A 57,671-nucleotide genomic window follows, 5' to 3' on the forward strand; every position below is an offset into this window, starting at 1 on the left:
GGAAGATCAACGCACTCTAAAAACGGAAGAGCCGGTAATCTTCCAACAGTTCATAGTGGTTTACAGCAGTTACCACTGCCTTTCATCCGCCTGTTCACCTCAGGCAGTTCATACTGCGCTAGGTGCCTTCGGTCTTCAGTTTTCTGCAGCCAGGAGTTTTGCATGCGACTTCGCCCCAAAGCCCTTCGCGCTACTTCCGCCTCGGTCCTTGTTGCGCTTTCGGCCTCGACTCTGTTGGTGGGGTGCACCATCGATGGCTCAAACGCCACCGGGGCCAAGGCCACCTCTGCTGCCGCAAAGCCAAAAGCTCCAGATAACGGTTGGGATGCTTCCGAGGAAGTCGTCTGGCCTGATGCCCAGGACGCCCTCGATACCGCGGCTAAGGATTTCTCCGACAACTATGGCATTGAATTGGGCGCCTATTTGCGCGTCATTGACGGTCCGTACAAGGGGCTCACGGCGTCGGTAGGCGAGGACACGAAGGAGTACTCCGCATCGACCATTAAGGCTCCGTTGGTGGTTACTGCGCTGAAGAAATTTGGCGATGACCTAGACAAGACGGTGACGGTCGATTGGGACAACGGTGTTGGCGGAAGCGTGATTGGTCCTGGTCAATACACGCTCGACGGGCTGTTGCAATACGTGATGCGGTATTCGGACAACACCGCGGCGAATGGGTTGATTGACGCTGTCGGTGGTTTCGACGAGGTCAATAAAACCATCAAGGAAGCCGGTGTTGATGACAAGCGCTACCACCTGGGCAACAAGTTCAACATCCCCAATCCCAGCGGTGATCGGTCCTGGTTTACTCCCTCTCAGGCTGCGCTGTTCATGGCACGTCTCCAGGAAGTGGCCGATGGCACCTCAAAGCACAACTTCATTACCAAGGACACAGCACAAACTGCATTGACCTACCTCACTTACGGTGGTTCGCAGAAGTTTGTGATGTACGTCGGATCCGCGGTACAGAAGACCGGTGACACTGCCGAGGGCGTTAATGATCACGGTATTTTGTACACCGCGGCCGGGCCCATCGCTTACGCAATTACGACGCGCTTTGATGGGGTGCCGCTCAATGAGCTTACCGACGGCCTGCTCGGCCAGCTGGGTTCCCAAATCGCCCCGCTTCTGCCGGATTACAATCGCCTTGGTAAGGATGGAAAGCCACTGACTGCCAAGCAGGCTGCAACGTGGAGCGCGGATGAGGATGGCGACGGCATTCCGGATCGCATCGGAACCGACAGCATGGATGGATCCGCGTACACCGATGATTCAGATTCTGCGAATTACAACGAATCTTTGGAACCTGACTGGTTCAATCCGTTCCGAGGATAGGACCTGGATACGCTCCCCAAAACAAAATTGCCCGTGGGTCAGGTTTTCAGGCCGAAACTCAGGTCACTGAAAACCGTGCAACACGGGCAATTCCTATGCGATTGTCTTCTATTCGGGTGGATTCGGGATTAGCCCTGCCACTTCAGCCAAACGGCGGTGTTGGCCGGCAGTACCAAATCAATCGAGTGAGCCTGGCCGTTCCAACCGTGCTCGACCGCGGTTACCGTACCGTTTTCACCGTAGCCGGAGCCCTCGTAACGTGATGCATTTGTGTTCAGAATCTCCGTCCATTGACCACCGCGCGGTACGCCAATCTTGTAGATTTCCTGCGTGGTTCCCGACAGGTTATAGACGCAGGCGACGACCGAGCCATCGGTGCCGTAACGGACAAAGGACACAACATTGTTTGTGGAATCATCCGCGTTAATCCACTGGAATCCCTCTGGGCGGTCATCCTGGGTGTAGAACGCCGGGTTTTCCTTGTAGATGGCGTTGATGTCCTTAACCAGAAGCTGAATGCCGCGGTGGAATTCGCCGCCCCAACCTTCGAGGTTGTCCCAAGCCACGGACTCATCGTGGTTCCACTCGTGGTTCTGGCCAAGATCCTGACCCTGGAATAGAAGCTGCTTGCCCGGGTGCGCCCACATGAAGGTCAGGAAAGTACGTAGGCCTGCGGCCTTATCCCAGTCACCGCCCGGCATGCGCTCCCACAGCGAGCCCTTGCCGTGCACGACCTCGTCGTGGCTAATCGGCAGAATGAACTCTTCCGAGTAAGCGTAGACCATAGCGAAGGTGAGCTCATGGTGGTGGTAGGAGCGGTAAATCGGCTCCTTGCTGAAGTACTCCAGCGTGTCATTCATCCAGCCCATGTTCCACTTCATAGAGAAGCCCAAGCCACCGTGTTCGGTAGGTGCGGTCACACCCGGCCAGGAAGTAGATTCTTCGGCCACGGTGAGGAAGCCCGGGTTGTGCTTGTGTACAGTGGCATTGAATTCCTGCAGGAACTGAACAGCATCGAGGTTTTCACGGCCACCGTACTGGTTCGGCAGCCACTCGCCTTCATTGCGGGAGTAGTCCAGGTACAGCATGGAAGCCACTGCGTCGACGCGCAGACCGTCGATGTGGAACTCTTCCGCCCAGTACAGTGCGTTGGCATAGAGGAAGTTGCGTACCTCGTTGCGGCCGAAGTCGAAAACGTAGGTGCCCCAGTCGCGCTGCTCGCCGCGGCGCCAGTCCGGGTGCTCGTAGCAAGCCGTGCCATCGAAGCGGGCAAGTGCGAACTCGTCCTTCGGGAAGTGCCCCGGAACCCAGTCCATGATGACACCGATGCCAGCGGCGTGGAAGGCATCAACAAGACCGCGGAACTGATCTGGGGTGCCGTAGCGGCTGGTCGGAGCGTAGTAGCCGGAAACCTGATAACCCCAGGAACCGGTGAACGGGTGCTCACATACTGGCATGAATTCCACATGGGTGTAGCCCATGTCGACCACGTAGCGCACCAGCTTCTCCGCCATAACCTCGTAGCTCAGGCCCTGTTTCCAGGAACCCAAGTGGACCTCGTAGATAGAGATGGGCTCTTCGGCCCAGTCTGTGTTAGCGCGCTTTTCCATCCACGCTTGGTCGCCCCAGGTGTAGTCGGAGGTCGCAACGATCGATCCGGTAGCTGGTGGCAGTTCCGCAGCACGCGCCATCGGGTCGGCCTTATCGCGGCGCTGTCCCTCCGGTGTTGTGATGGCGAACTTGTAGACATCGCCCTCACCAACACCCGGGATGAACAGTTCCCAGATACCTGCGCCACCCATAGAGCGCATTGGGTACTGCGCACCGTTCCACATACAGAAGTCACCGACCACGGCGACGCCGCGTGCGTTCGGAGCCCAGACCGTAAACGAGGTGCCTTCGACCGTACCCAGCTCGGTGTCGTAACTGCGAAGGTGAGCACCGAGGACCTTCCACAGTTCCTCATGACGTCCCTCGCCGATTAGGTGCAGGTCACCAGCGCCAATAGTGGGGAGGAAACGGTAGCCGTCGGCACGCTCTACGGTTTCGCCGGAGTCCCACGTAATACGCAGGCGGTAGTCGAAGTCATCGCCGCCTGGGACGAGGGCGGTAAAGAAACCGTCGCCCAGGTTTTCCGCCTCAAATTCGCCGCGAGTGCTGACGATAGTAACTGTCTGAGCGCCGAAGACCCTCGTGCGAATTACCGTGTCACCGTCCACGACGTGTGCGCCGTAGATGCTGTGCGGATCGTGATGGGTGCAGTAGCGCAGGCGATCCATATCGCCGGAATCAATTGCGAGGCGGGGATCTGTGTGGGCTCCCATGGAAGGTCCTTCCGAAGCGTTTCTAGGTAGGTGAATGTGAAGTTGTTGAGTTCAGTGCTAAAGAAATAGAGGGAGGTAGGGGACAGTGGGCTGCTAACTCACCTGCCAGCCTAACGACGAATCGTTGCGACAGTGGCCAGGTCAGCGGCCCACTAACCCCGAAAGTTCCCAGCAAGCGTTTTAGCCCTCGTAGTCGGGGACGTTGCGCCAAGCCAACTTGTGGCGGAGCTTGACATCGATTTCCGGCAGCTTGATGATGTGCGCGACGTTTTCCCACGGTGCCAGGCGGACGTAGTTGTCCTTGCCCCAGTTGAACTGGTTGCCGGTAATCAGGTCAGTGACATCCATGCGGTCGTGGTTGCGGAGCCCAATGCAATCCATGTCGAGGTGCACGGTAGCTTCCTGGGCATTCCATGGATCGAGGTTGAGAACAACGAGGATGGCATCGCCGGTGACCGGATCGTGCTTCGAGTAAGCCAGCAGGTTGTCATTGTCGATGTCGTGGAAGTGCAGGTTGCGCAGCTGCTGCAGAGCCGGGTGCTCCCGGCGAATCTTGTTCAGCGTGGCAATGAACGGTTCCAGCGAGTTGCCGGTCGCCAGTGCCTGGTCGTAGTCGCGGCTGCGGAGCTGGTACTTCTCGCTGTCGAGGTACTCCTCGGAGCCCTCCTTGACCGGGACATTTTCAAACAGCTCGAAGCCGGAGTACATGCCCCACAGCGGAGAAAGGGTTGAAGCCAGCGCGGCGCGGATAGCGAAGGCGCCACGGCCGCCCTTGACCAGGAAATCATGCAGAATATCTGGGGTATTAACCCATAGGGATGGGCGAGCGATGTCCGCATGGCGGGTAATCTCCTCGCCGAATTCGGTCAGCTCTTCCTTCGTAGTCTTCCACGGGAAGTAGATGTAGGACTGAGTGAAGCCAGCTTTGGCCAGGCCGTAGAGACGGGCCGGGGCAGTGAAGGCCTCGGCGAGGAAGATGACCTCCGGGTTGGTTTCGTGAACCGTTTCAATCAGCCATTCCCAGAAGTTGCCCGGCTTGGTGTGGGGGTTGTCCACGCGGAAGACCTTGACTCCACGCTTGACCCAAAACTTCACTACACGCAGAACCTCTGCGTACAGGCCCTTGGCATCGTTGTCGAAGTTCAGCGGGTAGATGTCCTGGTACTTCTTCGGCGGATTCTCGGCGTAGGCAATGGTGCCGTCCGGCAGCACAGTGAACCACTCCGGGTGAGCCTTAGCCCACGGGTGGTCCGGTGCACACTGCAGCGCTAGGTCGATAGCGACCTCTAGATCGCGCTCCTTAGCAGCCTTGATGAACTCCTTGAAGTCCTTTTCGTCACCGAGGCTCGGGTGGATGGCGTCGTGGCCACCTTCTGCGGAGCCGATAGCCCACGGAGAACCGACATCGCCCGGTTCCGGGGTCAGGGTGTTGTTGCGACCCTTGCGGTTGATTTCACCGATTGGATGAATCGGTGGCAGATAGACCGTGTCGAAGCCCATGCGCTGTGCGCGATCAAGCTGTGCAACCGCGGTCTTGAACGTGCCGTGCAGCAGCTCGCCGTTTTCGCCGTAACCACCGTTAGAACGGGGGAAGAACTCGTACCAAGAAGAGTACAGGGCTTCGCGGCGGTCAACCTTGATTTTGCGGGTTTTTCCGCGGGTCAATAGGTCGCGTACCGGGTGCGCCTGCAAAATGGCGCGGGTCTCGTCGGAAAGCGCGGCTGCGATGCGGGCGCGAAGATCGCCGTCGCCGCGCAGACCTGCGGCGATGGAACGTAGGTGGTTGCGGTGGATAGCAGCGGCACCAGCGGCGGCGCGGTCGAAGAGAGCGGCACCAATTTCTAGATCATTAGAAAGCTCAGCTTCGCTCTGACCGGCCTCGAACTTCTTGGTGATAGCGTTGCGCCATGTTGCCATCGGGTCTGACCAGGCATCAATGCGAATGGTCCACAGTCCGGGGACGTCTGGGACGAAGGTGGCATTGACCTGATTTAGATCGTGGTCAGAAAAGTGCATTGGAATGCGCTGTGAGCGGGAAGCAAAAGCTGATTCCTTCGGCCCCTTAACGTTGAGCGTAGCGTTCATCGCGTCGTGGCCTTCTCGCCAAATGACGGCGAAGGTTGGGACGACTTCACCCACTACGGCCTTCGATGGAGTTGCACCACCGTTGATTTGAGGACGGATGTCATCAATACCGATTCGACCAGTCATAAAAGACGTTCTCCTAATTGTCGGCGAGCTAGGTGAAAATCGAAGCAAAAGCCATCTCGAGTGAACTCGATTTGCTCTCTACCGAGGATAGTTGAGAATGTCCGAGCGCACATTTGGGCAAAGTTAGGGCACCATGGATGTGTGGCTGAATTGGAAGAAGACTTTAACGAAGATCTGTTAATCGACTTTCGCGACGTACACCTCATCCGTGGTGGCCGTACGCTGGTCGGGCCGGTGGATTGGCAAGTAGAACTTGACGAGCGCTGGGTCATCATGGGGCCGAACGGTGCAGGCAAGACTTCTTTAATGCGCATTGCCGCAGCGGAGGAGTTCCCGTCTTCAGGGGTGGCCCATGTGATGGGAGAGCAGATTGGTCGCACCGACATGCGTGATTTGCGCACCATGATCGGTTTGACGTCGTCGTCGATTGCTCACCGCATACCCAATGATGAAAAGGTCGCGGACCTTGTTATTTCCGCCAGTTACTCCGTCTTGGGCCGCTGGCGTGAGACCTATGAAGAGATGGATTTCGAACAGCTCTCCGAGATTCTCGAGCGCATGGGAGCTGAGCATCTTGCCGACCGCACCTGGGGAACTCTCAGTGAGGGAGAGCGAAAGCGCGTGCTCATCGCACGAGCCATGATGGTCAACCCTGAATTGCTGCTTCTCGACGAGCCGGGCGCTGGGCTCGACCTGGGCGGTCGTGAAGACCTGGTCGGTTACTTAGGCGAACTCGCGCTCGACCCGGATGCGCCGGCGATGGTGATGATTACGCACCACCCGGAAGAGATTCCGTACGGCTTCACCCATGCGATGCTCCTTGACGAAGGCAATGTCATTGCACAGGGGCTTATTGACGACGTCCTGACCAGTGAGAACCTGACCAAGGCTTTCCACCAGGAAATCGTCGTCGATCGCATCGATGATCGCTACTTTGCGCGCCGGGCACGGCCTGCTGGAAAGCACCGGAAGAAGTAGACGCTCATGGCGGTTCCGACACCTGAAACTCCGAATACGCCCGCGTCGCCGAAACTGGCAGCGACTGTATTGCTGCTCCGTGACACCCACTGCGGGCTCGAGGTCTACGTTCAAGAACGTGTATCCTCAATGCGCTTTGCGGCCAATATGACCGTGTTTCCCGGCGGTGGAGTAGACCGACGTGATTTCCCCGCTGTCGCGAATGAGGGCATGACCGTGACTGAGCCGTCGGAAGCCGCCCCCGAGTCGCGGATTGCACAGGCTTTTAACGTCGACCGCGCGCGGGCGCACGCGCTCACCTGCGCGGCCGTGCGTGAGACCTTTGAGGAAACAGGCACTCTGTTGGTTCGCGATGCTGGCGGTGAGATTGTCGCAGATGGCCACTGCTTCCACCGTCAGCGACGACAGTTGGAAGCCCACGAGTTGTCATTGACGGATTTCCTTAGCAATGAAAATCTGGTGCTCGATGCCGAACTCGTCAGTCCTTGGGCTAACTGGGTGACACCCGAGTCCAACCCCATTCGCTACGACACCTATTTCTTCCTCGCCGCGCTTCCCGACGGTCAAAGGGCCGACGGTGACACCTCTGAGGCGTCATCTTCGGGTTGGTTCCGCCCGACTACGATTTTGGATGGATGGCGCCGTGGGTTACTTGGCCTCATGCCTCCGACCTGGGCGCAACTGACTCGCTTGGACGGTGTCAGTACTGTGGCGGAGGCTCTCGAGGCAGCTAGAAACACTCCGGTGCGACGCACCAGTAGTGACTTCCTCGGGGAACCTTTTATGGATGAGTACTTTGCCGTTGCCACCCACATGGGGCATTTGCGAAAAGGTATGAACCGTTAATCGACTACTCAACCCCGCTAATCGGCTAACCCCTAATTGGAAGGAGATAACGAGTGTCCCTGTCCGCTGCAGAGGTGGCCGCTGTTGCGGCTCACCCGGAGTGGCTAGATGAGGCCGACCAACTCGCGCTTACTAAAAAGTCTCTGATTGCAGACTCCGCGCATCTACGCGGGCACTGTGGCGAGTTTGGTCGCGCGGTCATTGAAGTCGCAACAGCTCGGCGTTCGGCGGTCAGCAAACTGCCAGGGGACTGGATTTTCTCTTCCGAAGCAGCGCAACAGGCCACGCCCTTTGTCGTCGCGCTGGCTCGCGCTCGTAGGCTTTCGCATCTCGGTGTCGAAGCAGTGGCCGATGTGACCTGCTCCATTGGTACTGAAGTGGCAGCGATTGACCACGAGGGTCTGACCGTTGTCGGGTCTGATCTCGACCTTGCACGGCTGGACATGGCGCGGCATAACGTCGGCAAGAACATCTTCGCGCAGGCCGATGCTTTGCAACCGGCCTTTGACGTACCTGTCATTGTCGCTGACCCTGCACGCCGTTCCGGTGGGCGTAGGATCACCAACCCGGAGGATTTGCTCCCGTCGCTGCCGGCGCTCATAGCCGCCTGGCCAGATAGAGAACTAGCTATCAAATGCGCGCCGGGGCTCGACTTCAGCGAGTGGAGCGGGGAAGTAGCTGTCACTTCGGTTGACGGTGCGGTCAAGGAGGCGTGTCTATATACGCCGGGGCTGGTCAGAGTTACCGAGGGGCAATCCGTAACGCGGTCGGCGATGGTTGTCCAGACCGTCGATAAGCACAGGCCGTTAGAGTTGTCGGCGGTGAACGTGCAGACATACGACGACACCATGCCTGACGACATCGACGTACGGGCGGCCGGTCGGTACATCATTGACCCGGACGGAGCAATCGTGCGCGCCGGGCTGGTGCGGCATTTTGCGGCGGCACATGGGCTGTGGCAGCTCGATGAACGGATTGCGCATCTTAGCGGTGATGCGTTGCCACAGGGCATTGCCGGGTTTGAAGTTATTGAGCAAGTGAGCTTGAAGCAGGTTCGCAAGGCGCTGGCGGCGTTGGATTGCGGGACGGCGGAGATTCTCGTGCGCGGTGTGGATGTGAACCCTGACGTGTTGCGCAAGCAGTGGAAGCTGAAAGGTGCCAGGGCATTGGCGGTGGTGATCACGCGTATTGGGCGGAGCGCGACGGCGTTTATCTGTGAGCCTCGAGAGGTCGGTTAAGGACCGCGTTACGACGGAAAATTGGTGGGGGTAGCCTGTTGGGGATCGGTGTTTGCTGTTGGCGAATACCACGGAGACAACTGCGATCGGTTGCGTATTATTAACCTCTGACATGCGGAAATGACATGTTAGCGGGTGGGGTGGGCTCGTGGCGTGAGAAAAAATTTAAAAAAATAACGACATTGTTATCTGGATCACCTTCGCATTCCCGACAGGTTCTGTTATCTTCAACACAGACGACCTAGAGCGTGGCCTGGTTCACTTTATTGTGAGGTGGCTTGCGAAGTAAGGTCAGATAAACGTTCACCAGTAATCAACCAGTAAGGACGACAGAAAAATGCCGAACATTGTGGTTCTGGTCAAGCAGGTTCCGGACACCTGGTCCGAGCGTAAGCTCACCGACGACAAGTTTGTCCTCGATCGTGAGTCTGCAGACGCAGTTCTCGACGAAATTAATGAGAACGCTGTTGAGGCTGCCCTGCAGCTGAAGGAAGAACACGGCGGTAACGTTACCGTCGCAACTGTTGGCCCGGATCGTGCCATCGAGGCACTGCGCAAGGCTCTGTCCATGGGTGCTGACGACGCCGTCATTCTTTCGGACGACGCACTTGAGGGCTCTGACGCAGTCCAGACTGCATGGGCTCTGTCCAATATCATTGACACCCTCGAGGATGTTGACCTCATCATCACCGGTAACGCCTCCACTGACGGCGGCACCGGTTCCGTCCCGGCTGTCCTCGGTGTCTACCGCGACCTCCCGGTTCTGACTCACCTGCGCTCTGTGGCTATCGAGGGTGACTCCATCACAGGTGAGCGCGAGGTTGAAGACGGCATCTACCAGCTCAAGGCATCCCTGCCGGCAGTCGTCTCCGTCACTGAGAAGGCAAACAGCCCGCGCTTCGCATCCTTCAAGGGCATCATGGCCGCTAAGAAGAAGCCGGTCACCGAGCTGACCCTGGACGATGTTGCTGCTGAGGCAGAGCAGGTTGGTCTCGAAAACGCTGCTACCGGTGTCACTGGCTCCACTCCGAAGCCTGCTAAGACCGCTGGTGAGCGCATTAACGATGAGGGAGACGGCGGCGCCAAGCTGGCCGAGTACCTCAAGGCCCAGAAGTTCATCTAAGGCGCTTGACGCGAATAGAAGACAAATAGAGATACAAGTAGGAGAAAGATCACTATGACCGACGTCCTCGTTCTCGTCGAGCACGCAAATGGCGAGCTGAAGAACACCACCGCTGAACTGCTGACTGCTGCTTCCGCATTCGGCACCCCGGCCGCAGTCGTCGTGGGCACCCCGGGTACCGCTGCTGGCTTTGCAGAGACCCTGGCTTCCTACGGCGCTGGCGAGATTCTCGCTGCTGAGTCGGACGATGCCGCTAAGTACCTGATCACCCCTGAGGTTGACGTTCTCGTCGGCCTGGCCTCCGAGCGTGAGGTTCCGGTGCTGGTTTCCGCTTCCGCAACCGGCAAGGAAATCGCTGGCCGCGTTGCAGCACTGACCGGTTCCGGTCTGCTGTCCGACGTTGTTGCCATCAACGACGACGCTTCCGTTAAGTACTCCATCTTCGGTGGCGAGTACATCGTCGACGGTGTCGGCTACGGCGCATCCCCGGTCTACGCTCTGCGCCCGGGTTCCGTTGACCCGGAGGAGAAGTCCGGTTCCGCTGACGTCACTGAGATTGCATTCCCGGAGATCGGCAACAACGCTGTCGAAATCGTTTCCTTCGCACCGGCTGAGGGCGGCGACCGTCCGGAGCTGACCGAGGCTAAGCTGGTTGTTTCCGGTGGCCGCGGTGTCGCATCCGAGGATGGCTTCAAGAACGTTGTGGAGCCGCTGGCAGACGTTCTCGGCGCTGCTGTTGGTGCTTCCCGTGCCGCTGTTGACGCTGGCTACTACCCGGGCCAGTTCCAGGTCGGCCAGACCGGTAAGACCGTTTCCCCGGACCTCTACCTTGCTCTGGGTATCTCCGGTGCAATTCAGCACAAGGCCGGTATGCAGACCTCCAAGACCATCGTCGTGGTCAACAAGGACGAAGAGGCTCCGCTGTTTGAGATTGCTGACTTCGGTGTCGTCGGTGACCTGTTCGACGTTGTCCCGCAGGCTATCGAGAACCTGAAGTAATACGCACTTGCCGTAAGGCTGCTAGCAACTACCCGCTCGGGGTGGGCACAGATTTCCACGTCTGTTCCCGCCCCGAGCGTTTTTGTATGGGACGGTTTTTATTCGCCACTGATCTCACCCGATGTGGTGAGAGGACCTCGGTGATGGTGCGTAGTGAGTTTTAGGCGTGCCCGGCGTTATACTGCCTGCATGTCTAATGACCGCAATGTTGCCGCTCCGCGTAAAAAGAGTGGCGTGAATTCTTCTGCGAAGACGCGCCACTTTGTGGATCATGCCGCCACCACACCACTGCGCCCAGAAGCACGCACGGCAATGGTCGATAACTTGGGTTTGACCAACCCATCGGGGCAGTACACTACCGCTCGCGTTGCTAAGAAAGTTCTGGAGGAGTCGCGCGAAGAAATAGCGGAGCTGCTTGGTGCCGACCCTATTGAGGTAGTTTTTACCTCTGGAGGCACGGAGGCTGACAATCTGGCAGTTTCCGGCTTGTACTTCAAGGCGACAGGTTCAGACATTGTGGTTCCCCCAATTGAACACGACGCAGTGTTGAAGACCTGTCGTCATTTGGAGAAGGAACACTGGGCGCGGATTGTCCCAGCCCCGGTGGACTCTACGGGAAGGGTGGATTTACAAGCCTTTCCCACGCTGGACAGAAACTCCACTGCACTGGTGACTTGTATGTGGGCCAACAATGAAACAGGGGCTGTACAACCGATTAGTGAGATTTCAGCGCTCGCTAGAAAAGCGCGGGTTCCTTTCCACATTGACGCTGTGCAGGCCGCTGGTCATGTGCCTATCGATTTTCATTCTTCGGGTGCCGCGACGATGGCAATCTCAGCCCATAAGTTTGGCGGACCCCGCGGCATCGGAGCGTTATTAGTGCGCCGGGATATAACGCTATGTCCCCACAACAACGGTGGTGGCCAGGAGCGCGGATTGCGTTCCGGTACCCAGGATGTTGCATCGGCAGCGGGGATGGCGGCCGGTTTGCGCGCGGCGGTCTCTGACATGCAAGCCGAACATGACCGGGTCAAGAATCTCACTGAACAGCTGACTCATGCGATTGCCGGCATTGACGGTGCAATCGTGCACACAACTCAGCCGGCATTAGCTGGTCACGTATATGTCAGTTTTCCCGGTGCAGAAGCAGATAGCCTCATTATGCTTTTCGACGCTGCTGGTATCGATTGCTCGACCGGTTCGGCATGTAGTGCAGGCGTTAATCGTCCTTCTCATGTGCTCTCAGCCATGGGCGTGAGTGAGTCCGAGGCGCGTTCTGCCATCCGCTTTACGCTGGGGTGGACCTCGACGCAGGACGATGTCGATGCCGTTATCGCAGCACTGTCCGAAACAGTGATGCGAGCACGCAAGGCCGGCATGGCGTAGTAGTTGTTTGGTCTCACGGGCGCGGGGTCACTACGGCGGATCACTACAGGTCCGCTCAACGATGGTACGGTGACACGAGCTTTCCAACGGTGGCAAAACTAGGTGTACAAATCACAGAAAGGATTCACTATGCGTGTTTTGGCGGCTATGAGTGGTGGCGTCGATTCTTCGGTGGCAGCTGCTCGCGCATTGGCAGCAGGACACGAGGTTGTGGGTGTGCACTTAGCCCTGTCGAAGGATCCGCAGTCCGTTCGCGCTGGCTCCCGGGGTTGCTGTTCACTGGAAGACTCCGGCGACGCGCGACGGGTATGCGACGAATTGGGGATTCCGTTCTATGTATGGGACTTCTCCGAGCGCTTCAAAGAAGAGGTCATGGACGACTTCTACGACTCATACGAACGTGGCGAAACCCCCAACCCCTGCCTGCGCTGCAACGAACGGATTAAGTTCGCAGCCCTGTTGGAACGCGGTCTGGCGCTCGGCTTCGACGCGGTGGTGACTGGTCACTACGCTTTGCTTGGCGACGATGGTCTGTTGCGCCGTGGCCGCGATATGAAAAAGGATCAGTCCTACGTCCTTGGAGTGCTCGACCGTGAGCAACTCAACCACTCCCTTTTCCCGGTCGGCGATACTGAAAAGCCCGAGATCCGCGAAGAAGCGCGCGATATGGGGCTGGGCACGGCAAATAAGCCAGATTCTTACGATATTTGTTTCATTCCGGATGGGAATACCCAGGCTTTTCTGGGCGCTAAAATTGGGCGTCGGCCGGGCCTTATCGTTGATAAGGAGAGCGGCGATACCGTCGCTGAGCACGATGGTGTTTATGGGTTCACCATCGGCCAGCGCAAAGGCATTGGCCTGCCCGGGCCTATGGCTGACGGCAAGCCACGCTATGTCACTGGAATCGATGCGGATACCGCAACGGTGACCATTGGCACTGCCGAAGATCTGAAGGTCAATGTGCTGCAGGCGGACCGAGCTATTTGGTTGGTTGAGCCTTCGGAGGTTGTGGCAGCGGCAGATGCAGGGAAACTACAGGTGCAGGTACGTGCCCACGGTCAGCCTGTGGACTGCACTGTCGACGTTAAGGCAGGTCCAGAGGATGCACTCACCGGCCGAGGTGGTGCTTTTGAGCTAAAGCTCTCCGAGCCGCTTCGCGGTATCGCTCCAGGCCAGGCGGCGGTGCTGTATCACGCTGATCCGGCCGGAGACTATGTGCTCGGTTCTGGCACGATTATTGCTACTTGTTAATTCCTCATTCAGGAGAGCGCGTTTACCGTGACATCTTTTGTCGGCTTAGGCCCCATGCCGGGTATCGATCCCCGTGCAGCAGCAGAGATCATTATAGGTGAATGCTTGGACGGACATGTAGCGCTGCCGCTACTTCCTGCGCGCGGCCTCGGTGCTGATTTGATTGGCCGCACGGCTGTACTCATGGCCGACCTGAACGTGGATAGGGGAGCGCGCAGCTGGAAGATAGCTGACAGAGTCGGCCGGCTTCAATCCCGGGCCCGTGATTTCCTCGCTCGAGACATTGATGCCTGCGAAGAACTGTGGGAAACGGCGCCTCAGCTGGTTCGCCTGGTAGCAGCTGGCCCCTGGACTATGGCAGCTTCCGTGGAAACTGCCGGTGGCAGGTTAGTGGCAACAGACCCTGGTGCAGTTTCCTACTTCGCCGAATCTCTGGCTGCTGGCCTCATCGACCAGGCTGCCGATGTGCGACGTCGCTTTGATTGCGCCGTGGAAGTCCTTCTCGTTGAGCCGATGCTCAGTGCAGTTGCCAGCGGGACAGTACGCGCCCCTTCAATGATGCTTGGTATCAACGGCTACCTTCCAGCTGTCGGATCGCGTGAGATCGCCGAAGAGTACCGCCGTCTCACGTCCGAATTGCTTAACGATGGAATCGAGACCGCAATCGCCGTGGAGAAAATTGAGGGTGTGGAGCTCAGCGCAATTGCAGACTCCGGTGTTACCGGGCTGTGGATTCCGCATACTGAACTCTCGACGAATGCAAACCTGGACTTTGTTGCTGCGGCGGTCGATAAGGGAATAGAGCTGCAGCTTGGCATCGTGCCCGTGCATGTAGCGGAGCGGGAAGAGTTTACCGGAGCAGCTATCGGTAGCTCTCCGCGTGGAGTAGCTGAGCAGGCTGCACGGTTGTGGGAGGAATTGGGGTATTCCCACCAGAACCGCGCAAGCAAACTCTCCATTGCCCCAGTGTCAGGGTTTGCGCACAGCGACATTGATGAAACTATTGCTCAGCTTCGTGCGGGTCGGGAGACAGCTGAGTTGATGCGTCGCGCTGCGGGGGATTTGTAGCCTGCGCGGTAGCGGAGACCAATATCGCTTCCACAGCTTCTTCATGCCACGCAATGTAGGTATCCAACTGTTCGTCGTTAAGCGAAAGTGCCTCTACGGCAGTGACGGCGGAGTTGACAATGTTTTGGATTGTGCGTGCGACGAGATAGCCCTGAGATTCGGCGAGGCTGTCGAGCTTAGTGATTGCCACGACGAGAATGTCATGCAGTTCCGAGTGAATCGCACCGATTTCGCGCTGTGCATCTTGGTGAAAGTGGTAGGAAAAGACAGCGGTGCGCCACGCGTGCTTTGAGTCGCTGGCCATACTGATGTTGGCGCGGACAAATGCGCGAGCTGCGGAAATAGGGTCCTTTGCCTCTTTCACGGAAGTGCCGACGGTGGCTTTCCATTCGGGGAAGTCGCGTAGGACCAACGCTGCGACCAGATCATCGACAGTGTTGTAGTAGCGATAAAAACTGGACCGAGCAATTCCGGCTTCCTTTGCAATCTCACCCACCTTAAGGGGTGCCTCGATGTCGCTAAGTGTTTGTTTTGCGAGCAGGCTGCTAGCGGCATCCATCAGCTTTTCATTGACTTGTCGACGGTGTTCGACAACGGTGGCCGCAGAAATTCTAGGCATGGCGAAATCCTCGGATTCTGAGAAGAAATGGAGCGTTCGTTTCTCTGATTTTATAAGTCACGGTGTTCTCATAATCTCAGGAACTGGAGACAATCCACAAGAAAATGCAGATAATCACCTAGAAAGGACACCCGCGTCATGTATCGGCGATTCAACGCCGCTTTATTTGGCACTAAACGACGCATGTGGCTCACCATCGTCGTGTCGTTGCTGGTAGTGGGGCTTCTGTCAGCAGTAGCGCCCTCTGTGGAGGACGTAAAGACGAATTCCGGCGACGGTCCGTCGGAAACTGCGCAGTCAATGGAAGCGAAGAAGCGTCTCCGTGAGGCATTTCCCACCGAGCCAAATCTTCTGCCTGCCGTCGTAGTGTTGACCTCAGACTCGGCAAAGACCACTGAGAAAGCCGCGCACGACGTTCTCGCTGATTTAGCTGAGCGGGACGGGGGTTTTACTCGGGCGCCGATTAGCCCCGTGTGTACCAGCTTGGGAAGCCAGGTGCTTCGTGAAGGCAAGTGTATCCCGGGTTCACCGGAAGGAACCCGCAGCGAGGATGGAAAGACCGTAACCATCGTTGTCCCCACGGTGGGCGATGCTACTGAGAAGTCCTACCGCGATGACATTGATGCACTGCGCGAGGATATCGCCGCCATTGCAGATAATGCTGACAAATCCGGCAACGTGGAAACTCACCTCACCGGCCCAGCGGGCATCGTCACCGATACCGTGAAGGTCTTTTCCTCTGGTGACCGGGTGCTCATGCTCGGAACCATTCTTTTGGTGCTAGTTATTTTGCTACTAGTTTATCGTTCGCCAGTACTCGCGGTCCTGCCGTTGATGGCCGTTGGTGTTGCAATGCAGCTGGTACAGAGCGTCGGCGCGTTGCTCGCAGATACCGGTGCCATTGAGATCAGCTCGCAGACCGCATCGATTATGACAGTGTTGCTCTTCGGTGTCGGTACTGACTATGCGGTGATTATCAATGCCCGCTACCGTGAAGCACTGGCTACCCAGCGAGAAAAGGAGCAAGAGCTGGACCGTAATGCTGCAATGGTGGATGCAATGGGGCGTACTGGCGAGGTTCTCGCTAGCTCCGCAGGCACCATCATCCTGGCAATGATGGCGCTGCTATTCACCAAGTCGCCCGCGTTGCAAGGCTTCGGCCCGTATCTCGCTATCGGTGTCGCTTCAATGGCCATCGTTGCTGCCGTGTTCCTGCCGGCGTTGTTCATTGCGGTGGGCAAGGCTGCATTCTGGCCGGGCGGATATGACAAGGCACTCCAGCGAGTCGACTCGAAGATGTGGACGAAGGTCGCCAATACCGTCGACAAGAAGCCAAAGGCTGTTCTAGCCGCAGGCCTGGCACTGCTGATTGTGATGTCGCTGGGGGTCTTGAATTACAAGGAGTCTTTCAACTTCCTCACTGGCTTCCGCGTGGATACCGACTCGGCGGCGGGGCAGGAGCTTGCGGCCCGCGATATTGGTGCGGGCGAAATTGCCCCGACTACCTTGCTTATCGAAGGGAAGAATCTCGACTTGCCGCAGCTGCAGCAGGCCGCTGAAGAGGTGGCAAAGAAGGATTCTGCGGATATCGCCCGAATTAGTGTCACTGCCCGTGATGTCACCGATGACGGTGAGACGGCACACATGACTGTTGTGCTCAATCAGGATCCATACATCATAGAATCCATGGAAGCTCTGGAACCCATCAGCAATGATGTGCGCGATGCACTGAAGACGGCTGGTGCTTCCGCAGACACGACAGTGACTGCCACGGGCGAAACCGCTGAGCTTAGCGACGTCCGCGCTGAGCTCGATCGCGATATCAAGATGCTGGTGCCAGTGATGATTGTCATCGTGGCAATTGTGTTGGCAGTGCTACTCAAATCCCTACTAGCGCCGCTGTACTTGGCAGCGACACTGTTGCTGTCGTTCGTCGCCACGATGGGGGTAACCGTCCTAATTGCACTGAATATTCAGGGAGATGAGGGCATTGGTAACCGCGTGACTTCCTACATTCTGGTGTTCTTGATTGCACTGGGGGTGGACTACACCATCTTTGTGATGAGTAGGCTGCGGCAGGAGCTGAAGCACCACGATATGCGTGCGGCAATGAAGATTGCCGTTGCCCGAACTGGCGGCGTGGTTTCATCGGCAGGTCTGATTCTGGCAGCTACCTTCGCAGTGCTGATGACGCAGCCAATCCGTGAGCTCTACCAGTTCGGTTTGGGCCTGGCACTTGGTATTTTGCTGGATACCTTCGTGGTCCGCCCCTTCATTGTCCCGGCCATTGTCCGCCTGATTGGTGACAATGCACTGTGGCCAACAAAGCCGAGCAAGTTGCTCGCCGAATCAAAGGAACAGCCGCGGGCAGAAATAGTGTCAGCCGAACACTAGTGGGCAGTGGCTAACCAGCCCTTCCGTGTGCAAGTACGGTGAGCCGACCTTAAGCGTCAGTAACGTCGGTCGGCCACCCGAAAGTGAAGTTAGATACGTCGCGGCCTTTGTCTGCCAGCCAACGCTGCAGGTTCTTCTTGTACTGGTAGTACGCGACAGCTTGCAGCTCCATGAGTTCGTCTCCCGATTTTTCGGTCAATTCACGGTAGTGACGCGCCATCACCCACGCGATGCGCGCGGCGGCGAGAGCATCCTCGGTGGCATCATGTGCCCCGTCTAGCCGCACCTGATAGTGGCGGGAGACATCAGTTAGAGTGCGCTTTTCACGGCGATCAGGATCGAAGTAATTGTCCAGCACAAAAGGATCGACCACGAGCCCGTCAACAGTAAAACTGGGGTCTTGCGAGCGAAGTACGGTCAAATCATAGGCCGCGTTGTAGGCCACTACAGTCAGACCATCGCGCCAGGCAGCTCGAAGACCCGCAATGGTATCCGCCAAAACTTCATCATGCGGACGCCCCTCCGCGCGAGCTTTTTCAGTGGTGATGCCGTGCACATCAGACGCAGCTTGCGGAATTTCGACACCGGGATCGGCGAGCATGATGGTGGAATCTTTGCCCTGCTCCGTCAGCCGGACCAATGCGGAAGTGACGATTTTGCAGGTACGGGGGTCCGTGCCGGTAGTCTCCAGATCAAACGCGAGCATGCGTCGCGGATCGAAATTATGCATGTCTCAACTGTAGCGGAGAGCACGGATTCACTGACGTGACAGGAACGGGTCAAGAGAATTTCAGTTCGACCGGCGCATCCGGGCAATGACATAGAATGAGCGACGTGACTTCCTCGACCGATGAGAACTCCGACCTGTCAACCTCCGATTTGTCTTCGTTTTCCAGCGCCCCCGCCTCCGAACCAGCGCCGGCGGACGTCCGGGAGAATTGGCAAGATCTAGCTACTCGCATTCGTGAAAACGCTGCGCTGTACTACACCGCACAGCCGGTTATCTCCGATGCTGAGTACGACGAGATGTTCCGTCAATTGCAGCACTTAGAGGAGCAGTGGCCCGATCTGGTGGTGCCGGACAGCCCCACGCAGCAGGTCGGTGCGCAGGTCGAAGCGCCTGCCGACGGCGAAGTGTTCGAGCCCGTTGAGCATCTCGAACGCCTCTACAGCTTGGATAATGTTTTCGATGAGCAGGAACTGCGCGACTGGTTGGCCCGCACTCCGGCCAGCACATACCTGACTGAGCTGAAGATCGATGGCCTGTCAATTGACCTGGTCTATGAGAAAGGTCGCCTTGTCCGGGCGGCCACCCGCGGAGACGGCCGCGTGGGGGAGAACGTCACCGCTAATGCGCGCACCATCGAAGATATTCCGCATGAAATCAGCGGCGAGAACATCCCCGACGTGCTCGAGGTACGTGGTGAAGTCTTTATCTCGTTGGAAGAGTTCGAACGCATCAATGCCGACCGCGTCGACGCAGGCCAGAAGCCGTTCGCGAACCCGCGTAACGCAGCTGCGGGTTCACTGCGACAAAAGGACGTTGCAGAAGTGGCAAAGCGCCGTTTGTCCATGATTTGCCATGGAATTGGCCATATCGAGGGATGGCGTCCGCAGTCCCAACACGAGGCCTATCGGGCTTTGGACGAGTGGGGCTTCCACGTGTCGCCGTATACAAAGCAGGTTCATTCCGCGGACGACGTCGTCAAGCAGATGCAGTACTGGGGAGAGCACCGCCACGATGCTATCCACGAGATGGATGGGCTTGTGGTCAAGGTTGACTCCCTTTCCGAGCAGCGCGCGCTGGGCGCGACCTCGCGGGCGCCACGCTGGGCGATTGCGTATAAGTACCCGCCAGAAGAGGTCACGACGGACCTGCTGGACATTCGAGTCTCCATCGGACGAACTGGTCGTGCGACGCCATATGCCGTCATGAAGCCAGTCTTTGTGGCGGGATCGACGGTCGAGATGGCGACGCTACACAACCCTTCTGAAGTGCACCGAAAGGGAGTGCTCATCGGGGACCGCGTGACCATCCGCAAGGCCGGTGACGTGATTCCAGAGGTGCTCGGTCCCGTGGCCGATCTCCGAGATGGCAGCGAGCGAAAGTACATTTACCCGACTCTGTGCCCCGAGTGCGGTACTCGTTTGGCTCCGGCAAAGGACAGCGATGCCGATTGGCGTTGCCCCAATACCCGTTACTGCCCAGGTCAGCTGCGTCGTCGTATTGAATTCCTCGCCTCTCGCTCCGGGTTTGATATTGAAAACCTGGGGGAGAGGGGTGCTGCCGACTTGATTCATCGCGGCGTGCTTGACGACGAGTCCCTGCTCTTCGACCTCACCGAGGAAGATTTGCTCGGCACTGAGGTCTACACCACGGCTTCGCGCAAAACGCTGAATGCCAATGGTAAGAAGCTGCTGGCCAATATTGAGGCAGCCAAGGATAAAGAGCTGTGGCGTGTATTGGTCAGTCTGTCTATTCGCCATGTGGGCCCGACGGTAGCGCGGACCTTGGCGCAGAAGTTCGGCTCGATGGAGGCGCTGCGGGCTGCGAGCCGTGAGGAGATTTCGGCGATTGACGGGATCGGTGAGATTATTGGCGATTCCGTAGCCGATTGGTTTGAGGTGGACTGGCACCGCGAGGTTGTTGAGCGCTGGGAAGCTGCGGGTGTGCGCATGGCCGATGAGGTCACCGATCGCCCAGATCAGGTGCTAGAGGGATTGACCGTGGTAGTCACCGGCTCTTTGGAGGACTTCACACGCGATAGCGCGAAGGAAGCCATTATCTCCCGTGGTGGTAAGGCCGCGGGGTCGGTGTCGAAGAAGACCGACTACGTGGTGGTTGGCGAAAACGCCGGCTCCAAGGCCACAAAGGCCGAGGAACTGGGCTTGCCCATCCTCGATGAGGATGGGTTCAAGCGGTTGCTGGAAACTGGTCAGGCCTAAATCTTGGTCTCTTCTAGCTTCCAGACCTCGTTGGCGTAATCGCGGATGGTGCGGTCGGAGGAGAAGCGGCCCGAACGGATGATGTTCAGGAAGCACTTCTTGGCCCACGCCAGCTCGTCGCGGTAGTCCTCGGCCATGCGGTCACGGGTTTCGCGGTAGTCAGCGAAGTCGCCGAGGACGTAGTAAACGTCGGCCGGCTCGTACCCGTTGGACTCTAGCAGCGAGAAGTGCAGGTCGTGGAACATTCCGCTGCCACCGTCATCAAAAGTGCCGTCGACAAGCGAATCGACAGCGCGCTTGAGCCCCGGCACCGTTTCGTAAGTGCCACGTGGGCTGTAGGTGCGGCGCAGCTCCGGCAGTTCCTCTTCCAGCGCACCGAAGATGTAGGCGTTCTCTTCGCCGGCGGCGTCGACGATTTCGACGTTTGCACCGTCCATGGTGCCCAGCGTCAGTGCGCCATTCATCATGAACTTCATGTTCGAGGTACCCGAAGCTTCCTTACCGGCAGTGGAAATCTGCTCGGAGACGTCGGTGGCTGGGATGATGTGCTCTGCCGGGGTGACGTTGTAGTTTTCAACGAAGGCGACCTGCAGGCGACCGTCCATGTCCGGATCGTTGTTGATCTTGTCCGCGATAGCGTTGATGAACTTAATGATGGCCTTCGCGCGAACGTAGCCTGGGGCGGCCTTGGCACCGAAGATGAACACGCGCGGTGGCACGTCCAGCGCTGGGTCTTCCTTGATGCGGTAGTAGAGATCCAGGATGTAGAGCGCGTTGAGAAGCTGGCGCTTGTACTCGTGCAGACGCTTAATCTGGGTATCGAAGATGGCGTCCGGGTTCACCGAAATACCCTGGCGGTGCTCCAGCCAGGTGGCGAAGTCCTTCTTGTTCTCGTGCTTGATGTCGAGAATCTCACGCAACACGGCCTCGTCGTCAGCAAACTTTTCGAGCTCAGCGAGCTTGTCCAGGTCGGTGACCCAGGCATCCGAACCCGACAGGCGAGTCAGCAGCGCCGACAGGCGCGGGTTGCACTGGTTGAGCCAGCGGCGCGGGGTGACTCCGTTGGTCTTGTTGTTGAAGCGCTCCGGCCAGATATCGTGCCAGTCCTTCAACGTTTCGCGCTTAATGATTTCCGTGTGCAGGGCAGCCACACCGTTGATGGAGTACGCAGCGTAGCAGGCGATCCACGCCATGTGGATGCGGCCGTGGGAAATCGGCGCCATGTAGTCAATCTTGCCCTGGTCGAAGCCGCGCCCCGCCAGGTCTTCGCGGAAGCGGCGGTCGATCTCACGGGTGATCTCCAGAACGCGACCGAAGAGACGGTCAAAAATGGAGTATTCCCAGGTCTCCAACGCTTCTGCCAGAACGGTGTGGTTGGTGTAGGCGAAGGTGTTGGAAACGACGTTCCAGGCGTCGTCCCAGCTCATATCGTGCTCATCCAGGAGTAGACGCATCAGCTCTGGGATCGCGAGCACCGGGTGGGTGTCATTGAGCTGAATGGAGTTGTACTTGTGGAAATCGCGCAGGTCCTCGCCGTGATTCTCGATGTAAGAATCAATCATTGTCTGCAGCGAAGCCGAGACGAAGAAGTACTGCTGGCGAACGCGCAGCACCTTGCCGTCATAGGTCGAGTCATTCGGGTAGAGCACGCGGCACAGGTCATGGACGCGCTCCCGTTCGACAATGGCGTCGGTGAAACGCTGCGAGTTGAAGGCGTCATAGTCGAACTCACGCATTGGCTCCGAGTGCCACAGGCGCAGCGTGCCGACGTTATCGGTGCCGTAGCCGGTAATTGGCATGTCATATGGAACAGCGCGCACGACCAGGTCATCAAAGGTGACAATCTTGGACAGTTCCTCGCGACGAATGACGAAGGGGTAGCCCTCTTCCATCCACGGATCCGGGTGCTCATCCTGGAAGCCGTTTTCAAAGCTCTGCTTGAACAGACCGTAGCGGTAGAGGATGCCATAACCGGTCACCGGCAGATTCTGCGTGGCACAGGAATCCAGGAAGCAGGCGGCCAGACGACCCAGGCCACCGTTACCGAGAGCGGCGTCGTGTTCGGCCTCGAGCACGTCTGTCAGATTCTTGCCGTACTTTTCCACCGCAGCGGAGGCCTCATCCACCAGGCCTGCATTGAGCAGGTTGTTCAGCAGGGCGCGACCCATGAGGAACTCGGCGGAGAAGTAGTGCTGCTGGCGGGTAGCAGCGTATGCCTCCGTGGTGCGCTGCCAGTTGTCCGCTAGGTCATCGACAACAACCCGTGACAGACCGGACCAGAATTCCATCTCAGTGGACGACTGGGGGACACGGCCGGATTCGGCACGAACGTGGGATCCGACGAGGTCACTCAAGTTCGACATCAAAGAAGCTCCTTATTGACTGGTATCATTTCCAGACTTTACCGCTAAGCGTGAATCACTGCGCTCCATAGGGGAGGAGCCATAGGGTAAGAGCTTCGAGCAGAAGGGAGCAGCCCACTAGTCGCTGCTAGTCGATAATCGCGCCGACAATCGTGCCAATACGTCCCAAGTGCTCAACCTCACTTGGCAGGAAGTCCGGCCCGCCGGGCCGGCCAATAACGAGAACCAGACCCTCGCCCATTGGAGTAGCGGCAATGGAGGAGTCCATAACCGTCCAGTCCTCCGGCAGCCACGTTTCTTCGTCCGGATCCAGGTTTCGTGGCGAGTCAATCGGGGCTTCCGGCAGAGTCCGGCCGTTATCCTCTGGAGCAGCGGTAGAGGAAGCGCGACGCACCCAGTGGCCATCGCTCTGTTCGCCGAGGACGATAGCCCAGCCTGCAGTCATAGTCTGAGGCAGGCCGTCGACGACATCTCCGAGGGCACGATCCAAGTTCTTCGTGTGCTGTGAGAACTTGGCCAGCAGCGCAATCTGTCCGCGGCGGTCAACCGAGCCGGAGAAAGGTCTAATTGAATCGACTTCCACTCCGCTAATGGACTGAGCCGCTGTAATCAGTGTGTCTGGGAGCAGGCCCATAGGCAGGTCAACCACGATGTCGTCGACAACAACGCCATTAGCGCCGTAATCTACGACGTCGACACTGCGAATATCACCTTCTACTTCGCCCAGGGCAGCCGCGACGTAGCCAAGTGCGCCTGGTTCGTCGGGAAGCTGGATGCGAAGGAGGTAACTCATGGCTGTGTGTACAACCTTTCGAATAATTGAGAGTGATTCTTGCGGTGTAACTATAGAAGTAGTGATTTAGGTTACAGGGTAAACCTCTGAAATGTAAGACCCTGCGGACAACGACTCAACGATAACGACTACTGTTGGCAAGTACAGCCCGCTCGCGCGGTTCAAAATCAGTTTCAACTAAACTTCTGTGCACTAGCTTCGTACGAAGAAATGAAAGGGGTACTAGCGTGCCAGCTATCTCACGCGATGAGGTCGCACACCTAGCGCGATTGTCCCGTCTGGCTCTGACTGACGCGGAACTCGACGAGTTCGCCGGTCAGATCGACGGCATTATTAACCACGTCCAGGCCGTTCAAAAGGTGGCTGCGGATGATGTGGAACCGATGAGTCACCCCTCTTCGCTGTCCGGTGTGATGCGCGAGGACGTCGTCAAGCCGACGCTGACTGCGGAGCAGGCGCTGGACCAGGCGCCGTCGCAGGACCGCCAGCGCTTTGAAGTTCCCCAGATTCTCGGCGAGTAGGAGTACGTGGAAGAAATGACTGCAGCTAACCCGAATCTGCATGCCGCTGTTGCTGAGGACCCGATTCTGGGGCTGAGCGCTTTCGAGCTCGCACAGAAGATTCACGCTCGTGAGCTGACCTCGGTAGAGGTCACCCAGGCGTTCCTCGACCGTATCGCGGCAATTGATGAGGACATTCACGCATTCCTGCACGTCGGTGCCGAAGAGGCCCTGGCTGCAGCTCGCAAGGTCGATGAGTCGCTGGATGCTGGCGAGGAGCCGGCCTCCGCGCTGGCCGGTGTTCCGCTGGCACTGAAGGATGTCTTCACTACCACCGATGCGCCGACCACCTGTGCTTCCAAGATGCTCGAGGGCTACATGAGCCCTTACGACGCAACGGTTACTGCCAAGCTGCGTGCAGCTGGCATCCCAATCCTGGGTAAGACCAACATGGATGAGTTCGCCATGGGCTCGTCGACTGAAAACTCCGCTTACGGCCCGACTCACAACCCGTGGGATGTTGAGCGCACCGCAGGCGGTTCCGGTGGTGGCTCTTCCGCGGCGCTGGCTTCCGGTATGGCTCCGCTGGCTATCGGTACTGACACCGGTGGCTCGATTCGTCAGCCAGCAGCTCTGACCGCAACGGTCGGCGTGAAGCCGACCTATGGCACGGTATCCCGCTACGGCCTGGTCGCTTGTGCCTCCTCGTTGGACCAGGGTGGGCCGACCGCGCGAACCGTTCTGGACACCGCGCTGCTGCACGAAATCATTGCTGGTCACGACGAGAATGACTCGACTTCCACGGAGCAGCCGATTGCCGATGTGGTTGCTGCTGCCAAGGAAGGTGCTACCGGTGACCTCACGGGGGTTAAGGTCGGCATCGTCAAGCAGTTCGACCGCACCGAGGGTTACCAGGCCGGCGTACTGGACAGCTTCCACGAGGCCGTCGACAAGCTTAAGGAAGCTGGCGCAGAGGTGGTCGAGGTCGATTGCCCGAACTTCGACCACGCACTGAGCGCGTACTACCTGATTCTGCCGTGTGAGGTCAGCTCCAACCTGGCTCGTTTCGACGGCATGCGTTACGGCCAGCGTGTTGGTGATGACGGTTCGCACTCGGCCGATGAGGTCATGGCTATGACCCGTGCCGCTGGTTTCGGCGATGAGGTTAAGCGACGCATCATCATCGGTACCTATGCGCTATCGGTCGGTTACTACGACGCCTACTACATCCAGGCACAGCGCGTCCGTACCCTGATTCAGCAGGACTTCGAGCGGGCCTTCGAACAGGTGGATGTCCTGATCTCGCCGACCACTCCGACCACTGCGTTTAAGTTGGGCGAGAAGGTTGACGACCCGCTGAGCATGTACATGTTCGACCTGTGTACTCTGCCGCTCAACCTGGCCGGCATGTGTGGCATGTCCGTGCCGTCGGGCCTGGCTGAAGACACCGGCCTGCCGGTAGGCCTGCAGATTATGGCTCCGCGCCACGGTGATGATCGTCTGTACAAGGTCGGCGCTGCCTACGAAAAGGTTCGCGGCTCGATTGCATAAAAGCGTTCAATAAGCCTTAGTCGGTTTTCTGCAACCGTCGTTTTCTCACTGAAGTGGGAGAGCGGCGGTTGTTGTCGTGTCGGGGAGAGTTTCATACATGCGCAGGAACGCAAACATGGAGAGAGTTAGATTTAAAAACCCACCGCGGTTTATGCCGTGGATCTATGGGCTGGTCATTGTCATAGCCATTGCCGTCAGTCTGGTCGCTGCGGTGGTCTTCGGCTCGGCGGATATCACCTGGTCCACCACGACACAGGTCATCTCGCATCACATCTTCGGCACTGAGCTCGATGAATCTGTGCCCGCCAGTTCGGACACCATCATCTGGAACCTCCGCGCTCCCCGGGGAATTCTCGCAGCGATTGTAGGGGCGGGGCTAGCTGTCTCCGGTGTGGCTATGCAGACATTGGTCCGTAACCCGTTGGCAGACCCGTATCTGCTAGGTATTTCTGCCGGCGCCGGCGCTGGTGCGACCGCGGTGATTATCTTTGGTGCTTTCTCCGGTAGCCCCATCGCGCCGCTGACATTCGGCGCACTCCTCGGTGCAGTCATGGCCACCCTCGCAGTCGGTGCTTTCGCCACTGCAGGCGGTGGGCTGACTCCGCTGCGCTTGGTGCTCTCTGGCGTTGTGCTCTCCGCTGCGTTTTCCGCGCTGAGTAGCTTCATGGTCTTCGCTGGGCCAGACCCGAGGGCCGCGCAGTCCGTGATGTTTTGGATGCTGGGCTCTGTTGCCGGTGCGACATGGCTGAAGACGCTCTTCCCGCTCATTGTCCTCATCGCAGTACTGTTGTTTTTCCTGGTCAAAGCCCGTCATCTGGATGCGTTGGCAACTGGTGAGAGCACTGCAGCAGCCGTAGGTATTGACGTTTCTCGGCTACGCACACAGGTATTTGTGCTCCAGGCTGTCCTCGTTGGCACGCTTGTTGCGGTCTCGGGTGGCATCGGGTTTGTCGGCCTGGTGATTCCACACTTGACCCGCATCTTGGTAGGGGCCACACACCGCGTTGTCCTACCGGTTGCTGCACTCATGGGTGGACTGTTTCTCATCTGGGTGGACATCATCGCGCGCGTAGTGGGCGGAAGCCAGGAAATGCCGCTGGGAGTAGTCACGGGATTGGTTGGTGCACCACTTTTCCTATACCTCATGAGCCGTTCGCACTACAGCTACGGAGGTGCCGAGTAAATGAGCGCCCCACAAAAATCTGTACTCGCCGCTAAAGATGTGCGCTGCGATATCGCTGGGCGCACCATTGTCAGCGGAGTCAACCTCAACTTCGGTGCAGAACCCATGACCGCCATCATCGGTGTTAACGGCGCGGGCAAATCCACGTTGCTGCGTGCGCTCGGTGGAATCACGAAACCGGCCACGGGCGAGGTTGAGATTAACGGCAAATCGATGAGCTCAATCAGCTCGAAGCACCGCGCCCGCGATCTGGCTTTCGTCGCGCAGAACGAGGTTCCACCCGCCGAAATGCGCGTGCGCGACTTTGTCTCCCTGGGGCGCTTGCCCTACCAGCGCCTTTTTGGTGGCAACACTGCCGAGGACAATTCCCACGTCGACCGTGCGCTGGAGCTCGTGGGGTTGGAAGCGGTTGCGCAACGCCTGTGTGGGCAACTCTCGGGTGGGCAACGCCGTCGCGTGTGTCTGGCGCGTGCCATCGCCCAGGACTCGCCAATCATGCTTCTCGACGAGCCCACTAACCACCTCGACGTGCGCCATCAACAATCCGTCCTCCGTCTGGCCCGCTCCAGCGGAGCGTGTGTCATTGCCGCGATCCACGACTTGGACCTGGTGATGAACCACTTCGACCGCGTCATCGTGGTCGCGGACGGCGGTATCGCGGCCGACGGCATTCCCACAGAAGTGCTTACCCGCGACTTTGTCGCCCAAATCTTTCAGGTTGAATCCTGTCAGCTCAATTCCCCCGCTGGCCGCCGCCACCTCGCAATCGATAGCGAGCTGGATGCTGTCACCATCAACTAGGAGTATTCCCATGAATTACGGACACACTTTCCGACGTCCTCTTCGTGCCTCAGCAGCTGGTATCGCTGTGGCTGCTCTGGCATTCGGAGCCGCCGCCTGTGGCTCTGATGAGGGAACGCAGGCCTCGTCGTCAGGCCTTACTCTCACCAACTGCGGTGAAGAAGTTAGTTACCCGGGTGTGGCTAAGAAACTGCTAATCAATGACGGCAATATTGCTTCGCTGGCGCTGGCGGTGGGGGCTGCGGATGAGATCACAGCGGTGAGCTCTATGGCCTCGCATCTGCCGGTGTTGACCGCAGCTTACGGCGATGCAATCGCGCAGAAGCCGGAGGTCGCGAAGGAGTACCCGAATCTGGAGCAAGTTATTGCGGCCGAGCCGGATGTGATGCTGGCGGGATGGGGCTATGGGTTTAGCGAGGATAAGGGTATTACCCCGGAATCGCTTTCCGAGCACGGTATCGGCGCCTACACCCTGACGGAATCTTGCCGCACTGGTGACGCAGCCTCGGCGGGCAAGGAAGGCAGTGGCGACCCGGGGCATACTCGTGGTCTGGTGGATCCGTGGGAAGCTGTCAAAATTGATCTGAAGAACATCGCTACCCTGACTGGCCACGACGGTGAGGGCGACAAGGTTATTGCGGATATTGATAACCGTCTACATGCCCTGGATACCGCACCGAAGGGCGACAAGAAGCCGGTGGGTTTCCTCTTTGACTCTGCTGGTGACGCCCCGTTTACCTCGGGTTCCTTTGGTGCCCCGCAGGGCATCCTGGACAAGGCTGGTGCGACCAATGCGACCGAGTCGATTAAGGACACCTGGACTACGACCTCCTGGGAGCATGTCGCGGAGATGAATCCAGACTTCATCGCGATTGTGGACTATCCGGGTCAGACCTTTGAAGAGAAGATCAAGGTTCTGCGCACGAATCCGGCAACGAAGGATCTCGAGGCGGTCAAGAAGAATCGCTTTATTAACCTACCGATTGCATTGTGGACGGAGTCTCCGCTGAACGTCGATGCCGCAGAGTACGTGCGCAAGACGCTCGAGGAATATGGTCTTCTGCCGACATCGGAGGTGACGACGAAGATGGAGCTACCGTCCGAGCTACCAGGGCAGGAGTACCTGCAGAAGTAGTTTCGACCAAGGCCGTCAAGCACGAACTGACTAACGCGACTAAGGTGGGCATCATGCGAATTGCGACCCTTACCTCCGGTGGAGATTGTCCCGGTCTGAATGCCGTTATCCGTGCAATTGTCCGTACCAGCTCGAGCGAGTACGGCTCAACCGTCGTCGGTTTTGAGGACGGTTGGATTGGTCTTATGGAAGACCGTAGGGTCCAGCTTTACGACGATGAGCGGATTGACCGCATGCTGCTGCGTGGCGGCACGATGCTGGGCACCGGCCGCGTGCATCCGGACATTCTCATGTCTAACCTCGACCGCATCAAGGAAAATCTCTCTGATGCGGGCATCGATGCCCTGATCCCAATCGGTGGCGAAGGTACGCTGAAGGCCGGCAAGTGGCTTTCGGACAATGGGGTGCCGGTTGTCGGTGTTCCGAAGACTATTGATAATGACGTCAACGGTACGGACTACACCTTCGGTTTCGACACGGCTGTGGCTGTTGCCACCGACGCGGTTGACCGTCTGCACACCACTGCGGAATCCCACCAGCGCGTCATGATTGTTGAGGTCATGGGTCGACACGTGGGCTGGATTGCTTTGCATGCGGGTATGGCCGGCGGTGCTCACCACATTGTCATTCCGGAAAAGCCATTCGACATCAACGAGATTGTGAAGTCGATGGAGCGCCGTTTCCAGATGGGTGAGAAGTACGGCATTATCGTCGTCGCTGAGGGCGCCACCCCGAAGCCGGGCACCATGGAGTACGAAGAGGGCGGTGTTGACCAGTTTGGTCACCAGACCTTCAACGGTATTGGTCAGGTCATTGGCGCGGAGATTAAGAAGCGCACCGGGTACGACGTTCGCACCACGGTTCTGGGCCACATTCAGCGTGGCGGTACGCCGACTGCGTACGACCGCGTGCTAGCTACCCGCTACGGTGTCCATGCCACCCGAGCAGTACACGAGGGGGACTTCGGCAAGATTGTCGCTCTGCACGGTGAGAACATCGAGCGTATCGACATCGACGATGCGGTTGCTGAGTTGAAGGTTGTGCCGGATGGCCGTTACCGTGCCGCTGCTGCGCTGTTTGGTTAAGCACGCGTTGCTAAACATTTAGGCACATCTTCGTAACAAAATAGGCATACTGCCCGAGCTGGTGTATCAATCACCAGCTCGGGCAGTATGCTTTGTAAGGTTCCGGTTTTGAAAAATAGACTTATATTTAGGATTTTCTCGTTATGTGGAAAAGAGCCACAACAATCGCGATGGCCTTTGTCGGCCTAACTGTCGGTGCCGGATTCGCATCCGGCCAGGAAATGATGCAGTACTTCGTGGCATTTGGCACTAACGGCTTGTGGGGCGTTGTACTCGCTTCCGTCGTGATGATTGCCAGTGGCCTGGCAGTGCTGTCAATTGCCAGCTACTTGCAGGCTGACGAGCACTCCGAGGTCTTCGACGTAATCACCCGCAATTGGGTTTCGAAGATTCTGGACATCGCCGTGATGATCACGCTGTTCTGTACCGGCTTCGTCATGTTCGCCGGTGCCGGTGCGAACCTGAATCAGCAATTCGGACTTGAGGTGTGGATCGGCGCCGTCATCATGGTTGCCCTGACTTTGGGTGTCGGCATGCTGGATGCGGACAAGGTCAGCCGAGTGATCGGCATGGTCACTCCATTCATTATCGTGTTCCTGCTGGGAGCCGGTATCTACACTTTGTTCACCACCGATACTTCGATGTCGGAGGCCGCGCAGTACACCACTGAACTGTCGACCTCGCTGCCGCACTGGTCTGTTTCTGCCCTGAACTATGTTGGTTTCTGCGTGATGGTGGCCGTATCGATGTCCATCGTCATTGGCGGTAGCTACCTGAACCCGCGTGAAGCTGGCATCGGTGGTCTCATGGGCGGCACCATTTACGCAGGTCTGCTGACGTTGGTGACCTTTGCCCTCTTCTTCAAGGTCGAGTCCGTTGGCCATGAGGATATGCCGACTCTGGCAATTGTCAATGAAATTCATCCGGTTCTGGGTACGGTGATGGCGATCATCATCTACGCCATGATTTTCAATACCGCCATCGGTATGTTCTACGCGTTGGGTCGCCGCTTGACACGCAATACTCCGCAGCGTTTCCGACTGGTATTCATCGTGACGGTGCTGATTGGTTTTGGATTGAGCTTCTTCGGTTTCAAGGCCCTGGTTGGCTCCATCTACCCGGCCCTTGGCTACGTCGGTATCGCTCTTATCGTGATTCTGTGTGGTGCGTACCTGGCTGGACGTAACAAGCTGATGGAGGAGTCGAAGCGTCGCGGCCGTATCCGTAAGCTCGCACGCCGGAAGATGCATCCGAACAAGAAGTTCACCACCGCCGATCAGAAGAAGCTCGACCGCGCTTTGGCCAACTCCAACATTTCCAACGTCGATCTTCAGGAGAGCGTCCGCGACGACATCGTCGAGGAACTGGTTAGCGACGATAATGTTGAATTCACCGAGGATGACGCCGAGCGCATCGTAGAAAAGGATAATGAGCGCCTGGAGAAACTTTCCGAAATCGAGGAAGCCTCCGATGAGGACAATCCTCGCGAGACCGCGAGGGACTCCTTCCCAGGCGAGGTCACGGCTACTGCGCCGAAGAAGCTTGCCGGACAGACTAAGAACGCATTGAAGCGTGTGGCTCACCCTAAGCCGAAGAAAGAAAAGTAACTAGCGCGACTAGGCGGCTCGAAAATTTAGGTGGCTCGAAAATAGAAGGCATCGCACCGGTAGGGAAGGGCGATGCCTTCTTCGTATGTGTGCCCCAAGTGTTCGTGGAGATACCAATGTAAGTTCGTCTCCACCTTGGCGCGTGTGGCAGGCTTGGAACGAAGCCAATAGGAACGGGTTCGTGCCAGCAGCACGATGTCCTCGATGGTCAGTGTCTGCTCCCAGGCCAGGCGTACCTCATCGACTAGCTCCAACTCCGGGCCAACCTCGGGGTAGAAGCCGGGACGCAACACGTCGCCGGCGTGCATGATACGGCTGAGCCGATGCACCCACGGTACGGAAACATCCAAGGTGTTCCACACCAACATAGCCACGCCATCCGCGCGTAGCACCCGAGTGAGTTCTTTACTTGCAGCTGTCGGGTCCACCCAGTGCCATGTCTGCGCACATGTTGCTACATCGACGCTGTTGGACTCCAGTCCCGTGTGCTCCGCAGTGCCGTTCAGGCATTCCGCCGCTGGCACATTGTGCATCAGTGCTTGGCGCATCGCGGTGGAGGGATCGAGTGCCAGCAGGGTGGCGTCGCGGTAGACGTCGGCAAGCGAGGCGGTGAGTTTTCCAGTGCCGGCGCCGATATCGGCGACTACCTGTGGGCGCGGTGCAAGGCGGGTAAGCGCTTCACTGACGGTTGGAGGATATCCGGGGCGTACGCGGTGGTAGCCAGTGGCGCCGTCAGCGCTTTCTTGTAGGTCGTCGTCGAAAGTAGCGCCTGCGCGGTGGCGGTCAGCGGCGTCACGGAACGTTGGCGTTTCGCGTGCTGACGTCGGTGGAATCGGTGGGTGTTCGTTAACTCCGGGCACGACTTATACCCTAGGGCACGCCTGCGGGGCCATCGCTAGTAGACTCTACAAACATGACCGCTGCATACGCTGATGACTTGATGGACTTTGATGAGGTCCTCGAACGTTTTGATCCGGTAATGGGCATGGAGGTTCACGTCGAGCTCTCGACGAATACCAAGATGTTCTCCCCCTCTTCGGCGCACTTTGGTGCCGAGCCGAATAGCAACGTCGATCCCTGCAGCCTCGGCCTACCTGGCGCGCTGCCCGTGGTTAACCGTCAGGGCGTTGAGTGGGCCATCAAGATTGGCCTGGCGCTGAACTGCGAGATTGCTGAGTCCTCCCGCTTCGCGCGCAAGAACTACTTCTACCCGGACCAGCCGAAGAACTACCAGATTTCGCAGTACGACGAACCAATCGCCTACGACGGATATCTTGACGTTCAGCTTGACGACGGCACGGAGTTCCGTGTCGAAATCGAGCGCGCTCACATGGAAGAGGACACCGGCAAGCTGACGCACTTGGGCGGTGCCGATGGTCGTATTCACGGTGCTACGCGTTCGCTGGTGGACTGCAACCGCGCAGGTATTCCGCTGATTGAGATCGTTACTAAGCCAATTCTCGGTGCAGGGGAGCGTGCCCCAGAGGTTGCTCGTGCGTACGTTTCTGCGCTGCGTGACCTGGTGAAGTCCCTCGGCGTCTCCGATGCCCGCATGGACCAGGGCTCGATGCGTGTGGACTCCAACGTTTCCCTGCGCCCAATCGGCCAGGAGGAGTTCGGCACTCGTACCGAGACTAAGAACATCAACTCCCTGAAGTCGGTTGAACAGGCTGTTCGCTACGAGATGCAGCGCCAGGCTGCTGCGATTACTAATGGCGAGGAGATTGTTCAGGAAACCCGCCACTACCAGGAGACCGACGGCACGACCTCCAAGGGCCGCCCGAAGGAATCGCAGTCGGATTACCGCTACTTCAACGACCCGGATCTGCCACCGGTGATTGCGCCGCGTGAGTGGGTGGAGGAAATCCGTGCAACTCTGCCGGAGCTGCCGTGGGTGCGTCGTGCCCGTATTCAGGAAGAGTGGGGTCTGAAGGACGAGGAAATGCGCGACCTGGTTAACGCCGGCGCTCTCGACCTGATTGTCGACACCGTTGAGGCTGGTGCCGGTCCGGCTGAGGCTCGTTCCTGGTGGGTCGCTTACCTGGCGCAGAAGGCCAACGAGGCAGGCGTGGAGCTGGCTGAGCTCGCGATTACCCCGGCACAGGTTGCACGTGTGATTGCACTGATTGAAGAGGGCAAGCTGACCAACAAGCTGGCCCGTAAGGCCGTCGACGGCGTGCTCGCAGGCGAGGGCGATGTTGATGAGGTCGTTGCTGCCCGTGGCCTGGAGGTCGTTCGCGACGACGGTGCTATTGAGAAGGCCGTCGACGATGCACTGGCTGCTAACCCGGACATCGTCGAGAAGTACCGAGCTGGCAACAAGAAGGTCGTCGGTGCCATCGTGGGGCAGGTCATGAAGGCCACCCGCGGCAAGGCAGACCCGGCTCAGGTCAACCAGCTGATTGCGAAGAAGCTGAGCTAGCCTCCCTGAAAGCTAATCCGGGGAACCGCCGGCGGCACCATCGCTCGGCAGTCTGACGACGCGTTCGTCGGACTCCGACGGTTGTGCCCCGGCGGTTTTGTTGGTCGTGGCACCCCAAACTTCAATACCCTGATTCGCTGCGACAGCCGCTACATACGAGATGTGGCCGAAGTCGCCGTCGACAAGCACTTCAGGGGAACCCTTGACCTCCCACGCCGCGTCGGGCCCACTTGACTTCGGACCCACCGGCATGGAGATGACCTTCTGCGCGTCTGGGATGGCAATGACCACGCGGTCACCCATCACTGCGCATCCACCGATGGAATCGTTCAGGTCCACACCGCCGAGGGGGTTAATCACAGGGCCGGTGAGCTGAACCAGTTGTGGGGTGCCGTCGAGAATGGCGGTTGCCAACGGCGGCATTCCGTCCGGACCATGGCAGAACTGCTGAAACTCAATGCCTGGATCTCCCACGAGCAATTTGCGCGGGGACAGGGTGTCCGAAGTTCGGTCAAAATAGATTCCGAGAATGCCGGGCTCGCTGAGGTCCGGAAGTTCGCGCACATCAGCGGTGCTGCCCTCCACGAGGGTGACGCGCGCAATGGTGTCGTCGTTACGCAAAACAAAGACCTGACGGTCCTCTTCAACCGAGGGACTGGGCAGCAGTTGTTTTGCAGGGGCGCCGAGCCGTGCGACCTCACGCGGTGTCTTACCCGGTGCGACAGCGGTGAGTGCACCGTCGTCGGTGGCGACGAGAGCTTCCCCAGGGCCGGTTGAGGCTAGCGCGGTGGTAAGTGGTAGGCAGGCGGCGAGAGTGACATCATCGAGGTCGCAGGGACCTTTGTCTTTGGCTTTGCTTTCCGTGGTCGGGACCGGGGTAGAGGGCAAATCAGGGGAGGAAAACTTCGGCATGGCAATGCCTGTCGGTTCTGACTTGTCTTCAGTAAACGGCAACTCAAGCGCGCTCGAGGCACTCATGCAGCCGGAAAGAGAGACCATCCCGACGACACCAGCGGCGAGCGCAGCACGACGACGCCGCCCGCGAGCGCGAGCCTGTGCACTGCTGGTGTGGACGAGGTGGAATCCCATAGGCATACACAATACAGCCTCGTTTCACGGCCACGCCTGCGACCAAAAGTGAGGCAGTAGTTTTAATGTGGACGATGTGAGCGACTCAGAGAAGTACCCGAACGACCGCGCCCTCGAGAATGTGGAGGACGGATTCGATGACGATCTCGACGTCCCGACCTACCGCAAGCTCGCTGAGCCAATGAACGAAGAAACCAACCGCGATGACAGCGACAACACCGCAACGCAAATTTTTCCGGGTGTGCCGGAAAAGCGCGTAGATGAGGAGCCGGAGGCGGAGGTAGACCAAGAAAACCTGCCGCCGGAATCCGCCGCTGCATCAGAGACAGTGGCAGAGACAGAGGTCGAGCCGAGCTCGGAACCGGAGCCTGAAGTTCAGGAAACCCCGAAGAAGCGCTACGACGCCTACGCCGCTGCAGGCCGCACGGCACCTCAGGTGATTAGCCCTGCCGGTAAGCCTTCGCCGCGGGATGAACAGGCCGAAACTGAATTGGCACCCGCGGCCGATAAAGAGTCGGAGGTAGCCCCGGAGTCGGAGGCGACCGAGATCTTTGAGCAGCCGGCCCGTAGCGAGCGCGTTGATTCAGATGAGGATTTCAGCCAGCCGACGCAAGCCTTCTCGGCTTCTGAAGCGGCAGCAGCGTCCACAGCGGGAACTGCCGCAAATAAGTCGGAAGCACAGTCAGCATTCGACGATGAGGCGGAGTCAACCTATGGCTCTGCACGCAATTCCGCAGCTGAGACTCAGTATTTCGATGAATCGGATTTCGCTGAACCGGCTGCCTCTCGCGATACCGCTGGTGCCGCTGGTGCCGCTGGTGTTGCAGGAGCAGGCGTAGGGGCCGCCGGGGCAACTGCGGCTACGACTACCGCCGCTGCTGACGACGATGAAGACACGGACTTCAACGACGACAACGAACCGGAGTTCCGTCGCGGTACCACCGACTTCGGCCTCCTGCTGCTGCGTCTTGGATTGGGTGCGCTGCTGTTGGTCCATGGCCTGACAACGCTGCTCGGCTGGGGCAGCTCCGGTGGCACCACTGCGCTGGAGACACAGTTTAGCCAGAACAACTTCGCCCTCGGCCCTGTGATGGCCACTGCCATCCCAACGGTTCAGCTCATCGCGGGTGCCCTGCTCATCTTAGGGCTTGCGACACCGCTGGCCGCAGCATTGGCGCTGGCATTGTCCGCCTACCTCAGCATGTTTGATGTGGCTACCTCTGCCAATGGCGTGAATATCGTCGGCCAGGATTCCAGCAACCTTCAGCTACAACTGTTGATGACCGCCATGGCACTTGGCTTGCAGTTCACCGGCCCGGGCCGCATCGGCATCGACTTCGGACGCGGCTGGGCTCGTCGTCCACTGGCATCGTCGTGGATCTTCGGAATTCTGTCCATCGCTGCAGCAATTGGCCTGTGGTGGCTGACGACCGGCACGCTGCCGTTTATCGGCTAAGGCAGCTCGCAGCTACACAAACAGTCGAGCGGCCTAAACTAGGTTCTCAGTTAGGGCCGGGGTACAATGCCCCCTATGCTAAAGTCGAGACACGCACTAAAGACCACCCTCGCGGTGGTCTTTTTCATGTCTTCGATAGGCGCGACAACGTCGATCCACTCACCATCGACAGCTGCTGCCGATGAGCACAGTGAGGTTGCAGCCTCCGTCTCGTCGGCAAGCGTCTGGCCGACACATCAGGTGAGTCTGCCACGCATGGACCTCAACGCCGAAGGGTTGATTGAGGTTGACCCACGCACGCAAATGGCGGTGAGCTACGAGCCGGTGGGCGTGGGGTACAGCAGCCAGGCATCGCAACGCCCGCTGCCGGCGCTATCCCTGATTAAGTTGTATATCGGTCAGTATGTGCTCGAACACGGCACTGCCGACGATGCCGAGCGCGTCGAAAAGATGATTTCGCGTTCCGACGACGATTTGGCAGCCGACTTCTACCGGAAGTACCCGGAATCGGTCGATTCCGTTGCGACCGAGTACGGCCTGTTCAACACCTCCGGCGGAGAAAAGTGGGGAGTATCGAGGACCACTGCGGAAGATGTGGTGTCTTTTATTTCCCAGCTTCGTCTGAAGCATCCTAATTCTGAGGTGCTTGAGGCGATGCGACACTGGTCGCCGATTGCTGCCGATGGCTATCGACAGAATTTTGGTCTTGCCGGCCTGCCCGGTTCTGAAGGCGCGAAGATGGGCTGGTCCAACCGGCGTTCGTGGCACTCTTCCGTTGTTTTTGGCCCCGGATATGTAATGGCGGCCATTACCGAGGGCAGCAAATATGCACACACCGAGGACGTCGCTGAGGGGATTGCCGACGTCGAGTACCGGGATTGGGTGAAGCCCACGCGGAAGACTGGGCGCAAAGCTACCCTAGAAACGCCAAAGGCCCGTGCGGTAAGCACAGGCCTTTAAGCGGGTTTGATCTAGCTAGTCGACAATGCGGACCGCGCCCTTATCCGCACTGGACGCCATCTTGGCATATGCGCGCAGCGCCTTGGACACCTTGCGCGGACGTGGCTTGTGGGGAGTAAACGGCTTATCGCGCTTGAGCTCTTCATCACGGCGGGCCGCAAGCTCCTCGTCGGACACCTGAATTTCGAGGCGTCGTTCTGCGACATCGATGTACACTGGGTCGCCGTTGCGGACGAGACCGATTGCGCCACCTGCAGCGGCCTCCGGGGAAACGTGACCAATCGACAGTCCAGAGGAACCGCCGGAAAAGCGGCCGTCGGTGACCAGGGCGCAAACCTTACCCAGACCAGCACCCTTGATGAATGCGGTCGGGTGCAGCATCTCCTGCATGCCCGGACCACCTGACGGCCCCTCGTAGATGACGAAGAGAACTTCGCCCGGCTGCAAGGTGCGGTTCAAGATGACAGAGACAGCCTCTTCCTGGCTCTCTACGACGCGAGCGGTGCCCTCGAAGTGGAACTGGTCCTCGCCAATACCCGCGGTCTTCAGGACAGCGCCGTCCTCGGCGATGTTGCCGCGCAGGACACAGAGACCGCCTTCCTTGGTGTAGGCGTGGTCGAAGTCGCGGATGCAGCCATTTTCGGAGTCCGTGTCCAGACTTTCCCAGCGGTTGGAAGTGGAGAACGGCTCGGTGGTGCGCACACCGCCCGGTGCTGCGTGGAACAGCTCGATGGCCTCGTCAGTGGCCTTGCCGCCGCGGATATCCCAGTTATTCAGGTGCTCCTCCAACGACGGGGAGTGTACAGAGCGGACATCCATTTGCAGCAGGCCGGCGCGACGCAGCTCGCCGAGGATGGCTGGAATACCACCGGCGCGGTGGACGTCCTCCATGTAGTAGTCAGAGTTCGGCGCTACCTTAGACAGACACGGAACACGACGGGAAATCGCGTCGATGTCAGAGAGGTCGAAGTCAATCTCGCCCTCCTGCGCGGCAGCGAGAATGTGCAGCACGGTGTTGGTGGAGCCACCCATGGCAACATCGAGCGTCATGGCGTTGACAAATGCGTCGCGGTTGGCGATGTTGCGCGGCAGCACGGACTCGTCGCCATCGTTGTAGTAGCTCTTCGCCAGGTCCACGATTAGCTCACCGGCGCGGGTGAACAAGTCGCGGCGAGCCTGCTGAGTCGCCAGCGTAGAACCATTGCCCGGCAGGGACAGGCCGAGGGCCTCGGTCAGGCAGTTCATCGAGTTTGCGGTGAACATACCCGAGCAAGAACCACAGGTCGGGCACGCCGAGCGCTCGATGTCCAGCAGGTTCTTGTCATCGACCTTGTCATTCGCGGATGCAGAAATAGCCGAGATTAGGTCAGAGCCAGGCTTGACGACGCCATCGATAACAACCGATGACCCCGATTCCATCGGCCCGCCGGAAACGAAGACCACCGGGATATTCAGGCGCAGAGCCGCATTGAGCATGCCTGGCGTGATCTTGTCACAGTTGGAAATACACACCAACGCGTCAGCGGTGTGAGCGTTGACCATGTATTCCACAGAGTCGGCAATAATTTCACGGGATGGCAGCGAGTAGAGCATGCCGTCATGTCCCATTGCGATACCGTCGTCGACGGCGATGGTGTTGAACTCACGGGGGACACCACCTGCCGCGGTTACAGCTTCCGCAACGATGTCGCCAACATCCTTCAGGTGCACGTGCCCTGGCACAAACTGGGTGTAAGAGTTTGCAATTGCGATAATCGGCTTGCCGAAGTCGCTATCGGACATGCCAGTCGCACGCCATAGGGAACGAGCGCCAGCGGCATTACGTCCGGCAGTGGTGACTTTAGAGCGAAGGGGGATCATGTGGGCTGCCCTTCCTAGATAGGGTGCAAGGTAACTAATTGTCCATACTAATCACAAAAGCCCCTAATGTCTCATTTCGCGGTCACTAGTGTCCGCATAATGAGATTTAGGGGCTTTTGTGGACTGCTTAGATGTTACTCAGCAGAGGCTTCGCCTTTAGCCTTAGCGCCTTTAACCTTGGCGTCAGCCTCAACCTCACTGGCCTTCTTCATTACGGAGTAGCCATCGCGGTCAAAGACCTCGACCTTGTCATTTTCCGCCATGCGAGCCGAAGTAATCGGATCCGGAATCAGACCGCCGGTGGCTTCCTTTAGCTCGGGCAGTGAATTAAAAGAGATGGCCGGCAGCGCGATACGCTCATCTGACTTGGTGACCGCAAAGGCTCGACCGCCCTTGTTGAAGAAGATGCCTGCAAAATCACTCCAGGGCACCGAACGGCGCTGGGACAGTAGATAAACCGCAGTGATGCCGCGTGACCCCACGGTGGTGCGTACTCGGAAAATCCAAAGCGTATAAATCAACGGTGCCAGGAAGGTAACGGCCAGCCACGGGGTAAAGCCGGCGGCAATTACACACAGCACGACCATGAACGCAACGATGAACAGATGCGTCTTCTGTGGGCGAAATCGCTGCGTCGCAATTTTTGGCTGTGGAGTCGAGTCAGTCATGGCTATTGATTGTAGCGGGTAGTTCGGATTGGCTAGTGCACGGTAGGCGGTTGCGCGTTATTGCGTATCAGCCGAGTTCGGTTCCGCGTTGTTAGTGGAGTCCGTCGACTGCGATCCACCAGTGTCCTCGTTGCCAGTGTTGCTCTGCTCGGAGCTTGGCTGGGTGGAGGTGGTGGTCGAAGGTGTGCGGTTCTGTGTGTTCTGCGGCTGCTGAGAAGTCTCCGTTGGCTGGTTTTGAGATGTCTGATTCTGCTGAGTGGTCTCGGTGGGCTGCACATTCTGTGTGGTGCTAGTCGGCTGGTTGGATGACTGTGGTGCCGACGACTCTTCCGAGTCCTCTTCCTGTGTCGCTACGCGATCGTTCCACCTGCTCGGTGCCAACCATCCAGATGGGCCGTCCTCAGTTTCGAGTGTCATCAGGTTCAAAATGAAGAGAATCAGTAAGGTTACCAGGAGTACAATCGTCGAAACGCGAGCGCGCCCACCTGCGGAGAGGGTTCGACGAACCTTCTGGCGCGTCGTGAGTGTCTTCCAATCGGGGTGGTTAATCAGCTTGCGGATGGCGCTGTTGCTTTCACTGTCTTCCTGCTCGCGTCGCGCATCGTCAAGATCGGCTCCCGCGTGCGGAAGATCGGATCGCTCATTCTCGTCTTGCTTGTCGACGGTCTGAGTTTCGATCAGCTTAGTTTCCGCGGTGACTGGCTCGACTGCTGTGTCCGGTACCATTTCGACAACCTCGGTTGGAGCGCTGTCGACGTCGTCAAGCGCCTGCTTGTTCTCGCGCTTAGCGTCGGCCTGCTTGAGCTGTTCAATCATCGTGTCATCGCGGACGTGGCCGGTGATTTCTTCGGCGGGAGCAAACGGGGTCTGTTGGGCGCGCTCGCCGTAGTCATCCCACCAGGTGTCGATGACTGCGGCGCGGATGGCGCGCTCGATAAGCCATTGGTCGCCCGGTTTGCAGTCGACAATCAAGCGCATGGTGACGGTCCACGGCAGCCCCATAACCGTTGGTGGATTGAGCTCTGTAGAGGACTGCATCTTGATTTCGGAGAGAACGGAGTCCTTGATTGAGTCCAGCGTGATTGCGCGCTTAGCAGCGGCGACGGTGCGCTCTTCCAAATCCTTAATGGAACCACCGGCGGTCATCGGTACCGGTACTTCGACGACGGCACGCGACCACTGCGAGGAGTAGTTGATACACATACGTGCCTCGGAGTTCGGCACGATAATTTCCTCGCCGTTTAGGGTTCGAATGGTCGTGGCGCGCAATGTCATATTGACGACGTCGCCCTGCACGGTGCCGGAAGGGGAATGGAACTCAACCCAATCGCCGATGCCGTACTGCTTCTCGGCAATGATGAACATGCCTCCGAGGAAGTCGGCGATGACTCCCTGGGCACCAAAACCAACAGCAGCGGAAACAACCGTTGCGGGGATGGCGGCGGCGGTTAGTGAGATTCCGAATTTCGACAGAATCGCGATGATTAAGACGAAGTACGCAATAACTTCGACGATGTAAACAACAGCGCCAATGAGCGCGCGTCGTCCCTTGGCTTGCTCGTCCTCAGAGGAGATATTTCCGTCTGCGATTGCCAGAACGAAACGTCGGATGCGGGGAACAAGAATTAGCAGAATGGCCAGGCTTGCAATGGCAAGACCGTTGCTGGCTATCCATTGCCATGCCCGTAACAACATGAATTGTAAAAATTCCATGCTCTCCACCGTAGGTCGTTCGCCTTAAGATGGGCTGAGTTTAAAGATAAGGAATTATGCATAAAGAGGAGCTTCGAGGTGAGCCGCTCTGGCGTGCCGACTCGGATACACCGCCTCTGCGCCGTCTCGGGTGCACCAGCGTATCGGGGGTGGGGGTGTTTCTGGGTAAAGTGATTCCCAAAGCTGGGGTGGGACTGCTGTGGGGAAACGGTTGGGAAGTGGGTAGGCGCTCGGGTGTTAAGCGGGCGGGGGTGTCCAATTGGCGGGATTGACTTCTCACTATGTGGACGTTAAGGTTGTAGTCAACGCCACATTCGTAGCTTCTTCGCGTGAATGTGAGTTGAGTAGTTGCCCACCATGACCCAGGAGCGAAATCGTGAACGCGCACGAGCAGCACACCCCATCGCCCGCCCAATTCGCAGCTAAGGCGCGCACCGGCGCCCCCGAGCGAATTTCTGGTGCAAAAGCCATTGTCCGATCTCTTGAAGAGCTTGGTGTTGAGGTAGCCTTCGGTATCCCCGGTGGTGCAGTGCTTCCGCTCTACGATCCGATTTATGACTCGGAAAAGCTCCGCCACGTCCTCGTGCGCCACGAGCAGGGAGCTGGTCACGCTGCCACTGGTTACGCGCAGGTTTCCGGCAAGGTCGGTGTGTGTATCGCGACTTCCGGCCCGGGTGCTACTAACCTGGTTACCCCGCTCGCGGATGCTCAGATGGACTCCGTTCCGGTTGTCGCCATCACCGGTCAGGTCGGTCGCCCGCTGCTGGGTACTGACGCTTTCCAGGAGGCTGACATCCGCGGTGTGACCATGCCGATCACTAAGCACAACTTCATGGTCACCGAAGCTGAGGACATCCCGCGCGCGCTCGCTGAGGCATTCCACCTGGCTTCTTCTGGTCGCCCAGGCCCGGTTCTGGTCGATGTTCCGAAGGACCTCCAGAATACGATGATTGACTTCACCTGGCCGCCGGAGATTGACCTGCCGGGCTACCGTCCTGTGACGACTCCGCACCAGCGTCAGATTGACGAAGCAGCTGAGATGATTGCTGCGGCCAAGCGTCCGGTGCTCTACATCGGTGGTGGCGTCATTAAGGCTGATGCTTCCACGGAGCTGGTCGAGTTCGCCGAGCAGACTGGAGTTCCGGTCGTGACCACGCTGATGGCTCGCGGCGCATTCCCGGACTCGCACCCGCTGCATATGGGTATGCCGGGCATGCACGGCAAGGTGTCCGCCGTCGCTGCTCTGCAGAAGTCCGACCTGCTCATCACTATCGGTGCGCGTTTCGACGACCGTGTTACCGGTGATCTGAATTCCTTCGCGCCGAACGCGAAGGTTATCCACGCAGACATTGACCCGGCAGAGATTGGCAAGCTCCGTGAAGTTGACGTTCCCATCGTCGGCGATGCCCGCGAGGTCCTTGCCGCACTTAGCGAGTCCTACACCAAGCTCGGTCTTAGTCGCCCCCAGATTGCCGACTGGCTGAAGCTTCTCGACGGTCTCCGCGACGAGTTCCCCCTCGGGTGGGAAGAGCCCGCTGATGGTGCAATCGCTCCGCAGTTTGTAATTCAGACCCTGTCCGACATCGTTGGCCCGGAGGCCATCTATGCCGCTGGCGTCGGCCAGCACCAGATGTGGGCAGCACAGTTCGTCCAGTACGAGAACCCGCGCACCTGGCTTAACTCCGGTGGTGCCGGCACGATGGGCTACTCAATCCCGGCTGCGATGGGCGCCAAGGCGGCTGCTCCAGAAAAGGAAGTCTGGGCCATTGATGGTGACGGTTGCTTCCAGATGACCAATCAGGAGCTAACCACCTGTGCAATGGAAGGTTTTCCCATCAAGGTTGCCTTGATCAACAACGGTAACCTGGGCATGGTTCGTCAGTGGCAGACGCTGTTCTACGATCAGCGCTACTCCAACACCAAGCTGCGCCCGGAGGACAACTCCTACCTGCCAGACTTCGTCCAGCTCTCCGAGGGGCTTGGCTGCGTGGCGATTCGCGTGACCAAGAAGGAAGATGTCGCGGCCGCAATTAAGAAGGCACGCGAGATTAATGACCGACCGGTGGTTATTGACTTCATTGTCGGTGAGGATGCTCAGGTGTGGCCGATGGTGGCAGCTGGCAAATCCAATGATGAGGTCGAATACGCCCGTGGTCTGCGCCCGCTGTTCAACGATGAGAACTCAGCGGCCGAGACCCCGGCTGACATCCACGGCACTGTTGTGGACAACGCCGAGGACGCCGCGAAGCAGCCCGACGCTAACCACCCGTCCATGAAGACCCGCTAATCGGGATCCGAAGCAACAGGAAGTGAGTCCCAAAATGGCTGAACTGCACACTCTATCCGTGTTGACCCTCGATGAGCCGGGTATTCTGGTCCGCATTGCGGGCATGTTCACCCGCCGAGGTTTCAGCATCCAGTCGATTACCTCGGGTGAAACTGAGACCGAGGGAGTCAACCGCATCACTGTCGTGGTTGAGACGGAGACGCTGCCGATCGAACAGATCACTAAGCAGCTCAACAAGCTAGTGCCCGTGCTGAAGGTGGTCCGCCAGCCCCCAGAGACCATGGTGTCGCGCGGACTGCTAATGGTGAAGGTTTCCTGCGACAACACCAATCGTCCGCAGGTCGTCGATGCCGCCAATCTCTTCCGTGCCCGCGTGGTGGACGTCTCTCAAGAGTCTGTCATCATTGAGGCGACGGGTGAGCGCTCGAAGCTTGTAGCCCTGCTGGAGGTCCTCGAGCCGTTTGGTATCCGTGAGCTCATTCAGTCCGGTACCGTCGCAATGGCACGCGGGCCGAAGCCGATGCTCCAGCCCCGCTAACAACTAAACGCTAAGATTTTTAACGAATCCGATTCGAAAAGAGGCTAATTTTAATGGCTATTGAACTGCTGTACGACGACGATGCTGATCTGTCCATCATCCAGGGGCGTAAGGTTGCCATCCTGGGCTACGGTTCCCAGGGCCACGCTCACGCTCAGAACCTGCGCGAGTCCGGTGTCGAGGTTGTTATCGGTCTGCGTGAAGGCTCCAAGTCCGCTGTGAAGGCCCAGGAAGCTGGCTTTGAGGTTAAGTCCAACGCAGATGCCGCTGCATGGGCAGACGTCATTATGGTGCTGGTTCCGGACACCACCCAGGCAAAGGTTTACAGCGAGGACATCGAGCCGAACCTGAAGGACGGCGACGCGCTGTTCTTCGGCCACGGTCTGAACATCCACTTCGACCTCATCAAGCCGGCTGACAACATCACCGTCGGTATGGTTGCTCCGAAGGGGCCGGGTCACCTGGTTCGTCGTCAGTTCGTCGATGGCAAGGGCGTTCCGTGCCTGATCGCCGTTGACCAGGATCCGAAGGGCGAGGGCCGCGACCTGGCTCTGTCTTACGCTGCAGCTATCGGTGGCGCCCGCGCTGGCGTTATCCCGACCACCTTCGAGGCAGAAACTGTGACCGACCTCTTCGGTGAGCAGGCTGTTCTCTGTGGCGGCACCGAGGAACTGGTCAAGGTCGGTTTCGAGGTTCTGGTTGAAGCTGGTTACGAGCCGGAGATGGCATACTTCGAGTGCCTGCACGAGCTGAAGCTGATTGTTGACCTGATGTTCGAGGGCGGTATTGCCAACATGAACTACTCGGTCTCCGACACCGCTGAGTTCGGTGGCTACCTGTCTGGCCCACGCGTTATTACCGCTGATACCAAGCAGCACATGCGCGAGATTCTGTCTGACATTCAGGACGGCACCTTCACCAAGCGTCTGATTGCCAACGTCGAGGGCGGCAACAAGGAGCTCGAGGACCTGCGCGCTTCCTACAACAACCACCAGATTGAAGAGGTCGGCTCCAAGCTGCGCGACCTGATGAGCTGGGTTAAGGTCGACGCTCGCGCTGAGACCGCCTAAGTTTGTTGCTTAAGCGAATCCTTCGCTTGTTCGCGAAGTAGGGCTTCATCACTGAGCTTCACCGCCGTGATGAGGCCCTTTTCGTATCTCTCTTACTCGTTTTCTTTCACTGAAACGTGTGGGGTAGACGGGTGGGATAAACGTCTGAGATAAAAGCAACTACGGCCAAACGGGTGTGGCTCCAGCCGCATCCGGGGTTCTAATCTGGGTTTAAAGGTCTCCCTCAACAAAAACGTTCGATAGTCTAATCGTTGCAATCAAATCATTTCACGGAGGTAAATGTGCGAGTATCCGCAATGACGCGGCGCGTGACGGCAACCGTTGCTCTGACGGTCAGTCTGGCGCTGGGATCGAGCGCCCTGGTCGCGTGTGGTAATTCCGACAGTGCTGTTTCCACGAAGAAGGTGGACGCTGAGTCGACGGTGCTTAGCGACGACATCGCAGCGTCGGAAAGCCTGATCGGCAGTTCGGAAGCAGTTGTCGTTTCCTCGGCTGGTGCAGCTGAGCAGCGTCGGGCGGCAGGCATTGCGGTTGCTGCTGGGCTGCCGATGCTGGTGGCTGGTTCTGCCGAAGATGCGGAAGATGACAGTACCGCCAAGAGTCCCAAGAAGGACGCTCGTGGCCACGATACTGGCGCTGATATCGCCGATGTGGAAAAAGAGATTGACCGCCTGGGCGCAAAGACAGTCCTTACAGTGGGGGCAGTTGACCTGACCGGGGGAGAGGAGCGTCAGGTTATTGCAGATCCGGGTACGACCGATGGCCTCAAGGAGCTTGTCGGTACTGAATTCAAGGTTCTCAAAGAGACGGAGTCGAAGCCGACTCGCGCTGTCGTTGAGATGGATCCGGAGAAGCCCACTGTCGTCAAGGGTGACGCAACGAAGGATGGGGGCGCCAACCAGGAAGCTCAGGATCGCGCCAGCGATGGGCAGGATGACAAGGGGCAGGAGAGCATCACGCTGCCGAAGGGATCGCCAAAGGAGGTCAAAGACAAATTGGCACTGGCCGCACCGGGTACTGGTTTGGCCTCCATTGCTACGGCCCGCGCCGCTGGTCTGAAGGTCAGTTGGTTGCCAGTGGGCGACGCGCGTGCTACCTCTGAGTCGATTTCGGCTGCTCGCGACGGCGAGTCCCTGATTGCTCTGGGTAAGGTTTTCGGCGATAAGGACAAGTTCGATCAGTCCATCGAGCTTGCCAAAAATGACAAGGTTAAGGAATTGCCGGGTGGAGGCACACTGCTGTTCCCCGGTCGTCATCTGATTGCGACGTATGGTCACCCAGGTGCCGCTCCATTGGGTGTGATGGGCGAGGATGATCCGGAGGATGCCGTCGCCCGCGCGAAGGACTACGTCAAGCAGTACGAGAAGTTCGCTGATGATCCGGTACTGCCGGCCTTCGAGATTATTGCTTCAGTCGCACAGGCAGACCCGGGCCCGCGCGGTGACTACTCTGAGCCAGCTCCGGTTGAGACTCTGAAGCCGTACGTCGAGGCCATGACCAAGGCCGGCGGCTACGTCATCATCGACTTGCAGCCGGGCAGTGCAGACTTCCTGGACCAGGCCAAGTTCTACGAAGAACTGCTGAAGATGCCAAACGTCGGTCTGGCGCTGGATCCGGAGTGGAAGATGGAACCGGGGCAGGTTCCGGCGACTCAGGTTGGTCACGTTAAGGCTGAAGAGGTCAACCGCGTTGCTGATTGGCTGGCTGAGCTGACTCGTAAGAACAACCTTCCGCAGAAGATGCTGATGCTGCACCAGTTCCAGCTACAGATGATTCGCGATCGCGAGACGCTGGATCTGTCGCACCCGGAGCTCGCATTCGTACTGCATGCCGACGGCCATGGCACCGCGCAGGAAAAGTTTGAGACCTGGAACGTCATGCTGCAGGATTTGCAGCCGGAGATTTTCGAGGCGTGGAAGAACTTCATCGACGAGGACCAGCCGATGTTTACTCCTGAGGAGACCATGAACATCGAACCGCGTCCATGGTTGGTTACGTACCAGTAGGTTATAGACCAGCAGAAATAAAAATAAAACGCGAAGAGTTTTGCCGACTTGAATGTCGGGGGCAACGGCGCTTACTCCCTAAACAAAGGGTAGTAAGCGCCGTTTTGCTTAGGTAAGTACCCCCGCGCCTCACCCCCAGAGTTTATGATGAGACGTAATGCGCGTGCACGCTTTAGTAGTTTTCTTAAGTGACACCGCACATACTGCATAAATTTTTCGAGACAAACCAGGAGATGCTTGTGAGCCAGAACGCTCGCCCCGTTGTCCTCATCGCCGACAAGCTGGCACAGTCCACAGTGGACGCATTGGGGGATTCTGTTGAGGTCCGTTGGGTAGATGGCCCGAACCGCGCTGAGCTCCTGGCTGCGGTTGGTGACGCTGACGCACTGCTCGTCCGCTCTGCTACCACCGTGGATCAGGAAGTCCTCGAGGCTGCTCCGAATCTGAAGATCGTCGGCCGCGCCGGCGTTGGCCTGGATAACGTCGACATCGATACCGCTACCAAGCGCGGCGTCATGGTTGTCAACGCTCCGACCTCCAATATTCACTCTGCATGTGAGCACGCAATCGCACTGCTGCTGGCCACCGCTCGCCAGCTGCCGGCTGCGGACGCGTCCCTGCGTGAGGGGGAGTGGAAGCGCTCTTCCTTCAAGGGCGTCGAAATCTTCGGCAAGACTGTCGGTATCGTCGGTTTCGGTCACATCGGCCAGCTGTTTGCGCAGCGTCTCGCTGCTTTTGAGACCAACATCATTGCGTACGATCCGTACGCGAACCCGGCCCGTGCTGCTCAGCTCGGTGTCGAGCTGGTTGAGCTGGAAGACCTGATGGCTCGCGCTGATTTCGTGACCATCCACCTGCCGAAGACCAAGGAAACCGCTGGCATGTTCGATGCTGAGCTCCTGGGCAAGGCCAAGAAGGGACAGATCATCATCAACGCTGCCCGCGGCGGTCTCGTCGACGAGCAGGCGCTTGCCGACGCGATTAAGGCTGGCAACATCCGCGGTGCTGGCTTCGACGTGTACGCGACCGAGCCGTGCACGGATTCCCCGCTGTTTGGCCTGCCGGAAACTGTTTGTGCTCCGCACCTGGGCGCCTCCACCGTTGAGGCTCAGGACCGCGCCGGTACCGATGTCGCTAAGTCCGTACTGCTGGCACTGGCTGGCGAGTTCGTCCCGGATGCCGTCAACGTTTCCGGTGGCGCTGTTGGCGAAGAGGTGGCCCTGTGGCTCGAGCTGGCTCGTGAGCTGGGTCTGGTTGCTGGTGGTCTGCTGGAGGGCGCTCCGGCCGCTGTTGAGGTCACCGCTCGCGGTGAGCTGCACACTGAGGACGTTAACGTTCTGGGGATGGCAGCAATCCGTGGACTGTTCTCCCTCATGGTGGAAGAGCCTGTCACTTTCGTTAACGCTCCGCGTATTGCAGAAGAGCGGGGTGTGACCTTCACTGTCGAGACTGAGCCGGAGTCCGTCTCCCACCGCTCCGTCCTCGAGGTCAAGGTCATCGGCGCTGATGGCTCCACCGCTACCGTCGTTGGTGCTCTCACTGGCCTGAACCGCGTTGAGAAGATTGTTCGTATCAATGGCCGCGGCATCGACATGCGTGCTCAGGGCCGTAACCTCTTCCTGCTGTACAAGGACGTTCCGGGTGCTCTGGGCCGCGTAGCTACCACCCTGGGTGAGTCCGGTATCAACATCGAGGCTGCTGCTCTGTCTCCGCAGGAAGCAGATCAGACTGCCATCCTGGTACTGCGTGTTTCCAAGGAGGTTCCGGAGGAGCTCGTCGAGAAGATTGCCGAGGAAATCTCCGCTACTCATGCTCTGCAGCTTGAGCTGGACTAGTTCTGAACGACTAGGCGTTTTAGGGCTACTTCCTAGCCTATGAAAAATCCCCTCCAACCGGAGGGGATTTTTGTTTGCCTGCTAGGTTTTACAAGCCTTAGCCCTTCATCGAGCCCTTCTCAATCATGTTGACGTGGAAGTCGAAGGCAGTGCGCAAATCGTGCGGGGTCGACATGCCCGGAGCGGTCTTCAGCGCGCGCTCGTAGTACTCCTCCAGCAGTGGCTGGTACTCCGGGTGTGCAACGGAAATCATCTTAGCCACGCGGTCACGCGGTGCCAGGCCACGCAGGTCAGCGAATCCACGCTCGGTGATGATGACCATGGCGTCGTGCTCGGTGTGGTCAATGTGCGAAGCGAACGGAACGATTGTCGAAATCGCACCGTCCTTCGCCAGCGACGGCGAGATGAACGAGGAAACGAAGGCGTTACGGGTGAAGTCACCGGAACCACCGATACCGTTCATCATGCGGCTGCCGTTGATGTGGGTGGAGTTGACGTTGCCGTAGATGTCGGCCTCAATCATGCCGTTGGTGGCGATCAGGCCCACACGACGGACAACCTCCGGGTGGTTGGAGATCTGCTGCGGGCGCAGGATGATGTTCTTGCGGTAGCGAGCAGCCTCGTTGTTCATGCGCTCGGCTGCTTCTGGAGACAGGGAGAAGGAGGTAGCCGAAGCGACGGTCATCTTACCTGCGTCAATCAGGTCAATCATGCCGTCCTGAATAACCTCGGTGTAGGCCTTGATGTTCTCAAACTTGGAGTCCAACAGACCTGCCATCACAGCGTTCGGCACGTTACCGACGCCCGACTGCATGATGTACTGGTCGTAAGCCAGGCGACCCGCGCGAACTTCGCCCTCGAGGAAGTCGAGGAAGTGGCCAGCAATGGCCTTCGAGGTCTCATCCAACGGCTTGAACGGGGAGTTGCGGTCCGGCGCGTTGGTCTCGACAACTGCGACAACCTTGTCCAGGTTGATGTCGATGTAAGGGGTACCAATGCGATCACCCGGGGCATTGATCGGCACCGGCGTGCGGTTAGGCAGGTGCTGAATGCGGTAGATGTCGTGCATGCCCTCGAGTTCCTCGGACTGCCACGAGTTGACCTCAATGATGATCTTGTCAGCGTTGTCCATCCACTCGACGTTGTTGCCAACGCTTGACGACGGAATGAGGTGTCCATCTTCCGTAATACGAGTGACCTCTACAATTGCGGCGTCAATCGGCAGGAAGCCCTGCTCGATGTACAGCGCGGAGTGGGAGAGATGGATGTCCTGGTACTTTGCCTTGCCGGCGTTGATGGACTTACGCAGTGCCGGATCTCCCTGGTACGGCATGCGGTAGCGGATGATGTCAGCTTCTGCCATCACGCCGTCACAGTCCGGGGCGGTGGAAGCGCCGGTGTAGATGTCGACAGCGAATTCTTCACCCTTGGCGTGGAGTTCCTTGCCTCGGTTTGCCAGCGCAGTCGGCAGAGCCTTCGGGTAGCCAGCACCGGTGAAGCCAGAGATGCCGAGGGCATCACCGTGATTGATAAACTGTGCCGCCTCGTCGGCGGTCATTACTTTGCCGCGCAAACCGGCATGTGCGATGCGATCAGACATGTCATCTCCTAGATTGACTGTTCGACTTTAGTTTTGTCGCCTAACCTAGCATGCGCTAACAGCGTGTTGCCACACCCGCAGGTTGGGAAGTGATTCATGGCATAGTAATCGCTTCAGCTGGTTGTTTATCGGCGCTCTTCCAGGGGCTTTGCTACAGCAACTCCCGCACTTCTTCGTCGGTCAGCATGGCATCCTCGAATGCTTGCAGTGTGGCCTCTGGGTTAAATTTCACACCGATGAGTACGACCTCATTGGATGGTGGGACATCGGTTTGTGCCCACATGACAGCAGGGGTGATCTTCAGGTTCGGTCCCGCCTGACTCCACACGTGGGCGACTTCGAGGCGGTCGGAAATCCAGCAGTGCCCCTTGGATCGTACGAGGCCCTTTGTGCCGCGGAGGGCCTTGATTAGTCGTTCGCGGTCGAAGGGGCGGTTGCCTCGGAAAACAACCGAAGAAATACCGTATTCTTCGGTCTCCGGCGTGTGGGGATTCGCAAGTTCTTCTGCATATCCGTGGAAAGTGGCCGCCGTGCCTTCGTCGTAAAGCGATGCGTCGAGAATGGCGGAGGTGGCGATTTCTCCGTTAGTCACGCGGACGATGCGTGCACGAGGGTTCATTGCGCGGATGGTTTCCTCGGTACCGCCGGTGAGCTTTTCGCCTGCGAGATCGGATTTGGTGATGAGGATGAGATCGGCGAATTCCACCTGGTCGACAAGGAGGTCGGCGACCGTGCGTTCGTCGTCAGGCAGTGCACGCCCCTGGCGGAGGCTGTCGAGGAATGTGGAGGCGTCGACGAGCGTGACCATCGTGTCGATGGGGGCGATGTCGGCGAGGCGACGGCCGTCGTCGAATTCCCACTCGAAGGTAGCGGCGACTGGCATGGGTTCGGAGATGCCGGTGGATTCGATGACGATGTGCTCGAATTTGCCGCTGCGCGCGAGCTTGCCGACGTTTTCAACGAGGTCATCTCGCAGTGTGCAGCAGATGCAGCCGTTGGACATTTCGATGAAACGGTCTTCGCCGCGCTCGAGATATGTGCCCTGCTCGATCAGGGCGGCGTCGACGTTGACTTCCGAGAAGTCGTTGACGATAACCGCGATTTTGCGCCCCTGTGAGTTTGCCAGGAGGTTGTTCAGGAGCGTGGTCTTGCCGGCGCCCAGGAATCCGGACAGGATGGTGACGGGAGTGGTCGGGGTGGTGATATCAGAAAATTCGGTAGAAGTCACCCAACAAGACTAGCGTACTGAAAATGATTATCAATAACGTGTGCGTAAATTAAGGTGCGGGGAAGGTTGTAAATGTGTCGTATGGCTGATTATTGGCCAGTTGTGACGTAGGGCATAAAACGGTGTTGTAGTCGGTTTTAGTGGCGCATGGAGCGTGCCTAAAACGGGGGCGCTTTCGGGCTTCTGAATGAAGGGTGCTAACCGCTTCGTTGATAGGGTTGGGGGTGTGCTTCGGTGTTCGAAGTGCTACCCCCGATAGTCGCGTTGGGGGATGCAGAAAGGTGAGTTCATGTCAGATCGTATTGCCCATGCCGGCCTCAAATCCAAGGTGATGACCGCGCAGGAGGCGGCACAGTTCATCAATCACGGAGATATGGTGGGCTTTGCCGGATTTACCGGCGCCGGTTATCCGAAGGTTGTTCCGCCGGCTCTCGCTGAGCGCATGGAGGCCGCTCACGAACGGGGTGACGAGTTCAAGATTAAGGTCTTGACCGGTGCTTCTACCGCTCCGGAACTCGATGGTGTGTTGGCAAGGGCCAATGGTGTCGAGTGGCGCATGCCATACCAGTCTGATCCGACAATGCGTAGCCTCATTAATGCGGGCGACGCGTACTACAGTGATATTCACCTTTCGCACTCTGGTCCGATGACGGAGCAGGGCTTCTTTGGTCCGGTCAATGTTGCCGTCGTTGAAGCCGTTCGCATTAAGGCCGATGGCTCCCTGATTCTTTCCTCTTCGGTTGGTAATAGTGTTTCATATTTGAATGCCGCCGAGAAGATCATCATTGAGGTCAACTCCTGGCAATCTGAGGACCTCGAGGGCATGCATGATATCTACAGTGTCGGCCTGCCTCCGAACCGCAAGGAGATTCCGATTCTGACTCCGGGTGACCGTATTGGCACCCCGTATGTTCCGATTGATGTCGACAAGGTTGTTGCTGTCGTTGAGACTAACGCCGAGGATCGTAACTCGCCGTTCAAGCCGCTGGATGATGACTCTAAGGCCATTGCGGGTTACCTGCTCGACTTCCTCGATTGTGAGGTCAAGGCCGGACGTCTGCCGGAGAACCTGCTGCCGATGCAGTCGGGTGTCGGCAACATTCCAAACGCCGTGCTTGCGGGGCTGCTTGACTCCAAGTATGAGAACCTGACCTCCTTTACTGAGGTTATTCAGGATGGAATGATTAACCTGATGGATGCTGGCAAGCTGACCATGGCTTCCGGCACTGCTTTCTCGCTGTCTCCGGAATATGCAGCTCGAATGAATGAGAATGCTGCTGACTACCGTGACAAGATTGTGCTGCGTCCGCAGGATCTCTCTAATAACCCGGGGCTGACTCGCCGTATGGGTCTGATTGCCACTAACGGCATGATTGAGGCCGACATCTACGGTAATGTCAACTCCACTCACGTGGCTGGCTCGCGCTTGATGAACGGTATTGGTGGCTCCGGCGACTTCACCCGCAACGCCTACATTTCGTCGTTCGTGTCTCCGTCGTTGGCTAAGAATGGCAATATTTCTGCTATCGTGCCCATGGTCTCCCATGTTGACCACACTGAACACGATGTGATGGTTATCATCACTGAGCAGGGTCTGGCTGACCTCCGTGGTCTGGCCCCACGTCAGCGCTCCCGCCTTATTATCGAGAAGTGTGCTCACCCGATGTACAAGGAGGCGCTGCTCGAGTACGTTGAGCGTGCCGAGAAGGCCACTCCGTACCTGCACACTCCGCATGACCTGGGTACTTCTTACGACTTCCACCGTCGCTTCCTTGAGAACGGCTCGATGAAGCCGGTCGATTAAGGTTCTAGCGCGTTTCCCGCTTTACGACGAAGTTTGCGTCGTAGGGCGGGATTTGCTTTTAGTATCGTCTCGAAAGAGTGTTCGAATTTGGCGGTGATTCTTGGGCTTGGGTGGCGGTTTGAATCCGGGGTGAGGGATATGGTGTGGGCGAATTGATAAAGAACTGTTCGTTAGGGGACCTCGTTAGGGAGGGGGCAGTGCAATGTCGGAGTTGGAATCGTGTGGGGAATTTCGCTTCAGTCATGAGGTGAGGGCTCATCCGCTCGCTGAAGTGATGCGGGAGATTAATCGCTTGCAAGTGGTTATCGCTCAGCGGGTCGCACCACCAGATGATGGCGATGTTGAAGCTCATCTGGCTTATTGGTCGGTGGTGCTGGGCATCTCGCGCACCGAAGTGAATAAATATATGGAAATTGGCTACATGCTTGGGCGCATGCCGCAATTGGCGGAAATGTGTCGGGAGCGCGGGCACTTGTCAATGAAGCATTTGACAATGCTCGGAAAACACACACGCCCTGTAGTCGATGAAAAAGTTGACGCAGTTGAGTCGGGTCTCGTGGATGTCGTTAAGCCAAGGCGAGACGGGGAAGCGCTCCGTGGAGTGCGGGCGATGGCAACGCGGGTGCAGCGAGTGATTGGTGAGTGTGCTCCGGAAGTCCGGCCACGCGATGTGGATGTCGCTGGGTTGCACACTGATAGGGTCCTGGCCCGGAATGTGGAAGCGACCGTAGATGCTGCAATTGATGCGGCGGCATATCAAGTCGAGAAGGATGGGGAATCTGCGGAGGATCCCGCGGAGTCGCCTGAGGTGCAGGAGGTTCAAGCTGCGGCTCTCGATTACTTTGGCGATCGCATGACGGCTAAGGAGTTTATCGCGGTTGATGAACATGGTGACGCTGGAGTGGCAACGCTGACTACTGTGCTCGAGCGACATCATGCGGTGGAAGCCCTTGCAATTATCGACGCAGTGGCTAAGCAGATGAAGGTGAGTCGCGCGGCAGCTTTCATGCATGCGCTACGCGGTACTTGTGAGGTGGAGGTGAATCTGGAGCTCTTCCGAGTGCTCTCTCTCGGGGAGGATGGCGAACCGGAAAACACTCCAGTGTGGCTCGCTGGTGCTGGTTGGCTTTCTACGCTGGTGGCCGAGTCTTGGCTGAAACGGGTATCGACATTGCGGGTGCTGGGGGATAGTGCCGTTGAGGGCTATCGACCCTCCGAGTCGCAGCGTGCATTCGTGCGTGCCCGTGACGGTGTGTGTAGTTTTCCTGGATGCGATATCCCTGCGGAAAAGTGCGATATCGACCATATTGTGGAATTTGATCACAGTCTTTCCGGTGGTGAGCGGCAAATGGAAGGGGCTACGCACACGGATAATCTCCATTGTCTTTGTCGACGGCACCACAACCTTAAAACTGCTGGTATATGGCGAGTTGTTCGAGGTGATGATGGGACTGAAGCCTGGACGTTCCTCTCTTGTGATGAGGGGCCGTTTGCGCACTCGGACAAAGAGCACACTGGGCATGGTCGTTACACCTTTGCCTCGCAGACTGAAAAGAAAACCGCTGCGCTGGCCGAGCACAATGAGAAACGTCGCAAACTGCATGACAGCCTCCGCAGTCTAGTGGATAAGGTGCGGAGGGATTTGGAAAAGGAGAGGGCAGTAGACGGGGTGGATTGTGAAAGCGATAGAGATGGTAAAAACCGCGGAGACAGTGATGGGGAGTGAGTGCTAGGTTCTGCTACACTCATTTGTGTCCATATAGTGAGAAGGGTATCTCAAAAAATGACTGAGGTAGGAAAGCTGAAGATTGCCGTCATCCCGGGGGATGGCATCGGCACGGAAGTTACGGCAGAAGCACTGAAGGTGCTGGAGGCTGCTATCGGCGAGTTCGACACCACCGAGTATGACCTCGGTTCGCGTCGCTACTTGCGCAATGGCGAACTGCTCACCGACGCCGACCTTGACTCTCTGCGCGAGCACGACGCTATTCTGCTCGGTGCCATCGGTGACCCGGCGAACGTTCCCCCGGGCGTTCTCGAACGCGGACTGCTGCTGAAGATGCGCTTCGCGCTGGATCACCACGTTAACCTGCGTCCTTCCAAGCTCTTCCCGGGCGTCGAGTCTCCGCTGAAGAACCCGGGCGAGATTGATTTCGTGGTCGTCCGCGAGGGAACCGAAGGTGCCTACACCGGTAACGGCGGTGCGATTCGCGTCGGCACGCCACACGAGGTTGCCAACGAGACCTCCGTCAATACCCGCTTCGGTGCTGAGCGCGTTGTTCGCTACGCCTTCGAGCTGGCTATGACCCGTCGCAAGAAGCTGACACTCGTCCACAAGACCAATGTGCTGGTGCACGGCGGCGGTATGTGGCAGCGTACGGTCGACGAGGTCGCTAAGGAATACCCTGAGGTAGATGTCGATTACTCGCACATCGACGCTGCGACGATTTACCTCGTCACTAATCCTTCGCGTTTCGACGTCATCGTCACCGACAATCTCTTCGGCGACATCATTACTGATGAAGCTGGTGCAGTTTCGGGCGGTATTGGCCTGGCAGCGTCCGGCAACATTGACGCCTCCAATACCAACCCGTCCATGTTTGAGCCCGTTCACGGCTCCGCGCCCGACATTGCTGGCAAGGGGATCGCTGACCCGACGGCAGCCATTCTGTCGGGTGCCATGATGCTTCGCCATCTGGGTCGTGAGGAAGACGCTCAGCGCATCGAAGCTGCTGTGGAAGCTGACATGGCTACCCGCGGTAGTGGCCCAATCAAGACCAGTGAAGTTGGCGACCGCATTGCTGCTGCTTTGAAGTAGCGCATGCGGTAGTGCAAACAGTAGTGCAGTAAAACAGGGGAAGGGTTAGACAATCACAGTTTTGCCATCGACGGTAGTGATGTGAGTCTTACCGTCGGCGGTGTGCTCGATGAAGTCCGACGCATGTCCGACCTGGGCAAGCACATTGATGATGGTGTCGAGGGTGTGTGGGGAAGGGCTTTCTGCGCCGCCATCGGGGCCATTCCCTCCCAGCCCTGCCACCAGTGCATCCCTCGTAATCTCCGCATGTCCCAGGTGCTGAGCCGCCTCGTGGAAGACATGCACAATCACTCCTTCGATGCTGCCGCACCACCAACGGTCTTTATCGGTAGGAATCGCAGCAGGAGCACCAGCGCGGTCAACGCCTTGCAGCTCCACCAGCGCGGATTCAATAGCCGCGCGATCACGGTGGTAAATCTCCAGCCCTTCCGAAACACTGCAATGAGCAGAAAACTCCCCATCGCGATTGCGGACATAATCGCGCCCAAGGCAGACGCGCTCGAGCCAGTACCTCGCAGATCCAGTCACATGCCGTAGCAGCACTGCCAGGGAGTTAATGGCTGGGATAGGGAGGGTTGCGT

The 57,671-nt window shown here is 58.2% G+C and carries 43 protein-coding genes (1 of these 43 running past the window's edge); 29 read left to right on the top strand and 14 right to left on the bottom strand.

Features of this window, described 5'->3' with window-relative positions; all coding sequences use genetic code 11:
- The first annotated feature begins 162 nt into the window (after positions 1 to 162).
- Complete coding sequence (locus HMPREF2614_RS07670) at positions 163 to 1,335, top strand: serine hydrolase (protein ID WP_070560631.1); 1,173 nt, start codon at positions 163 to 165, stop codon at positions 1,333 to 1,335.
- Between the two features lie 128 nt (positions 1,336 to 1,463).
- Here the strand turns inward: HMPREF2614_RS07670 and glgB are convergent, their stop codons facing one another.
- Both glgB and HMPREF2614_RS07680 read right to left on the bottom strand, forming a co-directional pair.
- A complete protein-coding gene (gene glgB / locus HMPREF2614_RS07675; RefSeq protein ID WP_038628502.1) occupies positions 1,464 to 3,659 on the bottom strand; it encodes a 1,4-alpha-glucan branching protein GlgB in 2,196 nt (731 codons plus the stop codon).
- Positions 3,660 to 3,839: 180 nt separating this feature from the next.
- Complete coding sequence (locus tag HMPREF2614_RS07680) at positions 3,840 to 5,870, bottom strand: alpha-1,4-glucan--maltose-1-phosphate maltosyltransferase (protein ID WP_049181167.1); 2,031 nt, start codon at positions 5,868 to 5,870, stop codon at positions 3,840 to 3,842.
- Positions 5,871 to 6,011: 141 nt separating this feature from the next.
- On the opposite strand from HMPREF2614_RS07680, the gene HMPREF2614_RS07685 reads away from it, so the two are divergent.
- The 8 genes from HMPREF2614_RS07685 (at position 6,012) to HMPREF2614_RS07720 (ending at position 14,759) form a co-directional block, all read left to right on the top strand.
- Positions 6,012 to 6,848, top strand: coding sequence for an ABC transporter ATP-binding protein (locus HMPREF2614_RS07685; RefSeq protein WP_038628508.1), 837 nt, complete (start codon positions 6,012 to 6,014; stop codon positions 6,846 to 6,848).
- Positions 6,849 to 6,854: 6 nt separating this feature from the next.
- Positions 6,855 to 7,694 carry an NUDIX hydrolase gene (locus HMPREF2614_RS07690; protein WP_038628510.1) on the top strand — a complete coding sequence of 280 codons (840 nt, stop codon included), beginning with the start codon at positions 6,855 to 6,857 and terminating at the stop codon, positions 7,692 to 7,694.
- Between the two features lie 53 nt (positions 7,695 to 7,747).
- Positions 7,748 to 8,932: a THUMP-like domain-containing protein gene (locus tag HMPREF2614_RS07695; protein ID WP_038628511.1), complete on the top strand. Its 1,185-nt coding sequence runs from the start codon at positions 7,748 to 7,750 to the stop codon at positions 8,930 to 8,932.
- Positions 8,933 to 9,269: 337 nt separating this feature from the next.
- Positions 9,270 to 10,055, top strand: coding sequence for an electron transfer flavoprotein subunit beta/FixA family protein (locus tag HMPREF2614_RS07700; protein ID WP_038628514.1), 786 nt, complete (start codon positions 9,270 to 9,272; stop codon positions 10,053 to 10,055).
- Between the two features lie 54 nt (positions 10,056 to 10,109).
- Positions 10,110 to 11,054, top strand: coding sequence for an electron transfer flavoprotein subunit alpha/FixB family protein (locus HMPREF2614_RS07705; protein ID WP_038628515.1), 945 nt, complete (start codon positions 10,110 to 10,112; stop codon positions 11,052 to 11,054).
- A gap of 189 nt (positions 11,055 to 11,243) precedes the next feature.
- Positions 11,244 to 12,440: a cysteine desulfurase family protein gene (locus HMPREF2614_RS07710; protein ID WP_081914012.1), complete on the top strand. Its 1,197-nt coding sequence runs from the start codon at positions 11,244 to 11,246 to the stop codon at positions 12,438 to 12,440.
- A gap of 129 nt (positions 12,441 to 12,569) precedes the next feature.
- The gene (mnmA, locus tag HMPREF2614_RS07715; protein WP_038628517.1) at positions 12,570 to 13,691 is read left to right on the top strand and encodes a tRNA 2-thiouridine(34) synthase MnmA; all 1,122 of its coding nucleotides are present in this window, start codon (positions 12,570 to 12,572) and stop codon (positions 13,689 to 13,691) included.
- 27 nt (positions 13,692 to 13,718) lie between these two features.
- Positions 13,719 to 14,759: a uroporphyrinogen decarboxylase/cobalamine-independent methonine synthase family protein gene (locus HMPREF2614_RS07720; protein WP_049181168.1), complete on the top strand. Its 1,041-nt coding sequence runs from the start codon at positions 13,719 to 13,721 to the stop codon at positions 14,757 to 14,759.
- Here the strand turns inward: HMPREF2614_RS07720 and HMPREF2614_RS07725 are convergent.
- Entirely contained in the window at positions 14,692 to 15,378 is a 687-nt protein-coding gene (locus HMPREF2614_RS07725; RefSeq protein ID WP_052155599.1) for a TetR/AcrR family transcriptional regulator, read from the bottom strand. The genes HMPREF2614_RS07720 and HMPREF2614_RS07725 overlap by 68 nt on opposite strands.
- 183 nt (positions 15,379 to 15,561) lie before the next feature.
- On the opposite strand from HMPREF2614_RS07725, the gene HMPREF2614_RS07730 reads away from it, so the two are divergent.
- A complete protein-coding gene (locus HMPREF2614_RS07730) occupies positions 15,562 to 17,772 on the top strand; it encodes an MMPL family transporter (protein ID WP_246815689.1) in 2,211 nt (736 codons plus the stop codon).
- 49 nt (positions 17,773 to 17,821) lie between these two features.
- Here HMPREF2614_RS07730 and HMPREF2614_RS07735 read toward each other — a convergent pair whose 3' ends face one another.
- Positions 17,822 to 18,502: a 3'-5' exonuclease gene (locus HMPREF2614_RS07735; RefSeq protein ID WP_038628522.1), complete on the bottom strand. Its 681-nt coding sequence runs from the start codon at positions 18,500 to 18,502 to the stop codon at positions 17,822 to 17,824.
- Positions 18,503 to 18,597: 95 nt separating this feature from the next.
- Between HMPREF2614_RS07735 and ligA the strand changes: the two genes are divergently transcribed.
- Positions 18,598 to 20,718, top strand: a complete 2,121-nt coding sequence (ligA, locus tag HMPREF2614_RS07740) for an NAD-dependent DNA ligase LigA (RefSeq protein WP_141745475.1) — start codon at positions 18,598 to 18,600, stop codon at positions 20,716 to 20,718.
- Here the strand turns inward: ligA and HMPREF2614_RS07745 are convergent.
- Entirely contained in the window at positions 20,715 to 23,081 is a 2,367-nt protein-coding gene (locus HMPREF2614_RS07745) for a glycogen/starch/alpha-glucan phosphorylase (RefSeq protein ID WP_038628524.1), read from the bottom strand. The genes ligA and HMPREF2614_RS07745 overlap by 4 nt on opposite strands.
- A 127-nt stretch (positions 23,082 to 23,208) precedes the next feature.
- Complete coding sequence (locus HMPREF2614_RS07750; protein ID WP_038628526.1) at positions 23,209 to 23,874, bottom strand: ACT domain-containing protein; 666 nt, start codon at positions 23,872 to 23,874, stop codon at positions 23,209 to 23,211.
- 227 nt (positions 23,875 to 24,101) lie between these two features.
- Here HMPREF2614_RS07750 and gatC point away from each other — a divergent pair, with 227 nt between their 5' ends.
- The 7 genes from gatC (at position 24,102) to HMPREF2614_RS07785 (ending at position 31,736) form a co-directional block, all read left to right on the top strand.
- A complete protein-coding gene (gene gatC / locus HMPREF2614_RS07755) occupies positions 24,102 to 24,395 on the top strand; it encodes an Asp-tRNA(Asn)/Glu-tRNA(Gln) amidotransferase subunit GatC (protein ID WP_005509328.1) in 294 nt (97 codons plus the stop codon).
- A gap of 15 nt (positions 24,396 to 24,410) precedes the next feature.
- Positions 24,411 to 25,925 (top strand): Asp-tRNA(Asn)/Glu-tRNA(Gln) amidotransferase subunit GatA, encoded by a 1,515-nt coding sequence (gene gatA / locus HMPREF2614_RS07760; protein ID WP_049181171.1) that lies wholly within the window; start codon positions 24,411 to 24,413, stop codon positions 25,923 to 25,925.
- 115 nt (positions 25,926 to 26,040) lie between these two features.
- Complete coding sequence (locus HMPREF2614_RS07765; RefSeq protein WP_370547363.1) at positions 26,041 to 27,108, top strand: FecCD family ABC transporter permease; 1,068 nt, start codon at positions 26,041 to 26,043, stop codon at positions 27,106 to 27,108.
- Positions 27,109 to 27,909: an ABC transporter ATP-binding protein gene (locus tag HMPREF2614_RS07770; protein ID WP_038628530.1), complete on the top strand. Its 801-nt coding sequence runs from the start codon at positions 27,109 to 27,111 to the stop codon at positions 27,907 to 27,909. It begins immediately after the preceding gene.
- A 10-nt stretch (positions 27,910 to 27,919) separates the two neighbouring features.
- Entirely contained in the window at positions 27,920 to 29,044 is a 1,125-nt protein-coding gene (locus tag HMPREF2614_RS07775; RefSeq protein WP_049181173.1) for an ABC transporter substrate-binding protein, read from the top strand.
- 53 nt (positions 29,045 to 29,097) lie between these two features.
- Entirely contained in the window at positions 29,098 to 30,129 is a 1,032-nt protein-coding gene (locus HMPREF2614_RS07780; protein WP_038628534.1) for an ATP-dependent 6-phosphofructokinase, read from the top strand.
- A 143-nt stretch (positions 30,130 to 30,272) separates the two neighbouring features.
- A complete protein-coding gene (locus HMPREF2614_RS07785) occupies positions 30,273 to 31,736 on the top strand; it encodes a YkvI family membrane protein (protein ID WP_049181174.1) in 1,464 nt (487 codons plus the stop codon).
- A gap of 26 nt (positions 31,737 to 31,762) precedes the next feature.
- Here the strand turns inward: HMPREF2614_RS07785 and HMPREF2614_RS07790 are convergent, their stop codons facing one another.
- Positions 31,763 to 32,596: a class I SAM-dependent methyltransferase gene (locus HMPREF2614_RS07790; protein WP_038628538.1), complete on the bottom strand. Its 834-nt coding sequence runs from the start codon at positions 32,594 to 32,596 to the stop codon at positions 31,763 to 31,765.
- Between the two features lie 53 nt (positions 32,597 to 32,649).
- On the opposite strand from HMPREF2614_RS07790, the gene gatB reads away from it, so the two are divergent.
- Complete coding sequence (gene gatB / locus HMPREF2614_RS07795; protein WP_049181176.1) at positions 32,650 to 34,158, top strand: Asp-tRNA(Asn)/Glu-tRNA(Gln) amidotransferase subunit GatB; 1,509 nt, start codon at positions 32,650 to 32,652, stop codon at positions 34,156 to 34,158.
- A gap of 12 nt (positions 34,159 to 34,170) precedes the next feature.
- On the opposite strand, the gene HMPREF2614_RS07800 is transcribed toward gatB, so the two are convergent.
- Positions 34,171 to 35,247: a glucose dehydrogenase gene (locus HMPREF2614_RS07800; RefSeq protein WP_239663055.1), complete on the bottom strand. Its 1,077-nt coding sequence runs from the start codon at positions 35,245 to 35,247 to the stop codon at positions 34,171 to 34,173.
- Positions 35,248 to 35,323: 76 nt separating this feature from the next.
- On the opposite strand from HMPREF2614_RS07800, the gene HMPREF2614_RS07805 reads away from it, so the two are divergent.
- Positions 35,324 to 36,703, top strand: coding sequence for a DoxX family membrane protein (locus HMPREF2614_RS07805; protein WP_239663056.1), 1,380 nt, complete (start codon positions 35,324 to 35,326; stop codon positions 36,701 to 36,703).
- A 75-nt stretch (positions 36,704 to 36,778) separates the two neighbouring features.
- Positions 36,779 to 37,663, top strand: coding sequence for a hypothetical protein (locus HMPREF2614_RS07810; protein ID WP_239663057.1), 885 nt, complete (start codon positions 36,779 to 36,781; stop codon positions 37,661 to 37,663).
- Positions 37,664 to 37,678: 15 nt separating this feature from the next.
- Here HMPREF2614_RS07810 and ilvD read toward each other — a convergent pair whose 3' ends face one another.
- The 3 genes from ilvD to HMPREF2614_RS07825 all read right to left on the bottom strand — a co-directional run bounded on the left by ilvD (position 37,679) and on the right by HMPREF2614_RS07825 (position 41,904).
- Entirely contained in the window at positions 37,679 to 39,523 is a 1,845-nt protein-coding gene (ilvD, locus tag HMPREF2614_RS07815; protein WP_070560632.1) for a dihydroxy-acid dehydratase, read from the bottom strand.
- Between the two features lie 134 nt (positions 39,524 to 39,657).
- Entirely contained in the window at positions 39,658 to 40,191 is a 534-nt protein-coding gene (locus tag HMPREF2614_RS07820) for a PH domain-containing protein (RefSeq protein ID WP_038628550.1), read from the bottom strand.
- Between the two features lie 57 nt (positions 40,192 to 40,248).
- Positions 40,249 to 41,904, bottom strand: coding sequence for a mechanosensitive ion channel family protein (locus HMPREF2614_RS07825; RefSeq protein ID WP_049181180.1), 1,656 nt, complete (start codon positions 41,902 to 41,904; stop codon positions 40,249 to 40,251).
- Positions 41,905 to 42,280: 376 nt separating this feature from the next.
- On the opposite strand from HMPREF2614_RS07825, the gene HMPREF2614_RS07830 reads away from it, so the two are divergent.
- The 5 genes from HMPREF2614_RS07830 to serA all read left to right on the top strand — a co-directional run bounded on the left by HMPREF2614_RS07830 (position 42,281) and on the right by serA (position 49,640).
- Entirely contained in the window at positions 42,281 to 44,191 is a 1,911-nt protein-coding gene (locus HMPREF2614_RS07830; protein WP_070560633.1) for an acetolactate synthase large subunit, read from the top strand.
- 34 nt (positions 44,192 to 44,225) lie between these two features.
- On the top strand, positions 44,226 to 44,729 hold the full coding sequence (gene ilvN / locus HMPREF2614_RS07835; RefSeq protein ID WP_038628556.1) for an acetolactate synthase small subunit: 504 nt from the start codon (positions 44,226 to 44,228) through the stop codon (positions 44,727 to 44,729).
- Positions 44,730 to 44,782: 53 nt separating this feature from the next.
- Positions 44,783 to 45,799 carry a ketol-acid reductoisomerase gene (ilvC, locus tag HMPREF2614_RS07840; RefSeq protein WP_038628558.1) on the top strand — a complete coding sequence of 339 codons (1,017 nt, stop codon included), beginning with the start codon at positions 44,783 to 44,785 and terminating at the stop codon, positions 45,797 to 45,799.
- A 281-nt stretch (positions 45,800 to 46,080) separates the two neighbouring features.
- Positions 46,081 to 47,805 carry a hypothetical protein gene (locus tag HMPREF2614_RS07845; RefSeq protein WP_049181181.1) on the top strand — a complete coding sequence of 575 codons (1,725 nt, stop codon included), beginning with the start codon at positions 46,081 to 46,083 and terminating at the stop codon, positions 47,803 to 47,805.
- A gap of 239 nt (positions 47,806 to 48,044) precedes the next feature.
- Entirely contained in the window at positions 48,045 to 49,640 is a 1,596-nt protein-coding gene (gene serA / locus HMPREF2614_RS07850; RefSeq protein WP_038629526.1) for a phosphoglycerate dehydrogenase, read from the top strand.
- Positions 49,641 to 49,737: 97 nt separating this feature from the next.
- Here the strand turns inward: serA and HMPREF2614_RS07855 are convergent, their stop codons facing one another.
- Positions 49,738 to 51,240, bottom strand: a complete 1,503-nt coding sequence (locus HMPREF2614_RS07855; RefSeq protein WP_038628563.1) for an acetyl-CoA hydrolase/transferase family protein — start codon at positions 51,238 to 51,240, stop codon at positions 49,738 to 49,740.
- 151 nt (positions 51,241 to 51,391) lie between these two features.
- A complete protein-coding gene (locus tag HMPREF2614_RS07860) occupies positions 51,392 to 52,468 on the bottom strand; it encodes a GTP-binding protein (protein ID WP_070560634.1) in 1,077 nt (358 codons plus the stop codon).
- A 289-nt stretch (positions 52,469 to 52,757) separates the two neighbouring features.
- Here HMPREF2614_RS07860 and HMPREF2614_RS07865 point away from each other — a divergent pair, with 289 nt between their 5' ends.
- The 3 genes from HMPREF2614_RS07865 to HMPREF2614_RS07875 all read left to right on the top strand — a co-directional run bounded on the left by HMPREF2614_RS07865 (position 52,758) and on the right by HMPREF2614_RS07875 (position 57,090).
- Entirely contained in the window at positions 52,758 to 54,272 is a 1,515-nt protein-coding gene (locus HMPREF2614_RS07865) for an acetyl-CoA hydrolase/transferase family protein (RefSeq protein ID WP_038629527.1), read from the top strand.
- A 202-nt stretch (positions 54,273 to 54,474) separates the two neighbouring features.
- A complete protein-coding gene (locus HMPREF2614_RS07870) occupies positions 54,475 to 55,998 on the top strand; it encodes an HNH endonuclease signature motif containing protein (RefSeq protein WP_070560635.1) in 1,524 nt (507 codons plus the stop codon).
- 75 nt (positions 55,999 to 56,073) lie between these two features.
- Positions 56,074 to 57,090 (top strand): 3-isopropylmalate dehydrogenase, encoded by a 1,017-nt coding sequence (locus tag HMPREF2614_RS07875; protein ID WP_141745476.1) that lies wholly within the window; start codon positions 56,074 to 56,076, stop codon positions 57,088 to 57,090.
- Positions 57,091 to 57,135: 45 nt separating this feature from the next.
- Here the strand turns inward: HMPREF2614_RS07875 and HMPREF2614_RS07880 are convergent, their stop codons facing one another.
- Positions 57,136 to 57,671, bottom strand: the 3' portion of a protein-coding gene (locus HMPREF2614_RS07880) for a mycothiol transferase (RefSeq protein WP_070560636.1). 118 nt of this gene lie beyond the right edge of the window; only the last 536 of its 654 coding nucleotides appear in the window; its start codon lies off the right edge, out of view; its stop codon occupies positions 57,136 to 57,138.

It is taken from the genome of Corynebacterium sp. HMSC074C11 (assembly GCF_001809455.1).
In the GTDB taxonomy this organism is placed as follows: Bacteria; Actinomycetota; Actinomycetes; order Mycobacteriales; family Mycobacteriaceae; genus Corynebacterium; species Corynebacterium amycolatum.

Excerpts from the sequence above, each read along its gene's own strand:
- HMPREF2614_RS07820 (WP_038628550.1), bottom strand. The coding sequence starts at position 40,191 with ATGACTGACTCGACTCCACAGCCAAAAATTGCGACGCAGCGATTTCGC.
- HMPREF2614_RS07680 (WP_049181167.1), bottom strand. The coding sequence starts at position 5,870 with ATGACTGGTCGAATCGGTATTGATGACATCCGTCCTCAAATCAACGGT.
- HMPREF2614_RS07865 (WP_038629527.1), top strand. The coding sequence starts at position 52,758 with ATGTCAGATCGTATTGCCCATGCCGGCCTCAAATCCAAGGTGATGACC.
- HMPREF2614_RS07705 (WP_038628515.1), top strand. The coding sequence starts at position 10,110 with ATGACCGACGTCCTCGTTCTCGTCGAGCACGCAAATGGCGAGCTGAAG.
- HMPREF2614_RS07870 (WP_070560635.1), top strand. The coding sequence starts at position 54,475 with ATGTCGGAGTTGGAATCGTGTGGGGAATTTCGCTTCAGTCATGAGGTG.
- HMPREF2614_RS07725 (WP_052155599.1), bottom strand. The coding sequence starts at position 15,378 with ATGCCTAGAATTTCTGCGGCCACCGTTGTCGAACACCGTCGACAAGTC.
- ilvD (WP_070560632.1), bottom strand. The coding sequence starts at position 39,523 with ATGATCCCCCTTCGCTCTAAAGTCACCACTGCCGGACGTAATGCCGCT.
- ilvC (WP_038628558.1), top strand. The coding sequence starts at position 44,783 with ATGGCTATTGAACTGCTGTACGACGACGATGCTGATCTGTCCATCATC.
- HMPREF2614_RS07690 (WP_038628510.1), top strand. The coding sequence starts at position 6,855 with ATGGCGGTTCCGACACCTGAAACTCCGAATACGCCCGCGTCGCCGAAA.
- HMPREF2614_RS07780 (WP_038628534.1), top strand. The coding sequence starts at position 29,098 with ATGCGAATTGCGACCCTTACCTCCGGTGGAGATTGTCCCGGTCTGAAT.
- HMPREF2614_RS07730 (WP_246815689.1), top strand. The coding sequence starts at position 15,562 with ATGTGGCTCACCATCGTCGTGTCGTTGCTGGTAGTGGGGCTTCTGTCA.
- HMPREF2614_RS07670 (WP_070560631.1), top strand. The coding sequence starts at position 163 with ATGCGACTTCGCCCCAAAGCCCTTCGCGCTACTTCCGCCTCGGTCCTT.
- gatB (WP_049181176.1), top strand. The coding sequence starts at position 32,650 with ATGACCGCTGCATACGCTGATGACTTGATGGACTTTGATGAGGTCCTC.
- HMPREF2614_RS07765 (WP_370547363.1), top strand. The coding sequence starts at position 26,041 with ATGGAGAGAGTTAGATTTAAAAACCCACCGCGGTTTATGCCGTGGATC.
- HMPREF2614_RS07855 (WP_038628563.1), bottom strand. The coding sequence starts at position 51,240 with ATGTCTGATCGCATCGCACATGCCGGTTTGCGCGGCAAAGTAATGACC.
- HMPREF2614_RS07700 (WP_038628514.1), top strand. The coding sequence starts at position 9,270 with ATGCCGAACATTGTGGTTCTGGTCAAGCAGGTTCCGGACACCTGGTCC.
- mnmA (WP_038628517.1), top strand. The coding sequence starts at position 12,570 with ATGCGTGTTTTGGCGGCTATGAGTGGTGGCGTCGATTCTTCGGTGGCA.
- HMPREF2614_RS07750 (WP_038628526.1), bottom strand. The coding sequence starts at position 23,874 with ATGAGTTACCTCCTTCGCATCCAGCTTCCCGACGAACCAGGCGCACTT.
- ilvN (WP_038628556.1), top strand. The coding sequence starts at position 44,226 with ATGGCTGAACTGCACACTCTATCCGTGTTGACCCTCGATGAGCCGGGT.
- HMPREF2614_RS07710 (WP_081914012.1), top strand. The coding sequence starts at position 11,244 with ATGTCTAATGACCGCAATGTTGCCGCTCCGCGTAAAAAGAGTGGCGTG.
- HMPREF2614_RS07810 (WP_239663057.1), top strand. The coding sequence starts at position 36,779 with ATGCTAAAGTCGAGACACGCACTAAAGACCACCCTCGCGGTGGTCTTT.
- HMPREF2614_RS07785 (WP_049181174.1), top strand. The coding sequence starts at position 30,273 with ATGTGGAAAAGAGCCACAACAATCGCGATGGCCTTTGTCGGCCTAACT.
- glgB (WP_038628502.1), bottom strand. The coding sequence starts at position 3,659 with ATGGGAGCCCACACAGATCCCCGCCTCGCAATTGATTCCGGCGATATG.
- ligA (WP_141745475.1), top strand. The coding sequence starts at position 18,598 with ATGAGCGACGTGACTTCCTCGACCGATGAGAACTCCGACCTGTCAACC.
- HMPREF2614_RS07825 (WP_049181180.1), bottom strand. The coding sequence starts at position 41,904 with ATGGAATTTTTACAATTCATGTTGTTACGGGCATGGCAATGGATAGCC.
- HMPREF2614_RS07770 (WP_038628530.1), top strand. The coding sequence starts at position 27,109 with ATGAGCGCCCCACAAAAATCTGTACTCGCCGCTAAAGATGTGCGCTGC.
- HMPREF2614_RS07775 (WP_049181173.1), top strand. The coding sequence starts at position 27,920 with ATGAATTACGGACACACTTTCCGACGTCCTCTTCGTGCCTCAGCAGCT.
- HMPREF2614_RS07735 (WP_038628522.1), bottom strand. The coding sequence starts at position 18,502 with ATGCATAATTTCGATCCGCGACGCATGCTCGCGTTTGATCTGGAGACT.
- gatA (WP_049181171.1), top strand. The coding sequence starts at position 24,411 with ATGACTGCAGCTAACCCGAATCTGCATGCCGCTGTTGCTGAGGACCCG.
- HMPREF2614_RS07800 (WP_239663055.1), bottom strand. The coding sequence starts at position 35,247 with ATGGGATTCCACCTCGTCCACACCAGCAGTGCACAGGCTCGCGCTCGC.
- HMPREF2614_RS07745 (WP_038628524.1), bottom strand. The coding sequence starts at position 23,081 with ATGTCGAACTTGAGTGACCTCGTCGGATCCCACGTTCGTGCCGAATCC.